At 62.5% G+C, this 56,845-nt stretch carries 52 protein-coding genes (2 of these 52 running past the window's edge); 15 read left to right on the plus strand and 37 right to left on the minus strand.

The genetic code is table 11. The features are described from left to right. The 4 genes from recG to sciP form a co-directional block, all read right to left on the minus strand. Positions 1-104, minus strand: the beginning of a protein-coding gene (recG, locus tag LOM8899_RS07945) for an ATP-dependent DNA helicase RecG (RefSeq protein ID WP_245820485.1). 1,990 nt of this gene lie to the left of the window's left edge; the window shows 104 of its 2,094 coding nt (coding positions 1-104); it begins with the start codon at positions 102-104; its stop codon lies off the left edge, out of view. Beyond that, positions 104-2,227 carry an NAD-dependent DNA ligase LigA gene (ligA, locus tag LOM8899_RS07950; RefSeq protein ID WP_093991867.1) on the minus strand — a complete coding sequence of 708 codons (2,124 nt, stop codon included), beginning with the start codon at positions 2,225-2,227 and terminating at the stop codon, positions 104-106. Before ligA ends, recG begins: the two co-directional genes overlap by 1 nt. A 245-nt stretch (positions 2,228-2,472) precedes the next feature. Next, positions 2,473-3,189: a response regulator transcription factor CtrA gene (gene ctrA, locus LOM8899_RS07955; protein ID WP_093991673.1), complete on the minus strand. Its 717-nt coding sequence runs from the start codon at positions 3,187-3,189 to the stop codon at positions 2,473-2,475. A gap of 87 nt (positions 3,190-3,276) precedes the next feature. Next, a complete protein-coding gene (sciP, locus tag LOM8899_RS07960; protein WP_093991674.1) occupies positions 3,277-3,555 on the minus strand; it encodes a CtrA inhibitor SciP in 279 nt (92 codons plus the stop codon). A 168-nt stretch (positions 3,556-3,723) separates the two neighbouring features. On the opposite strand from sciP, the gene mnmA reads away from it, so the two are divergent. Next, positions 3,724-4,863, plus strand: a complete 1,140-nt coding sequence (gene mnmA, locus LOM8899_RS07965) for a tRNA 2-thiouridine(34) synthase MnmA (protein WP_093991675.1) — start codon at positions 3,724-3,726, stop codon at positions 4,861-4,863. A 23-nt stretch (positions 4,864-4,886) separates the two neighbouring features. Here mnmA and lpxB read toward each other — a convergent pair whose 3' ends face one another. The 13 genes from lpxB to pyrH all read right to left on the minus strand — a co-directional run bounded on the left by lpxB (position 4,887) and on the right by pyrH (position 17,836). Then, positions 4,887-6,035, minus strand: coding sequence for a lipid-A-disaccharide synthase (gene lpxB / locus LOM8899_RS07970; RefSeq protein ID WP_093991676.1), 1,149 nt, complete (start codon positions 6,033-6,035; stop codon positions 4,887-4,889). Beyond that, the gene (locus LOM8899_RS07975; protein ID WP_093991677.1) at positions 6,032-6,946 is read right to left on the minus strand and encodes an LpxI family protein; all 915 of its coding nucleotides are present in this window, start codon (positions 6,944-6,946) and stop codon (positions 6,032-6,034) included. Before LOM8899_RS07975 ends, lpxB begins: the two co-directional genes overlap by 4 nt. Then, positions 6,943-7,725 carry an acyl-ACP--UDP-N-acetylglucosamine O-acyltransferase gene (gene lpxA, locus LOM8899_RS07980; protein WP_093991678.1) on the minus strand — a complete coding sequence of 261 codons (783 nt, stop codon included), beginning with the start codon at positions 7,723-7,725 and terminating at the stop codon, positions 6,943-6,945. Before lpxA ends, LOM8899_RS07975 begins: the two co-directional genes overlap by 4 nt. Before the next feature lie 2 nt (positions 7,726-7,727). Next, positions 7,728-8,195 carry a 3-hydroxyacyl-ACP dehydratase FabZ gene (gene fabZ / locus LOM8899_RS07985; protein WP_093991679.1) on the minus strand — a complete coding sequence of 156 codons (468 nt, stop codon included), beginning with the start codon at positions 8,193-8,195 and terminating at the stop codon, positions 7,728-7,730. Positions 8,196-8,270: 75 nt separating this feature from the next. Continuing rightward, complete coding sequence (locus tag LOM8899_RS07990) at positions 8,271-8,888, minus strand: OmpH/Skp family outer membrane protein (protein WP_093991680.1); 618 nt, start codon at positions 8,886-8,888, stop codon at positions 8,271-8,273. Continuing rightward, entirely contained in the window at positions 8,888-11,224 is a 2,337-nt protein-coding gene (gene bamA, locus LOM8899_RS07995) for an outer membrane protein assembly factor BamA (RefSeq protein WP_093991681.1), read from the minus strand. The genes LOM8899_RS07990 and bamA overlap by 1 nt, the downstream gene beginning before the upstream one ends. Positions 11,225-11,559: 335 nt before the next feature. After that, entirely contained in the window at positions 11,560-12,891 is a 1,332-nt protein-coding gene (rseP, locus tag LOM8899_RS08000; protein ID WP_093991682.1) for an RIP metalloprotease RseP, read from the minus strand. A gap of 5 nt (positions 12,892-12,896) precedes the next feature. After that, positions 12,897-14,066, minus strand: a complete 1,170-nt coding sequence (dxr, locus tag LOM8899_RS08005) for a 1-deoxy-D-xylulose-5-phosphate reductoisomerase (RefSeq protein WP_093991683.1) — start codon at positions 14,064-14,066, stop codon at positions 12,897-12,899. Next, complete coding sequence (locus LOM8899_RS08010) at positions 14,063-14,884, minus strand: phosphatidate cytidylyltransferase (RefSeq protein ID WP_281253208.1); 822 nt, start codon at positions 14,882-14,884, stop codon at positions 14,063-14,065. Before LOM8899_RS08010 ends, dxr begins: the two co-directional genes overlap by 4 nt. A 4-nt stretch (positions 14,885-14,888) precedes the next feature. Next, positions 14,889-15,620: a polyprenyl diphosphate synthase gene (gene uppS / locus LOM8899_RS08015; RefSeq protein ID WP_093991685.1), complete on the minus strand. Its 732-nt coding sequence runs from the start codon at positions 15,618-15,620 to the stop codon at positions 14,889-14,891. Between the two features lie 31 nt (positions 15,621-15,651). Then, positions 15,652-16,218 carry a ribosome recycling factor gene (frr, locus tag LOM8899_RS08020; RefSeq protein ID WP_093991686.1) on the minus strand — a complete coding sequence of 189 codons (567 nt, stop codon included), beginning with the start codon at positions 16,216-16,218 and terminating at the stop codon, positions 15,652-15,654. 139 nt (positions 16,219-16,357) lie between these two features. Further along, entirely contained in the window at positions 16,358-16,975 is a 618-nt protein-coding gene (locus LOM8899_RS08025; RefSeq protein WP_093991687.1) for an MOSC domain-containing protein, read from the minus strand. 135 nt (positions 16,976-17,110) lie between these two features. After that, on the minus strand, positions 17,111-17,836 hold the full coding sequence (gene pyrH, locus LOM8899_RS08030; RefSeq protein ID WP_093991868.1) for a UMP kinase: 726 nt from the start codon (positions 17,834-17,836) through the stop codon (positions 17,111-17,113). A 114-nt stretch (positions 17,837-17,950) separates the two neighbouring features. On the opposite strand from pyrH, the gene miaA reads away from it, so the two are divergent. The 6 genes from miaA to LOM8899_RS08060 all read left to right on the plus strand — a co-directional run bounded on the left by miaA (position 17,951) and on the right by LOM8899_RS08060 (position 26,499). Beyond that, entirely contained in the window at positions 17,951-18,820 is an 870-nt protein-coding gene (gene miaA, locus LOM8899_RS08035; RefSeq protein WP_093991688.1) for a tRNA (adenosine(37)-N6)-dimethylallyltransferase MiaA, read from the plus strand. A gap of 132 nt (positions 18,821-18,952) precedes the next feature. Next, entirely contained in the window at positions 18,953-19,780 is an 828-nt protein-coding gene (locus tag LOM8899_RS08040) for a helix-turn-helix domain-containing protein (protein WP_093991689.1), read from the plus strand. Positions 19,781-20,031: 251 nt separating this feature from the next. After that, positions 20,032-21,684, plus strand: coding sequence for an ABC transporter substrate-binding protein (locus tag LOM8899_RS08045; RefSeq protein WP_093991690.1), 1,653 nt, complete (start codon positions 20,032-20,034; stop codon positions 21,682-21,684). 137 nt (positions 21,685-21,821) lie between these two features. Further along, positions 21,822-22,868, plus strand: a complete 1,047-nt coding sequence (locus LOM8899_RS08050) for an ABC transporter permease (RefSeq protein ID WP_093991691.1) — start codon at positions 21,822-21,824, stop codon at positions 22,866-22,868. Between the two features lie 12 nt (positions 22,869-22,880). After that, complete coding sequence (locus LOM8899_RS08055) at positions 22,881-24,335, plus strand: ABC transporter permease (protein WP_093991692.1); 1,455 nt, start codon at positions 22,881-22,883, stop codon at positions 24,333-24,335. Between the two features lie 76 nt (positions 24,336-24,411). Continuing rightward, on the plus strand, positions 24,412-26,499 hold the full coding sequence (locus tag LOM8899_RS08060; protein WP_093991693.1) for a dipeptide ABC transporter ATP-binding protein: 2,088 nt from the start codon (positions 24,412-24,414) through the stop codon (positions 26,497-26,499). 85 nt (positions 26,500-26,584) lie between these two features. On the opposite strand, the gene LOM8899_RS08065 is transcribed toward LOM8899_RS08060, so the two are convergent. Continuing rightward, complete coding sequence (locus LOM8899_RS08065; protein ID WP_093991694.1) at positions 26,585-27,175, minus strand: lytic transglycosylase domain-containing protein; 591 nt, start codon at positions 27,173-27,175, stop codon at positions 26,585-26,587. Between the two features lie 188 nt (positions 27,176-27,363). On the opposite strand from LOM8899_RS08065, the gene ssb reads away from it, so the two are divergent. Then, positions 27,364-27,879, plus strand: a complete 516-nt coding sequence (ssb, locus tag LOM8899_RS08070) for a single-stranded DNA-binding protein (RefSeq protein ID WP_093991695.1) — start codon at positions 27,364-27,366, stop codon at positions 27,877-27,879. 93 nt (positions 27,880-27,972) lie between these two features. On the opposite strand, the gene aroB is transcribed toward ssb, so the two are convergent. Both aroB and LOM8899_RS08080 read right to left on the minus strand, forming a co-directional pair. Then, positions 27,973-29,103: a 3-dehydroquinate synthase gene (gene aroB / locus LOM8899_RS08075; RefSeq protein WP_093991696.1), complete on the minus strand. Its 1,131-nt coding sequence runs from the start codon at positions 29,101-29,103 to the stop codon at positions 27,973-27,975. Further along, positions 29,100-29,684 (minus strand): shikimate kinase, encoded by a 585-nt coding sequence (locus LOM8899_RS08080; RefSeq protein ID WP_093991869.1) that lies wholly within the window; start codon positions 29,682-29,684, stop codon positions 29,100-29,102. Before LOM8899_RS08080 ends, aroB begins: the two co-directional genes overlap by 4 nt. 161 nt (positions 29,685-29,845) lie before the next feature. On the opposite strand from LOM8899_RS08080, the gene LOM8899_RS23375 reads away from it, so the two are divergent. The 4 genes from LOM8899_RS23375 to LOM8899_RS08100 all read left to right on the plus strand — a co-directional run bounded on the left by LOM8899_RS23375 (position 29,846) and on the right by LOM8899_RS08100 (position 33,858). Beyond that, the gene (locus LOM8899_RS23375) at positions 29,846-29,998 is read left to right on the plus strand and encodes a hypothetical protein (protein ID WP_093991697.1); all 153 of its coding nucleotides are present in this window, start codon (positions 29,846-29,848) and stop codon (positions 29,996-29,998) included. Next, entirely contained in the window at positions 29,998-31,548 is a 1,551-nt protein-coding gene (locus tag LOM8899_RS08090) for a hypothetical protein (RefSeq protein ID WP_093991698.1), read from the plus strand. Before LOM8899_RS23375 ends, LOM8899_RS08090 begins: the two co-directional genes overlap by 1 nt. Further along, positions 31,545-32,492 carry a site-specific tyrosine recombinase XerD gene (locus tag LOM8899_RS08095; protein WP_245820475.1) on the plus strand — a complete coding sequence of 316 codons (948 nt, stop codon included), beginning with the start codon at positions 31,545-31,547 and terminating at the stop codon, positions 32,490-32,492. The genes LOM8899_RS08090 and LOM8899_RS08095 overlap by 4 nt, the downstream gene beginning before the upstream one ends. A 61-nt stretch (positions 32,493-32,553) precedes the next feature. Further along, complete coding sequence (locus LOM8899_RS08100; RefSeq protein WP_093991699.1) at positions 32,554-33,858, plus strand: HlyC/CorC family transporter; 1,305 nt, start codon at positions 32,554-32,556, stop codon at positions 33,856-33,858. A gap of 219 nt (positions 33,859-34,077) precedes the next feature. On the opposite strand, the gene LOM8899_RS08105 is transcribed toward LOM8899_RS08100, so the two are convergent. Then, a complete protein-coding gene (locus tag LOM8899_RS08105) occupies positions 34,078-35,625 on the minus strand; it encodes a helicase HerA-like domain-containing protein (protein ID WP_093991700.1) in 1,548 nt (515 codons plus the stop codon). A gap of 453 nt (positions 35,626-36,078) precedes the next feature. On the opposite strand from LOM8899_RS08105, the gene LOM8899_RS08110 reads away from it, so the two are divergent. Beyond that, complete coding sequence (locus LOM8899_RS08110) at positions 36,079-36,693, plus strand: invasion associated locus B family protein (protein WP_093991701.1); 615 nt, start codon at positions 36,079-36,081, stop codon at positions 36,691-36,693. Between the two features lie 132 nt (positions 36,694-36,825). On the opposite strand, the gene LOM8899_RS08115 is transcribed toward LOM8899_RS08110, so the two are convergent. The 4 genes from LOM8899_RS08115 to LOM8899_RS08130 are packed head-to-tail and all read right to left on the minus strand — an operon-like array spanning position 36,826 to position 41,094. Next, positions 36,826-38,058 carry a beta-ketoacyl-[acyl-carrier-protein] synthase family protein gene (locus LOM8899_RS08115; protein ID WP_093991702.1) on the minus strand — a complete coding sequence of 411 codons (1,233 nt, stop codon included), beginning with the start codon at positions 38,056-38,058 and terminating at the stop codon, positions 36,826-36,828. Beyond that, positions 38,055-38,312, minus strand: coding sequence for an acyl carrier protein (locus tag LOM8899_RS08120; RefSeq protein WP_093991703.1), 258 nt, complete (start codon positions 38,310-38,312; stop codon positions 38,055-38,057). The genes LOM8899_RS08115 and LOM8899_RS08120 overlap by 4 nt, the downstream gene beginning before the upstream one ends. 43 nt (positions 38,313-38,355) lie before the next feature. Next, the gene (locus tag LOM8899_RS08125; protein ID WP_093991871.1) at positions 38,356-39,453 is read right to left on the minus strand and encodes a UDP-3-O-(3-hydroxymyristoyl)glucosamine N-acyltransferase; all 1,098 of its coding nucleotides are present in this window, start codon (positions 39,451-39,453) and stop codon (positions 38,356-38,358) included. A gap of 30 nt (positions 39,454-39,483) precedes the next feature. Next, on the minus strand, positions 39,484-41,094 hold the full coding sequence (locus LOM8899_RS08130) for a L,D-transpeptidase family protein (protein ID WP_093991704.1): 1,611 nt from the start codon (positions 41,092-41,094) through the stop codon (positions 39,484-39,486). Positions 41,095-41,439: 345 nt separating this feature from the next. Between LOM8899_RS08130 and mepK the strand changes: the two genes are divergently transcribed. Beyond that, complete coding sequence (gene mepK / locus LOM8899_RS08135; protein ID WP_093991872.1) at positions 41,440-42,009, plus strand: peptidoglycan L,D-endopeptidase MepK; 570 nt, start codon at positions 41,440-41,442, stop codon at positions 42,007-42,009. A gap of 107 nt (positions 42,010-42,116) precedes the next feature. On the opposite strand, the gene LOM8899_RS08140 is transcribed toward mepK, so the two are convergent. The 5 genes from LOM8899_RS08140 to LOM8899_RS08160 form a co-directional block, all read right to left on the minus strand. Next, positions 42,117-44,555 (minus strand): GcvT family protein, encoded by a 2,439-nt coding sequence (locus LOM8899_RS08140; RefSeq protein ID WP_093991705.1) that lies wholly within the window; start codon positions 44,553-44,555, stop codon positions 42,117-42,119. After that, a complete protein-coding gene (locus LOM8899_RS08145) occupies positions 44,555-45,436 on the minus strand; it encodes a phosphotransferase (RefSeq protein ID WP_093991706.1) in 882 nt (293 codons plus the stop codon). The genes LOM8899_RS08140 and LOM8899_RS08145 overlap by 1 nt, the downstream gene beginning before the upstream one ends. Further along, entirely contained in the window at positions 45,433-47,466 is a 2,034-nt protein-coding gene (locus LOM8899_RS08150; RefSeq protein ID WP_093991707.1) for an ABC transporter permease, read from the minus strand. Before LOM8899_RS08150 ends, LOM8899_RS08145 begins: the two co-directional genes overlap by 4 nt. Beyond that, positions 47,463-48,533 carry a quaternary amine ABC transporter ATP-binding protein gene (locus LOM8899_RS08155; RefSeq protein WP_093991708.1) on the minus strand — a complete coding sequence of 357 codons (1,071 nt, stop codon included), beginning with the start codon at positions 48,531-48,533 and terminating at the stop codon, positions 47,463-47,465. The genes LOM8899_RS08150 and LOM8899_RS08155 overlap by 4 nt, the downstream gene beginning before the upstream one ends. Before the next feature lie 99 nt (positions 48,534-48,632). Further along, positions 48,633-49,571 carry an ABC transporter substrate-binding protein gene (locus LOM8899_RS08160; protein WP_093991709.1) on the minus strand — a complete coding sequence of 313 codons (939 nt, stop codon included), beginning with the start codon at positions 49,569-49,571 and terminating at the stop codon, positions 48,633-48,635. Between the two features lie 171 nt (positions 49,572-49,742). On the opposite strand from LOM8899_RS08160, the gene LOM8899_RS08165 reads away from it, so the two are divergent. Beyond that, on the plus strand, positions 49,743-50,513 hold the full coding sequence (locus tag LOM8899_RS08165; protein WP_093991710.1) for a DeoR/GlpR family DNA-binding transcription regulator: 771 nt from the start codon (positions 49,743-49,745) through the stop codon (positions 50,511-50,513). A 55-nt stretch (positions 50,514-50,568) separates the two neighbouring features. Here the strand turns inward: LOM8899_RS08165 and LOM8899_RS08170 are convergent, their stop codons facing one another. From LOM8899_RS08170 to LOM8899_RS08200, 7 genes are all read right to left on the minus strand, one after another. Further along, on the minus strand, positions 50,569-51,072 hold the full coding sequence (locus tag LOM8899_RS08170; RefSeq protein ID WP_093991711.1) for a hypothetical protein: 504 nt from the start codon (positions 51,070-51,072) through the stop codon (positions 50,569-50,571). Between the two features lie 110 nt (positions 51,073-51,182). Further along, positions 51,183-52,109, minus strand: a complete 927-nt coding sequence (locus LOM8899_RS08175; RefSeq protein ID WP_093991712.1) for a choline/ethanolamine kinase family protein — start codon at positions 52,107-52,109, stop codon at positions 51,183-51,185. Between the two features lie 12 nt (positions 52,110-52,121). After that, on the minus strand, positions 52,122-53,522 hold the full coding sequence (locus LOM8899_RS08180) for a TRAP transporter large permease (protein WP_093991713.1): 1,401 nt from the start codon (positions 53,520-53,522) through the stop codon (positions 52,122-52,124). 8 nt (positions 53,523-53,530) lie between these two features. Further along, the gene (locus tag LOM8899_RS08185) at positions 53,531-54,163 is read right to left on the minus strand and encodes a TRAP transporter small permease subunit (RefSeq protein WP_093991714.1); all 633 of its coding nucleotides are present in this window, start codon (positions 54,161-54,163) and stop codon (positions 53,531-53,533) included. Positions 54,164-54,220: 57 nt separating this feature from the next. Then, entirely contained in the window at positions 54,221-55,234 is a 1,014-nt protein-coding gene (dctP, locus tag LOM8899_RS08190) for a TRAP transporter substrate-binding protein DctP (RefSeq protein ID WP_093991715.1), read from the minus strand. Between the two features lie 112 nt (positions 55,235-55,346). After that, positions 55,347-56,198: an N-carbamoylputrescine amidase gene (gene aguB, locus LOM8899_RS08195; RefSeq protein WP_093991716.1), complete on the minus strand. Its 852-nt coding sequence runs from the start codon at positions 56,196-56,198 to the stop codon at positions 55,347-55,349. After that, positions 56,199-56,845 carry the 3' portion of a carbon-nitrogen hydrolase family protein gene (locus LOM8899_RS08200; protein WP_093991717.1) on the minus strand. It continues 121 nt past the right edge of the window, so the window shows 647 of its 768 coding nt (coding positions 122-768); its start codon lies off the right edge, out of view — the gene reads right to left on this strand; it ends in the stop codon at positions 56,199-56,201.

Here is a 56,845-nt window from a genome sequence, read left to right on the forward strand (position 1 = left end):
ATCCCGGCGGAGACAAGAATTGCCTCTGTCTTCGGACCAATGCCATCGAGTGTGGACAAACCGCCGAAGAGCGGCCAGAGCAGTTCTGGGCGGCCGCCGGACACTAGGTCGCACCGATGAGGGTCAGCCACCCGGCTTCGTCGATAACCTCTACGCCCAATTCGGCCGCCTTTTTCGCTTTGGAACCGGCGCCGGGGCCCGCCACGAGCAGATCGGTCTTGGCACTCACCGACCCCGCAACCTTTGCGCCCAAGGCTTCCGCACGGGCCTTCGCCTCGGCCCGGCTCATCTGCTCCAGCGTTCCCGTAAACACGAGCGTCTTGCCCGCGATGGGACTATCGCCCAGATCCGGACGCTCCATCGGCACGACATCCAGTTCCGCGATCAATCGATCAATCGACGCTCGCTCGGCCGGGTTCTGAAACGCCGAGATGAGAGAGGTCGCCATTACCGCCCCGATTCCATCCACGTCCAGAAGATCGGTCCAAACCGGCCCCTCTCCAATCTCTGCTGCCGTCATCGCGGCCGCGAGGTCCTCCCATCGATGGAAGTGGGCGGCCACTAGGCCAGCTGCGGCCTCTCCCACATGGCGGATGCCCAAAGAAAAGAGAACACGCTGAAACGGTATTCTTCGCTTGTCCTCAATCGATTGAAAGAGGTTCTTCACGCTCGTCTTGCCAAACCCTTCGCGGTTCTCAAGCTTTGACACATTTGACGCATCCCGTTTGGCCAACGTGAAAATGTCCGCGGGTTCGCGCACCGGCAGCTGATCGTCCGCATAGAACATTTCGATCTGTTTCGCGCCGAGGCCGTCGATATCAAATGCAGAACGACCGACGAAATGCTTGAGCTTTTCGATGGCCTGCGCGGGGCAGATCAATCCGCCCGTGCACCGCCGGACCGCATCGCCGGGCTCCCGGATCGCGGGTGAGCCGCATTCCGGGCAGATATCCGGAAAGACATATGGTTCGGAATCGGTCGAGCGTTTGGACAGGTCGACATCGGCAATCTTGGGTATGACGTCGCCTGCGCGGTAGACCTGAACCCAGTCCCCCTCCCGGATATCCCGGCCCTCGCGTATCTCGTTACCCTTGGAATCCCGACCGGCGATGTAGTCCTCGTTGTGCAATGTTGCATTTGATACGACGACGCCGCCGACCGTCACCGGAGCGAGGCGTGCGACCGGTGACAAGGCCCCGGTCCGACCGACCTGTAGTTCGATACGTTCGAGCCGCGTCCAAGCGAGTTTGGCGGAGAATTTATGTGCGATTGCCCAACGCGGCGTGGTGGAGCGAAACCCAAGTCGGGCCTGCAGGCCGAGGTCATCGACTTTGTAGACGACACCATCGATGTCATACGGCAATTCCGCGCGAAGCGTCTCTATTTCGGCGTGGGCCTGCATCAACGCCTCGGGCCCGTCGCAGACCTTGGTCAACGGATTCGTCTGAAATCCCAGTGACTGCAATCTGTCGATGGCAGCGGACTGCGTTTCAGCCAAGGGTTCGGTGATCTCGCCCCAGGCATAGGCGAAAAACCTGAGTGGCCGCGACTCTGTGACCGATGCATCGAGCTGCCGCAGAGAACCCGCGGCCGCGTTGCGCGGATTGGCGAAAGCCTTGCCGCCCGATGCCTCTTGCCGCTGGTTCAATGCCGCAAAATCCGAATGGCTCATATAGACTTCACCACGCACCTCGAGGACCTCGGGAGCGCCTTCCAGTCGTTCCGGAATGTCGTCGATCGTCAGCGCGTTGGCGGTGACGTTTTCGCCGGTCTCCCCATCGCCGCGGGTGGCGGCCTGAACCAACCGCCCGTTTTCATACCGCAATGACAACGAGAGCCCATCGATCTTGGGCTCGGCGGTGTATCTCAGCGCGACGTCGTCGGGGAGCGAAAGGAACCGTCGGATGCGGGTGTCGAACTCCGTGACATCCTCCTCGTCAAAGGCATTAGAGAGGCTCAACATCCTTACTTGATGCCGGACTTTTCCAAAGGCTTCAGATGGAGCGGAACCGATTTGATCGGACGGACTATCTTTGCGACGAAGATCGGGGAAGCGCGCTTCGACGGCCGAGTTGTAGCGCTTAAGGAGATCGTAGTCGGCATCAGTGATGATCGGATCATCAGCCGTATGATAGGCCCTGTTCGCATCCGCCAAGAGCCCGGCCAAATCCCGCAACGCACTCTCCGCTTCCGATGCAGAGAGTTCGTCGACCGGCTTGGACGTCACCGATTCTATCTTGCTTTGGCTCAATCCCGTCGCTCCACCAACTGACAGGGCCCAGCTTGCCCCTCACTCGGTTCTAGGAGGCCCTAGGGGACTCGTCTAGTGGAGTGGCCGCAAAACCCTTCCAGAAGACATTCCGCAATCAAACGAAGCAAGAGTTCGCCTTGGCGAATTATGGGCGGAACACGGAGGACATCCCTTGAAAAGACTGACCGTGAGTGGTGTCCAAGGAAAGTGTCCAGTGCGCATCAAGCGCCGATCGCAAGCCGCTCCTCATCGTCGGACTCACGTTCACCTTCTCGCAACACATAGCCGCGTCCCCACACGGTTTCGATGTAATTCTCGCCCCCGGTGGCCTGACTCAACTTCTTGCGCAACTTGCAAATGAAAACGTCGATGATCTTGAGTTCGGGTTCGTCCATCCCGCCATACAGGTGGTTGAGGAACATCTCCTTGGTCAGGGTCGTGCCCTTACGAAGGCTCAGCAATTCGAGCATTTGATATTCCTTGCCCGTCAGATGCACGGGGCTGCCGCCGACTTCGACGGTCTTGGCGTCGAGGTTCACCGAAATCCTGCCAGTGCGGATGATCGACTGAGCATGACCCTTCGATCGACGAATGATCGCGTGGATCCGCGCCACCAGTTCTTCGCGGTGAAATGGCTTCGTCAGGTAGTCGTCGGCGCCGAAACCAAATCCCTTGATCTTGCTCTCGGTGCCGTCTTCCCCCGAAAGAATGAGGATCGGCGTATCAATCCGGGCAAGGCGCAACTGGCGCAGCACGTCATGACCGTTCATATCCGGCAGGTACAGGTCCAGAAGGATGAGGTCATAGTCATATAACTTTGCGAGATCGATCCCCTCCTCGCCCATATTGGTCGCATAGACGTTGAGGTTCGCGTGCGTCAGCATCATTTCGATGCTCCTCGACGTCGTGGGATCGTCTTCTACCAGCAAAATCCGCATTCCAAGTCTCCGATTCAATTCCCTAAACATGTTGTGACTCGGAATGGTTAACCATCCAATAACAGGACCGACGATAGTGCACACCACCTAGGGTTGTCTATACCTTTGCAGGGCGGTGGCGCGCAGAGCGGCCTCTCCGTGTGTCTCGACAGCGGAACGCCAGGCGTCGAACTCGTCTTCGGACAGTCCATAGGTTGCAAGAGCAGCGTCACGTGAAATGAGACCGGCGCTTACTGCGCGGACCACTGCCGCCTTGCGTGATGCCACCCAGCGTGTCGTATCCGGCGCCGGCAGATCGGCGCGCGTCATGATCGTTCCATCGGATAGTGTGACAGACCTCGGCCCGTCAATCTTGCGTAAATACATGTCTCACCCCTCGTGATATAGTGCAGGGTCATATGTGACTTTGGGGAATTAAGGACCGGTGAAACCGGGGGTTGAGAGTGCAGTGCATTTGCCTATATTCCATAGGAATTGGCGGCCTTCAGACACAGCTTCGCCACAGTTTCGAACCATTGCCCAATCGGATAGATCATGCCCCTCGACCCTGCGCTCAATTCGCTCGGCCTGCCCAAGCCGCCTTCGGAAACCCGGGTTGTCGTGGCCATGTCCGGTGGCGTCGACAGCTCCGTCGTCGCCGCGCAATTGGCCGAAGAAGGTTATGACGTCGTCGGCGTCACACTTCAATTGTATGATCACGGTGCCGCTCTGGCCAAGAAAGGCGCGTGTTGCGCCGGGCGAGATATCCACGATGCACGGCGTGTGGCCGAAACCATGGGTTTCCCACATTACGTCCTCGATTATGAAAACACCTTTCGCGAGGCGGTGATCGACGAATTCGCCGACAGTTATCTGGCCGGTGCAACGCCTGTTCCCTGCATCCGTTGCAACGAAAGGGTCAAATTCAAGGACCTGCTCAACACCGCGCGGGATCTGGATGCCGATTGCATGGCGACGGGGCACTACATCCAGCGCAAGATGGGCGACCTCGGAGCAGAACTCCACCAGGCCGCAGATGCCGCTCGGGACCAGTCCTATTTTCTGTTCTCTACGACCAAGGAGCAGCTGGACTATCTGCGCTTCCCCCTTGGGCACCTCCATTCAAAGGCCGAGACGCGCGCACTGGCGCAGCGTTACGGTTTGTCCGTCGCGGACAAGCCGGATAGCCAAGACATCTGCTTTGTCCCCAACGGCAACTATGCTGCCGTGATCGAAAAGCTGCGCCCCGGTGCGGCCGAACCGGGCGAGATCGTCGATCCGAACGGGCATGTCTTGGGCGTGCACAAGGGTGTAATCCACTACACGATCGGACAACGACGCGGGCTTGGGATCGGCGGTTTGGCCGATCCGTTGTATGTCGTGAAACTCGACGTCGACAAACGTCAGGTCGTGGTCGGCCCCAAGGAAATGCTGGCGACGCGTCGTGTTCCGTTGCGCGAAGTCAACTGGCTGGGAGACGATGGGCTGACGGACATGGCCGAGCGCGAGATCGCGGTAAAGGTTCGGTCGACGCGACCGCCTATTCCGGCCATCCTCAGACCGATCTCGCAGACCGAGGCCGAGGTGGAACTCATGGTCGCCGAAGAAGGCGTGTCACCCGGTCAAGCCTGCGTATTCTACGCACCCGACGATAGTCGCGTTCTGGGCGGCGGCTGGATCTGGCGGGGCCGCTAGGAGCCTTCGCCCGAACAGCAGTCTCAGCCCAACCGGTCGAGGATCGCTTTTGCCGCGCGAAGTCCGGGGCGTTCCTGACCTTTGCCGAGACGTTCCATCGTGACGCGCATGGCCGCTTCCTGACGTCCCGGCGCATCCAACACCGACTTCAGACCTTCCGCGATCAGATCGGGCTGACAGTTCTTACCGATGAATTCGGGCACGGTGCGGGTCTCGCTGACAAGATTGACCAGCGTAACGGTGTCGATCTTGAGCATTCGGCTGATGATCTGGCGGCTGATCCAGTTCATGTCATACGCAATCAACATTGGGGTCTGAGCAGCAGCAAGCTCAAGGGAGACAGTGCCAGATGCGGCCAGTGCCACGTCAGCCGCGGCAAATGCAGACCGCTTCGCGGCTCTTGTGGGCCCATCATTTGCGGGGGCCAACAGGATCGGATCGCCGGGCCAGTCAGCGGTCAATGCTTCGACCATCTCAGCGACGGGGGCCGCCGCCGGCAAGACGATCCGCGCACCGGGGCGTTCCCCCAAGAGCAACGACAGCGCCTTGCCAAAGACGGGCGCCAGCCGGGACACCTCACCCCGTCGCGATCCCGGAAGGGCAAGGATCAGCGGCGCATCTCCGATATCGTGCGCTTTGCGAAATGCCGCCGCGTCTTCGGGGCTGGCAACGGGTTCGGCCACCACGGGATGACCGACAAAGTCGCACTCCATGCCGGCTGCCTCCATCAGGGGCGGCTCGAAGGGAAGAAGTGCCAGCACATGATCAATGACCTTTGCCATCTTGGCTGCCCTGCCGGAGCGCCAAGCCCATACAGATGGGGCGACATAGTGCACTGTGCGCATGGGCCGAGCCGCCTTGACGAGTTTTGCCACACGAAGGCAGAAATCCGGGCTGTCGATGGTCAGCAACACGTCGGCATCCCAACTCAGGGCGGCGTCGGCACATTCAGCGATCCGACGCTTCAGTTTGGTGTATTTGGGGAGAACTTCGGCAAGCCCCATGACGCTCAGCTCGGTCATGTCAAACCGACTGTCCAGCCCCTGGGCCTGCATCAATGGTCCGCCTACACCGTCGAATTGCACATCCGGCTGCAATTCACGAAGCCCGGCCATGACCGCGCCGCCCAAGGCATCGCCCGACGGCTCTCCTGCGATCACAAAGACCTTCATGCCGCACCACCGTGAGGGCGTATCCAGAGGAATTTTCCGGCTTGGTCGAGGGTTGCGACAACGGTGTCCTGGTCCAGAACCATCACCGCACCAGCCTCGATGACGATACCGTCCAGCCCGACCTCGCAGATGCGTCTGGCTGTATCCGGCCCGATGACAGGCAGATCCGCGCGCCGATCCTGATCGGGCTTCGGTGCCTTGAACAGGATTGCGCCCGAACCGGGCGCCGCTTGCTTGGAGTTGGACAGCCAATCCGCCGCGCCGCCAATGATATCGGACGCCGAACTCATCATCCAAGAAAGCGGATCGGTTGCCAAAGGGTCCGCCGTGGTAGCGAGCGTGTCGAGCATGGCGTCGGTCCCGGCCTGATCTTCCTTGGCCAGAACCCTGCCAGCGCCGACAATACAGGCCTGCCCCTGATCAGCCTTTCCCATCTGCGCGATCACATCTTCCGCAACCGCAGCGTCTTGAACATGGCCGGCTTCCGGCTTGCAGAGCGTCGGGATGCCCGCCCGGGCGAGGAGTTCCGGTGCGATCCCATGTGCCGAGACGACCTCGATTCCCCGATCCTCGAAGACGCCGATCATTGCCCGAAGTGCGCCGTCATCACCTTTGCCCAAAGCGTCCATCAGGATCGGCACGAGTGGGCGAGTTGCATCGTCGATGAGGGCAGGATCGATGACAGGGCGTCGTATCGCCCCCGCCATGCATATTCGGGTCACGCCCATGTCCTTCAAGGTCTGGAGCAACGATCCAAGGGTCTCCAGCCGGAAACCAATCGTCGGGACGCCATCCGGAACCTCGGGGACAAAGCCGTGCAAGGCACATACCACCGGAGTGTCGCCTCGCGCACGCAGACGCGCGATCAATACGGCAGGCAATGCCCCCGTCCCTGCAATCAGGGCGATCATCTTGGGGTCAGGAACTGGCGATGTGTCGCCCCTGTGACAAATGCGATCAGTTCATCCACATAGGGGCTGGCATCGGCATCCAACGCCCTCGCCCGTTCCACGAAAGTGCCCTCTCCAGACTTGAGCGTCTGGAATGCCGCCCGAAGCGCGTCGATGTCCGCGCGAGGCACGCCACGGCGCTTCAAACCGACAAGGTTGAGCCCCTCCAACTCGCCGCGCGCACCTTGGACGAGGCCGTGCGGGATAACGTCGTGCGTAACCATGGTGAGCGCGCCGATGATGGCGCCACGGCCAATCCGGACAAACTGATGCACACCGCACAAGCCTCCGACGATCACATCGTCTTCGAGGATGCAATGCCCGGCAATCGCCACCGAATTGACCACGATGACCCGGTCACCGATCTGCGCATCATGGGCGATGTGACAGCCGGCCATGAATAGGCCGTCGTCACCGATACGGGTTTCCCCTCCGCCATGATCCGTTCCGAGATGGATTGTGACATGCTCGCGGATCCGATTTCGGGCGCCAATGCGAAGGCGGCTCTTTTCGCCCGCAAACTTCAGATCCTGCGGGACTTCACCGACGACCGCAAATTGGTAGATGGTCGTCCCCTCGCCAATATGGGTGTCGCCGGCGATCACCACGTGCGATTTGAGCGTGACGTCAGCTGCCAGGACCACCTCGGCACCGATGTGACAAAACGGCCCGATGCTGCAACCGGGGCCAATGCTGGCGCCCGGCTCAATGATCGCACTCGGGTGAATAGCGGCTTCCATGGTCAGCCTTTGAGATCCATCATCGCCGTAAATTCAACCTCGGACGCCATCTCGCCTTCGACGGTCGCGACGCCACGGAAACGCCAGACCTTGCCGCCGGGCTTGCCACGCAGCGTGGTCACTTCCATCCGGAGTTGATCGCCGGGAACGACCTTGCGGCGGAACTTGCAGCCGTCGATCGCCATGAAATAGATCAGAAGGTTTCCATCTGTCAGACCAAGGGACGTTCCAACCATCACCGCAGCGGTCTGCGCCATTGCCTCGACGATCGTGACGCCAGGCATGATGGGGTTCCCGGGGAAATGCCCCTGAAAATGAGGCTCATTCATCGTGACGTTCTTCAGGCCCACGGCCGAAGTGGTGCCCTCGATGTCGATCACCCGGTCGACGAGCAGAAACGGATATCTATGAGGCAGGATCGCTTGGATCAGTTGGATATCCGCTTGGGTCGGTGGCGCAGTGTCAGACATGATTTTTTCCTTGGAGCAACCGTTGAGAATGAGTAGCAACTCGTCCCGGCCGGGGCAAGCGCGGCTGCATGACGGTCAGGGGTTTGGCGCCGGGGTGTTGAGCTCGACGGGGACATCGGTCTCGGGCACCGTCGCATCCAAGCCCGTCCCGTCCCCAAGCGCCGCATCAATCGCCGCGACCGCCTCGTCGGTCACGTCGACGATCCCGACGCTCAGAAAGACCGTTCGGCGATCGAGAATGACGACAGCTCCGCTATCGACCATCAACTGTCCTAGGACCGGGGTGGCCGCGGCCAGAAAGGCTTCTCGGCCCTGTGCCAACGCCTGCTGCAAACCAGCCTCCTTGGCATCCTGCTCCTGACGAATCCTCTGCACGCGCGTGTCGAACGCGTCGGCGGCTTGGCGAAATGTGGCAACGTCCATGGTCGGGCGGCGCGCGGTCAGACTGTCCACTTCTTCTTGAAGGGTCGTTTCAATCACGCGGTTCTCGGCGGCCAGCGCCTCGGTCGCCGCCCCCAATTCGGCCAGAACACGTGCGCCGAAGAGCGTTTCCCCGAATAGACGGTCGGCATCAATGGTCAGAACCGGGCTCCGGATCTGGCCCTGGGCCGTCGATGGCTGCTGAGCCGCGGTGACACTCGCGATGCTCAGAGCCAGCCCGACAAGCCCGCCTCTGATCGCATGGGCCCACATCAGAACTGGGTCGATACCGTCAGGTCAAAGCCTTTGGTATTGTCGAATTCCTCGGCCAACAAAGGCTCGGTGAAATTGAACCGCAAAGGACCAAGCGGCGTATCCCAGAAGATCGACACACCGGCCACGGCGCGCGGGGTGAACTCGTTGTAGAGGACGTCCGATTCACTCAATGACCGGAAATCGCCGACATCCCAAAGCGAGCCCACGTCGACGAAGGCACCGCCAGTGATACCATATTCCTCGGGCAGCCCGATCGGGAACTCGGCTTCAAACCGGGCCACGGCAAACGCGTTGCCGCCCAATGCGTCATCGGTATCCGCGTCGCGAGGACCAATCCCGCCGGGCTCGAACCCGCGCATCACGCGGCTGCCCATGAAAAAGCGGTCCGTCACGCGGCTGGCCCCTTCCTGATAGGCCAGGTATCCGCCCTCAAGCGTCGCACGCAGCGTGATTTCCTCGCGGAAGACACGGGTCTCCGCCGAAGCGAGCGCGGTCGTCTTGATGAAGTCGCTGTCGCCAAATCCGAACTCCTGACCAAAACGCAAGAGCACGCCGGCGGATGGGTTCAAGCCTGTGCGGCGGGTGTCGAAGCTGTAGGAATACCCAAGGGAATTGGTCAGGACACCGCCTTCATCAGCCTCGTCAAAGATCAACAAGCTGGCGCGATCGGACGGCGGATCGGTCCGCTCTCCGGAAACATCAGTCAGATCGGTGAATTCCAGACCGTAGAACAAGCTCAAACGCCCGTTCTCGCTAACCGGAAAGCTGAAAGACGGGCTGAAACGAAACGTCTCCGTGTCGTAAAGTGCGTTTTCATTGTCCGTCGTGCGATAATCGAGGGAAAAGCCGCCGCCGAGATCACGGCCCAGAAACTGCGGCTCATAGAAATCGAACGAAATCACCCGGTTGTTCTCACCGGTCGACAGATCGAAATTAAGTCTCTGACCGCGGCCGAGGAAATTCCGTTCGGAATATCCGGCCACAAGAGCAAAGCCGTTGTCGGACGAGTAGTTGCCGCCGAAAGACAGCGAACCCGTCGGGGCTTCAGTGACGTTCACGTCCACGACCACCTGATCCGGCGACGAGCCGGGACGCGCCTGAACATCGGCCGTCGCAAAGTACGACAGCGCCCGAATGCGTTCCGCGCTCTCACGGATTGCGCGCGGGTTGAACGGATCGCCTTCGACAATATCAAACTGGTTCCGCACGACACGGTCGAGTGTCGTGTTGTTACCTTCGATGTCGATCCGCTCCACAAAGATGCGGTCGCCACGGACAAGCACGAAATCGACGTCCAGCGTCAGATCCCGATCGTTCCGCGTGATCCTCGGCTCGACGGTCAGGAAATTGATGCCCTGACGCAGTGCCAGACGCTCGATCCGCGCGATATCACGATCGATCAGTTCGGGTGAGTAGATCACGCCCGGCCGAAGACGAACGATGTTCTGGAATGCCGCCGCATCCGCTTCGGGCATCTCGGAGCTCACCGACACGTTGGCAAACCGGAATTGCTGGCCCTCCTGAACATTGAACGTGATCAGGTAGGCATCGCGCTGGCGTGTAAGCGCAACGTCGACGTTCTGGACCACGAAATCCGGGTAGCCGCGCGAGTTGTAGAAATCGGTCAGAACCTGGCGGTCGAATGCGATCCGGTCGGCCACGAAAGTGTCGCGCCCAATCAGCACCCTGAGCAGGCCGGCCTGTTTCGTCTCGAGGACGCCGCGGAGTCGAGTTTCCCCAAACGACCTGTTGCCGACAAAGCTGATACGCTCGATTTCGGTCAAACCACCTTCATTGACCTCGAACACCAGATCGACGCGATTGTCGGAACGACGAATGATGGATGGGGTGACGACCGCGTTGATGCGGCCCTCATTGACATAGGCTTCCACAATGGCCGAAACGTCCGCCTCGGCAACCGATGGGCTATAGACGCGCCGCTCGCGCGACCGCACAAGCGCGGCCAGTTCGGCGTCGCTCAGGCGATTGTTGCCTTCGAAATTGATCCGGTTGATCGTCGGAAACTCGACGACGTTGATGATCAGCGTGCTGCCCTGCGGGATGAGATCGACCGTTTCGAACAGGCCCGACGCACGAAGCGCCTGCGCCGCGTCGTTCAATGCACCACCACTCAATGCCTGCCCCGGCGTGACGCCGGATCGGCTGATGATGGTTGCGGTCTCGATACGCTGGTTGCCACTAACCTGAATGTTGGTGAACCGGAACTGCTGAGCCTCAGCGACACCGGATATAGTGCTGAAAACCACAGCAACCACGAAAAGGCGCAACCCGCGCGACGCCAGCGCAAAGGCGCCATTGAGTATTCGCATCATCAAATTCCGCCCAAAGCAGTCCCGTTATTCCTGCCATTTGAGTAGCCGGATTGGCACGGCTTGTCAAAACGAAGAAGGCGCGCCGAACGGCACGCCTTTGGGTCGGGATATCGTCGGCGGGTTCGTGCCTAGAGGCTACCTACCCATGCGCCCGCGCCAAGAGCCAAAAGGATGGTCAGCAAATAGAGAACTCGATCCCAGTTGAGATCAACAAGGACGCTCAGACCCCGGTTCCGTTTCATGATCGCTTCCATAGGGATTCCCCTCAGATATTCTTTTGGTGGACCCATGAATACAGGAGGAATGTGGCGCAATCGTGGCGTGTTTAAGTCCCGCTACGGGCAGAGAAACAGGTCGTTGGCGATGGCAAAGAGCATCAGCGTCCCGATGATCGCAAGGCCAAATGCCATCAAAACACGAAGCGCCCCATCGCTGGGTTTGCGCCCGGTGATGCCTTCGTAGGCGTGAAAGACCAGGTGGCCGCCATCGAGGATCGGCACCGGAAACAGATTGAGCAATCCGACGGCTGTGGACAGAACCGCGACAAACCACAAAAAGCTCGTCCCGCCTTGGCTGGCCATGGCCCCGCTTGCCTGCGCGATGCCGACCGGGCCGGACAGGTTGCACGACGAAATTGCGCCGGTGATCATGTGCCACAAGCCCGACATCGACGACACCATGATCGACCAGACCTGCCCGGCGGCAAGCTGCACCGCCGTCAAAAAGCCCGGCGTTTCCGTTTCCATGCTGAAATACAGACCGCCCGAAAGGCCGATCAGCCAACGGGTTTCAAAACCGCCCCCCTCGGTCGGCAGGTCCATCCGGCGCGGCGTTACCACGAATTCCAGCGTCTGACCTTCGCGATAGACGTCCAGAACCAGTGGCCGCCCCTCAGAGGCCGTTACAGCATCGACCAGCTGGCCGAACGCGAAGATCGGTTCACCATCAATCGCGGTCACGACATCTCCGACGCGCAAATCGACGTCATAGGCGGCCGAGTTGGGATTGAGCCCCGACGCCACCGGCGGATAGGGCCAACTTCCAGTCACGTCTTGTTCGGTGCCATCGCGGCGCAGCGTGTAGGTCACGGTCTCGGCCACGGGAATCTGTGACAGGGCGGTCATCAGGTCCTCGACGGTTTCAGCCGGAATGCCATTCACGCCGAGGATCTCGTCACCGGGCAGAAGGCCCGCATCGACGCCGTCCGGCAAGGCGATGACGGACTCGACCCGGACAGGATCCGCAGCTTGCCCCTGCCCCATGATGACAGCGCCAAAAATGATGATACTCAGGATGAAATTGAATACCGGCCCGGCAGCGACCGTCGACGCTCTGGCCCACAAAGGGGCCCCGAGCATCGTCCGACGTTTGTCGGCCTCGGTGATTTCAACTGCACCGACCGAGGCGGCATTGGCATCGCCGAGGAACTTGACATAGCCCCCGAACGGCAATGCCGCGAATTGCCAGACGGTGCCATGCTTGTCCTTGCGCGAAAACAGGACCGGGCCAAAACCCAGCGAGAACACTTCAGCATGGATGCCGGACAAACGTCCGACGATGTAGTGACCGTATTCGTGCACCGCCACGATGATCGATAGCGCCACAACGAAAGCAGCCAAAGTAAATGCGACGCTGCCGAACTGGGGCAAAATCTGTGCAAAATCCACGTGGTCTATCTCATCCCTGCGATTATCTCGGTCCCGCGGATACGGGCGAGCTGGTCTGTCTCCAAGACTGTATCTAGTGTCAGCGTGGCATTTTGCAGCCCGTCACCTGACGACATTTTGTCCATCACCCGTTCCACGACGGTGGCCATCTGCATAAAGCCGATCTCGCCCGCGATGAAACCGTCCAACGCACGCTCCTTTGCCGCGTTGAAAACCGCGCCCATCAGGCCACGCTCTTCCATCGTGCGACGGGCAAGCGCGAGGGCCGGATAGCGATCAGGATCGGGCGGACGAAAGGTCATCGACGCGATGCGGGACAGATCCAGCCGCTCGACCGGCAACTTGGTCCGCTCCGGCCAATGCAGGGCATACCCGATGGCATGGCGCATGTCCGGCGGACCGATATGCGCCATCAGGGCACCATCCGCAAATCCTACCATTGCGTGGATCAGGCTTTCGGGATGGATTATGGTCTCGATCTTGTCGGGGCTGACGTCAAAAAACTCTCGGGTTTCAATCAGTTCGAGCGCCTTGTTGAACATCGAGGCGCTGTCGATGGTGATGCGCTGCCCCATGTCCCAATTCGGGTGGCTGGAGGCCTGAGCAAGCGTCGCCTCCGCCAGCTTCTCAATCGGCCAATCCCGAAACGCCCCGCCGCTCGCAGTGACGATCACCCGTTCGACGTCAGCGATATTCTCACCGACAAGAGCTTGAAATATCCCGGAATGTTCGCTGTCGACAGGCAAAAGCGTGCAGCCACTTTTGCGGCAATGCTCCATCAGGATTGGCCCTGCGGTGACGAGCGATTCCTTGTTGGCGAGCGCCAAGGTGGTGCCTTGCGCAATCGCGGCCCAGCCAGGAGCGAGCCCTGCAGCTCCGACGATCGCGGACATGATCAGGTCCGCCGGGCGTTCGGCAGCCTCCACGATCGCTCGCGCTCCACAAGCCGCCGCAATCCCCGTGCCGGACAGAGCCTCTTTGAGTGTCTCGTATTGAGCGGCATCCTCGATGACGGCCACTTCGGCGCGCAGATTGATTGCGTCTTGCGCCAATCGGTCCACGTTGCGGCCGCCTGTTAGTGCTACCACCTGCCAGTCTTGCGGGGCGCGTGAAATCAGATCGATGGTGTTTTGTCCGATCGACCCGGTCGCACCCAAGACGCTGATGCGCCTCAAAACGCCACTCCGGGCACGTCCAGAACCAGAGCCGTGAACAGCATGAATATCGACGCTCCAAGCAGCGCGTCAAAGCGGTCGAACAGACCGCCGTGGCCGGGGATCAGCGTGGAACTGTCCTTGACCTTCATCCGACGTTTCAATGCGCTCTCGGCGATGTCGCCCATCTGGCTGGCAAAACTCAGCGCCATCGAAATGACGACGATGCTCGGGCCGGCATTCGTAAAGGTCATGAACCCCAAGCCCACAAGCCCGGCACCGACCCAGCCGGCAGTCGTCCCGCTCCACGTCTTCTTGGGGCTGATCTTGGGCCAAAACTTCGGCCCGCCAAAAGTGCGGCCGGCAAAATAGCCGAAAATATCGGTCACGATCACCACCAGCACCAGCCACAACAGCCACGTGAATCCGTAGTCGGAGCGAAACATCACGAGGCCCCAGCCCGCGATCTGAATGCCCAGTGCAAAGCCGAAAAACGTCAATCGCTCATGCTTCAGCGCGGCGGCACCTATCGCCGGCACGATAAAGAACATCGCCAGAAACAGGCCTCCCTCGGTGGTGAACTGCCCCGACAGGACACTGGCAACCATGGCCGCCATCAGCATCCCGGGGGTCGGCGCGTCGGGGCGGATCATCATCCACAACTCCCAGACCATCACCGCGGTCACGAAGACCGCCAGCATCTGGAACCAGACGCCGCCCAGTATGATCCCGAAGACGCCGACAGCCGCCATCGCCGCGCCGGATGCGACACGGACCCACAGATCGCCCCACTGACCGGGATCAGGGGGAACAGGTGTCGGGTAAGGGCCTTCGGTCACCGTGTCAGACCTTCACCGCCCCAAAGCGGCGATCGCGGGCGCAGAAGCTTTTCACGACGTCGGCGAAAATGTCCTTGGTGAAGTCCGGCCAGAGGGTTTCCACGAACTCGTACTCGGAATACGCCGTCTGCCAGAGCAGGAAATTCGAGACACGGGCCTCGCCGCTCGTCCGGATCACCAGATCCGGGTCGGGGAGCACGTGCGTGTCGAGGAATCCCGCCAGCGTCTCCGCATCCACGTCGTTGTGGGTCAGGCGGCCACATTCGATCTCGTAGGCCAACCGTTTGGCGGCACGGGTCAGCTCGTCCCGGCCGCCATAGTTCAGGGCGACCGTCAGATGACACTTGTCGTTGTGGCTGGTCATCAGCTCCAACTCGTCCATCAAGGTCACGAGCTTTTCGTCCAGGCGCACCCGGTCTCCGATGAACCGGACGCGCACGCCGGCTTCCAGCAGAGCCTTTGCCTCGCGGGTGATATAGCGGCGGAACAGCTTCATCAGTCCCGCCACCTCAGTCTGGGTGCGTTTCCAATTCTCGGTCGAGAAGGCAAATATGGTGAGGTATTTCACACCGAGATCGGGACAGGCTTCGACGACCTCGCGCACTCGGCGAGCGCCGGCATGATGCCCGAACAGACGCGGTCTGCCACGTTCCTGCGCCCAACGTCCGTTGCCATCCATGATGATGGCCACATGTTCGGGGCCGGTGGCACCCTCTTGTATCAAATCTCGGGCCATGGCGGCTCCTACTCAGTATTACAGTCGCCTGTCAGACTTGCATAATCTCGGCTTGCTTGGTCTCCAAGAGGTCATCGACTGCCTTGATGAATCGGTCGGTCAATTCCTGAACTTCGGATTCCCAGAATTTCTGGTCGTCTTCGCTCAGGCTGCTGTCGGCTTTCGCCTTCTTGATCTTGTCCATTCCGTCCCGGCGCAAGTTGCGTACGCTGACCCGGGCGCTCTCCGCGTAGGAGCCGGCGACCTTGGTCAACTCGCGACGACGCTCTTCGTTCAATTCAGGGATCGGCAGCATGATAATGGTGCCATTGAGTTGCGGGTTGATGCCCAAGCCGCTCTCGCGGATGGCCTTTTCGACCTTGTTGACAAGGCCCTTGTCCCAGACGTTGATCGTGACCATGCGAGGCTCGGGCACGTTGATCGTGCCGACCTGATTGATCGGGGTCGGGCTGCCATAGGCATCCACCATGATCGGCTCCAACATGGAGCCGGAGGCGCGGCCGGTGCGCAAGGATGCGAATTCGGTCCGCAACGCGGAGATGGCACCTTCCATACGGCGGGTCAGGTCGTCGGTATCAAGTTCAAATTCGTCTGACATGGTCTGCTCTAGGCCCGTTGTTCAAGAGTTTTGCTGCTTCTACGTCAATCTGCGTCACTTGTATAGTTTCACTGCGGCAGGCGTTGCAGCAGAATTCGTGCAGATCCCGATGAATCGCGCAGCGACTTGCCGACGCCACTTAGTGCGGAAGGCGCTCTAGCTCCGCCCGGGCCTTATGATGAAGCGGTGTGGCCAACAAACGGCTGATTTGTGACGGTTTGCGGTCTTTGCCCGGCAACAGATCCGTCACCGGACACCGTGGGTCGGCCAGGGGCGACCAGACGATCCCGTCGCCGGCACTCAACGGACCGTATTGAAGCACGCGCGCATAGTAGCCACAGCGCTCGGCCGCGAAAAACTGCTTGGCAAATTCCGGATCACCCATCACTTCGGCCAAGGTCACGCATGGAATGCGCGGCGAAGTCACTTCCAGCTCAACACCCGCGATATTCAAACGGTCTCCGAGACCGATTTGCGAGGTCGGCAGCCCTCTGACCGTGAGGTTTTCTCCGAACGCACCGGCGCCCAAGACGCGATCGATACGCGCGGCCCACCACTCTATGTCCGCCTGATCAAACAGATAAACCGCCTGATCGAAGCCGCCGTGATTCTTGGTGTCGATGATCGAATCGCCTGCAAGGCCGAGCTGGCCGACTTCGACGGGCCCCTCGAACGGCGACTTAAAATGCCCGGTCTGCCCGGACTTCGCGGAGATCGCAGAGGGTTGCCCGATATTGACGCTCAGAACTTCAGGCATTCAGTTCTCGATGCGGCCCTACGACAGGCGACGGTAATCACCGCTTTGCCAAAAGACAGTGGAGCCCATGACGGTCTCGCACGGACGGAGTTGCCAAGCGGGCATCAACGGTCGTGAGGCTTTCGGCACCAGCCCTCAATCATGGACCTTGGTATAAGTGCCTTCGCCGGCCAGAATGCCCTTGAACCCGCCCGGCTCATCGAGGCTGAACACGATGATCGGCAGGTGGTTGTCGCGTGCAAGCGCAATGGCGCTCGCGTCCATCACGCCCAGATGTTGCTGCAACACTTCGTCATAGCTCACGTTCTCGTAACGCTTCGCATCGGCGTGCTTCTTGGGGTCCTTGTCGTAGACGCCGTCAACCTTGGTGCCCTTGAAGATCGCCTCGCAGGACATCTCGTTGGCACGCAGGGTCGCTGCCGTATCGGTGGTGAAATAGGGGTTGCCGGTGCCGGCGGCAAAGATGCAGACGCGCTTCTTTTCCAGATGGCGCACGGCACGGCGGCGGATATAGGGCTCGCAGACCTGATCCATCGGGATGGCGCTGATGACGCGGGTGTGGATGCCCTGCCCTTCGAGCGCCGATTGCATGGCCAGCGCGTTCATTACAGTGGCGAGCATGCCCATATAATCTGCCGTAGTCCGCTCCATCCCCTGAGCCGAGCCTTGCAGGCCACGGAAGATATTGCCGCCGCCGATCACCATGCAAATCTCGACGCCCATGTCATGGACCGATTTGACCTCGCGGGCGATCCGCTCGACGGTCGGAGGATGCAGCCCGAACTGAGTCTCGCCCATCAGCGCCTCGCCGGATATCTTGAGCATGACACGCCGGTAGGTTGCGGTTTCTGACGCAGTCATGAGATCATCCTTCTGGCAATTGGAGAGGCAGCTTTCGCCGAGCGGCAAAATGTCGGAAAAGCCGTTGAGTTTCAATGGTGGCTTATGGGGAATTTTGGCGCGGATGAAAGAGCAATGACGATCAAGGCGCTGATTGCCGGGATTCCGGCGGATCGTCCGGTGCTGATTGCCGGCCCCACGGCATCCGGGAAATCGGCGTTGGCGATGGAGATCGCAGAGGCGCAGGGAGGCATCATCCTGAATGCCGACGCGCTGCAGGTCTTTGATGGATGGCGCATATTAACGGCCCGGCCCAGCGACGAGGATCAGCGACGCTGCGCACATGCGCTTTATGGGCACGTCCCGTTCGACGCCGACTATTCGGTCGGCCACTGGCTGAGGAACGTCCAACCGTATCTGCTTGGGGCCAGACCGATCATCGTCGGCGGAACCGGTCTCTATCTGAGTGCGCTGACCCAAGGTTTGGCCGAAATCCCGGCAACGCCCGATCATATCCGGTCCGAGGCAGACGCGCTGCCGCTCGACGCCCTGCGGGACGGGCTTGATGCGGCGACGGCATCCCGGATCGATCTGGCGAACCGGGCGCGGGTGCAACGGGCTTGGGAAGTCCGGGCAAACACCGGGCGCGGCCTCGCGGACTGGCAGGCCGAGACACCTGCCCCGCTCTTGCCGCTGAGCGAGGCGACGGCTCTAGTGGTGGATGCACCGCCGGAATGGCTGACGCCGCGGATCGAGCGTCGGTTCGACATGATGCTCGATCAGGGCGCGGTAGAGGAAGCCCGCGCGATGGAGCCTCGCTGGGATCCCGCATACCTGTCCTCCAAGGCGATCGGTGCGGCGGAGTTGATCGACTATGTCAGGGGTGCCTGCACTCTGGACGACGCCCGCCAGGCGGCCATTGTCGGCACGCGGCAATATGCCAAGCGGCAGCGCACGTGGTTCAGAAAGCGGATGCGGGATTGGACGGCCGTCTCCCTCGCCTAGGGCGACGGCACGAAGAGTTGTCCACAGATCCGTCCACAACTTATTCCGGGTCTGGACGAGAAGTTCGTTGCTTGGTTGCCGATCTGGGGCAACACTAGCACTAATCGAACATACCCAAGCCGGTAAAACACCATGAACGATCCGCTCAAGAACCGACTGGCCCTCAATCCCATCGGGTTTTCGTCCAATGCCGGGCGTTGGCGAACCGAAGCGATGCGCAGCCACAGCTCGCCACGGCTGATCTTCTTCTACAAAGGTCAGGGCCGGATGACCGTCGCTGGCCTGACGGCCGGCTACGGGCCGAACAACCTGATCTTCATACCGGCGCATGTCATGTATGGGTTCGATGCCGGACCAACGGTGTTTGGGCAAATCCTGTCGATCCCGAGTGCGATGGCGTCCGAATGGCCCGACGAGCATACGCATCTGCGGCTTCGCGAGGTGCATGCACAGAAAGAGATCGCCCTGCACTTCGACAACCTCGAACGAGAGCTCGGTTCGGACAGGACAGGACACAGTCGTGCGGCGCATTACTACCTCGGGATCCTGTCGGTGTTCTTCCAGAGACAGCTCGAACTGCGGCCCGCCGAGATGATTGACGTAAGGTCAGACAGCTCCGCCGCCCGCCTCGTCGCCGCCTATACGGATCTGGTGGAACGAGACTATGCCAGCGGTCAGGGCGTGGCTGAATATGCGCGCAGTCTCGGTGTGACGCCGACGCACCTGACAAGGTGCTGCAACCAGACCTGCGGCCGGTCCGCCTTGGCGATCCTCAACGACCGGATACTCTATGAGGCAAGGCTCTTGCTGCGCGAAACCAAGCAACCGATCAAGGATATCTCGGCGCAGCTCGGGTTCACGTCGGCGGCCTATTTCAGCCGCAGTTTCCAAGCGCACACCGGCAAGACGCCGTCGTCGTTCCGCAAGACCGGCCAGGGGCAAACCTTCCTGTCCCACTGACGTTTGGGCGGACCGTGGATGCAAATTCACAGGTTTGTTAGAGACCGTTTGTCGCATAAAGACAATTTGGAGGTCGCTTTCCGACCTCAAACTGGTAGAACCGAACATTGACCGGGGCACGAGAAACGTGCCGAATGTCGTTGAACGAGCGCTGTGTATCGGGACCATGAAACCGGCGGGCCTTAATCGGCCGCCGCGCCAAGGTGGACAAGCGCTTGATCGCACACGGTTTGTGTTACAGGGAGAAAATAATGACACAACACTTTCGCAACGCTGAAAAGGTACATCCTGCAGCGACGCTCTACGCAACAGAAGAAAAGGCGGGCAAGCTAGACCGCCGCGAATTCCTGACCCGTGCGACTGCACTGGGTGTCACGGCGCCGGCGGCATATGGCCTGCTCGGCCTTTCATCGCCAGCCAAGGCTGAGGCGCACGCAACTTCCGGCGGCACGCTGCGGATGCAGATGGAAACCAAGGCGCTCAAGGATCCGCGTCTGTTCGATTGGTCCGAGATGGGCAACTTTGCCCGCGGTTGGCTGGAATACCTCGTGGAATACAACGGCGACGGCAGCCTGCGCGGCATGCTTCTGGAAAGCTGGGAAGCCAACGAAGACGCGACCGAGTTCACGCTCAATGTGCGTCCGGGCGTGACCTGGAACAACGGCGATGCCTTTACCGCCGAAGACGTCGCCCGCAACATCACCGGTTGGTGTGACAGTTCGGTCGAAGGCAACTCGATGGCCGCACGGATGTCCTCGCTGATCGACGCCGATACCGGCATGGCACGCGAAGGCGCCATCACGGTCGTCGACGATCTGACGGTAAAGCTCACGCTGAACGCGCCGGACATCACCGTGATCGTCGGCATGGCCGACTATCCGGCCTCGATCGTGCACAGCTCCTATGCCGGTGGCGATCCGTCGGTCAACCCGATCGGAACCGGCCCCTATCTGCCGACGCAGAACGATGTCGGCGTCAAGCAGATCCTCGTCAAGAACACCGACCACACATGGTGGGGCACCGAGGTCTACGGCGGTCCATATCTCGACAGCATCGAGTATATCGACTACGGCACCGATCCCTCGGCATTCCTTGCCGCGGCTGAGTCCGGAGAGATCGACGCGACCTATCAGACCACGGGCGATTTCGTCGACATTTTCGACGCCATCGGCTTCAACAAGACCGAAGCCATCACGTCCGCGACGCTCGCGATCCGGTTCAACCAGCTTCAGGAGCCGTTCGACAACGTCGAGGTGCGCCGCGCCATGCAACTGGCCGTCGACAACTCGGTGATCCTCGAACTGGGCTACAACGGTCTGGGGACCACGGCGGAGAACCACCACGTCTGCCCGATCCACCCCGAGTATGCCGAACTGGCACCGCTCGTCGTAGATCCCGATGGTGCCGCCGCCGCGATCGCCGAAGCCGGCCACGCCGACACCGAATTCGAACTGATTTCGATCGACGACGCCTGGCAGGCAGCGTCCTGCGATGCCGTAGCCGCCCAGATCCGGGATGCCGGCATCAACATCAAGCGGACGGTTCTGCCCGGTTCGACCTTCTGGAACGACTGGACCAAGTACCCGTTCTCGGCCACCGAGTGGAACATGCGGCCGCTGGGCGTGCAGGTGTTGGCGCTCGCCTACAAATCGGGTGTGGCATGGAACGAAACGGCCTTCGCCAACGCCGAATTCGATGCGCTCCTGGCGCGGGCCATGTCCATCGAGAACGCAGAAGCCCGCAGCGAGGTGATGGCGGAGATCGAAACCATCATGCAAAACGAAGGCGTGCTCATCCAGCCCTACTGGCGCTCGCTCTATCGGCATACCGCAGCCGGCGTGATGGGGGCCGACATGCACCCCACCTTCGAGCATCACCACTACAAGTGGTGGATCGAAGCGTAAAAGTCGGAACATACCAACAGCCCCGGCGCAGAACATGCGCCGGGGTTTTCTACAAAAGGCACTGGCAGGTTCCAGATGCCATGACCAAAGGCAGCCCAGCCGGGCCAAGCCCGCGGCAAGACAGGGAATGCGAATAGATGCTCAGGTTTCTGGCCAGCCGGATTCTGACGATGATACTGACGGCACTCTGCCTGACCTTCATCGTCTTCTTTCTCACCAACCTCGGACCCAACCTGGAAAAGGTTGCAAAATCTGAACTTGGTGCCCGGATCACGGATGCCGAAGTGGAAAGCTGGCTGACGCGAAACGGCTACATGCAACCGGTGGTGCTGCGCTACGGCGAATGGCTCGGGGTCGTACCCGGCTTTACCCACGAAGCCGACGATGGCGCCGTCACGGGGCGGTGCATCGACGCCGAGACACCAGCAGAGGTGGCGCCAACGTTCTGCGGCGTGCTGCAAGGCGACTGGGGGTATTCGACGGTGTTCCGCCGCGATGTCTCCGAAATCGTCGCACGAGGTCTTGGCCTGACCGGCAAGCTGATGTTCTGGGTGATGCTGGTGATGGTGCCCGGCGCCCTGTTGATCGGGGTGCTGGCCGGGATGCGCGAAGGATCGCGGACAGACAGAACCCTCTCGACGCTGTCTATCGTGACGACGGCCACACCGGAATATGTCTCCGGCGTCGTGTTCATCACCGTCTTTGCGTCGTCGGCCGTCGGGCTGAAATGGCTCAACGGATCCGCCACATCCGCGATGGACGACATCACCTTCGCCAACTTTACCCTGCCGGTCCTGACGATCGCGCTCTACGGGATGGGCTATATCGCCCGGATGACGCGGGCATCGATGACCGAAGTCATGACGGCGCAATATATCCGAACCGCCCGGCTCAAGGGGGTGTCGTTCCCGAACATCGTCATGAAGCACGCGCTTCGGAATGCGTTGATCGCGCCTTTTACCGTGATCATGCTGCAGTTTCCGTGGCTGCTGAACGGCGTCGTCATCGTCGAGACCCTGTTCAACTACAAGGGCTTTGGCTGGACGTTGGTCGAGGCCGCCGGAAACAACGACATCGAACTGCTCTTGGGCGTGTCCGTCGTCTCGGTGCTCGTCGTGCTCATCACACAGCTGATCTCCGACATCGGCTATGTCTATCTCAACCCGCGCATCCGCATCTCGTAAAGGACCAGATACATGGACCCTCTCAGCTGGACCGGTGCCGCAGGCGCGATCTTGAATCCCCTCCTCGCGGCCACAACCCTGGCCTTCGTCGTCAGCATCGTCTCGATGACGGTTCTGTCCTTTTTCACGCCCGCGCACACGCTGCAATCCAATCCGGATGGCAGTCTCGTGCAGCAGGGCGGCATCTATGGGCTGAGCGAAATCGCCAGCAAGTATACGTTGTTCGCCCTGCTTGCGGTGCTGGTCGCCTATATCGTGGCGGGGGTCGTTATGCCCTATGGCAACGCGGGAATTCTCGGCGCGATCTCAAAGCAATTCACACCTGTGTGGATCGCGCTCGTCATCACCTTTGCTCTGTCGATCACGTTCAAGCGCAGGCTCGGGATCTACGGCAAGCTCTTTGACAACATCGTCGGAATGGTCGGCTTTGGCCTCGTGATGTTCTGGGTCTTCACGGCGGTCTTCGTCGGTGTCTTCGACATGATCGCAACCCATGATCCGCTCAGCCAGCTGTCCGGGCTCAAGAACAAGGTGCCCGGCGTGCCGGTGCCCGGCGCAGAAGACATGGCCCCCGGGTCGCATTATCTGCTGGGCGGCGACAACCTCGCCCGCGACGTATTCAGCCGAATGATCCATGGCTCGTGGATCGTGATCCAGATCGCACCTCTGGCGACGATGTTCGCCTTCATGGTGGGCATCACACTGGGTCTGCCCGCCGGCTACTTTGGCGGCCGGTTCGATACTGCCCTGTCATTTCTGGCCAACCTGATCCTCGCCTTTCCGGTGATCCTGTTGTTCTACCTTCTGGTCACGCCGGAGATGGTCGAAACGGGCATCCCGACCTATATGGCGGCGGTCCTGTTCATCTTCCCGCTGGTGTTCTTCGCGGTGCTGCTGAACTCGCGCTATCACACGCAACCGTCAATTCGGACGCCGCTGCTCGTCGTGGTGCTCGGCGCTGTCGGCTGGATCTACCTGTCGTTGATCAGCCAGCCGGGGACCGTGTTCAACTTCATGCCCGGTGCGCTCGACCTGTTCGACATCCCCGGCGGTATCCTCGTTGTGTTCGTCTCGGTGGTCTTCGTGAACTCGCCCACGATCTACCGGATCGTCCGGGGTCTCGCGATGGACATCAAGACCCGTGACTACGTGGCGGCAGCACAGACCCGTGGCGAAGGCTCGTGGTATATCATGCTGTGGGAAATCCTCCCCAACGCCCGTGGCCCGCTGATCGTCGATTTCTGCCTGCGGATCGGCTATGCGACGATCTTGCTCGGGACGCTCGGCTTCTTCGGCCTCGGCCTGCCGCCGGAAAGCCCGGACTGGGGCTCGACCATCAACGCCGGTCGCGGCCTCTTGTCGATCTATCCGCACCCTGCCCTCGTGCCAGCCATCGCGCTGTTGTCGATGGTGCTGGGCCTCAACCTTCTGGCCGACGGCCTGCGCGAAGAGAGCCTGAAAGACTGATGGCCGACACCTCCGCGATACCGACGCCATACCGACGCTTTATCCAAAGCGATTTCCGACCGAAAAGGACCACAGGATGACAGACGCGCCCGCCTATGACGGACCCATCCTCGAGATCGACCTGCTGTCGATTTCCTTCTTCACCCGCCTGCGGGAAATCCCCGCCGTGATGGATTTCTCCGCCAAGGTCATGCCTGGCGAAGCGCTTGGTCTGGTTGGAGAATCCGGCTGCGGCAAGAGCACCGTCGCCTTGGGCGTGATGCAGGATCTCGGGGTCAACGGACGCATCGTGGGCGGATCGATCAAGTTCAAGGGCCAGAACCTCAACGAAATGACGCCGGAACAGCTTCGCGACATCCGCGGCAGTCAGATTGCGATGATTTATCAAGAGCCCATGGCTTCCTTGAACCCCGCAATGAAGATCGGACGCCAGTTGATGGAAGTGCCGATGATCCATGAGGGCATCAACGAGAAAGAAGCCTACAAACGGGCACTCGAAGTCGTCACCGACGTCAAACTGCCCGATCCCAAGCGCATCTTGAACAGCTTCCCGCACCAGCTTTCCGGGGGTCAACAGCAGCGCATCGTCATCGCTATGGCCTTGATGTCAAAGCCTTCCTTGCTGATCCTGGATGAGCCGACCACCGCTCTCGACGTCACGGTCGAGGCGGCCGTGGTCGAGTTGGTCAAGGACTTGGGCAAGAAATATGGCACTTCGATGCTGTTCATTTCGCACAACCTCGGACTGGTTCTGGAAACCTGCGACCGGATCTGCGTGATGTATTCCGGCGAAGCCGTCGAACGCGGCAGCATCGAAGACGTCTTCGACAAGATGCGGCATCCCTACACTCAGGCGCTTTTCCGGTCGATCCCCCTGCCCGGCGCCGACAAGAACGCCTCGCCGCTCATCGCCATTCCCGGCAACTTCCCGCTGCCCCACGAACGACCGAAGGGGTGTAATTTCGGCCCGCGGTGCGATTATTTCGAGGCCGGACGCTGCGACTCCCAAGATGTCAAAATGGCGCCCATCGACGGCGACGAGCGCCACGAGAGCCGCTGCCTGCGGATCGAGGAAATCAATTGGGGGGCCAAACCCGAGCTGGCCGAAGTCAAGCAGAAGGGTGAGATCGGAGACGTCGTCCTGCGGATGGAGGACCTCAAGAAATACTACGAGGTCAACGCCTCCTCGCTTTTCGGCAGTGGCACCAAGAAGGTCGTCAAGGCCAACGAAACACTCACCTTCGAGGCGCGGGAAAGCGAAACCCTTGCCATCGTGGGCGAATCCGGTTGCGGCAAATCCACCTTCGCCAAGGTGCTGATGGGGCTCGAGACCGCGACCTCCGGTGAAATCCTGCTCGACAATCAGAGCATCGGCAACACGCCCATCGAAAAGCGTGCAACCAAGACGGTGTCCGACATCCAGATGGTGTTTCAGAACCCGTTCGACACGCTCAATCCGTCGATGACCGTTGGCCGTCAGATCATCCGCGCCTTGGAGATCTTCAAGATCGGCAAGAACGAGACCGAGCGCCGTGACAAGATGCTCAACCTGCTCGATCTGGTGAAGCTTCCCCGGGCCTTTGCCGACCGGATGCCGCGCCAGCTGTCAGGTGGTCAGAAACAGCGGGTCGGCATCGCCCGGGCCTTTGCCGGTGGTGCCCGGATCGTTGTCGCCGACGAACCGGTCTCTGCCCTCGACGTTTCGGTTCAGGCGGCGGTCACCGACCTCCTGATGGAAATTCAGCGAGAGGAGAAGACGACCCTCCTCTTCATCAGCCACGATCTTAGCATCGTGCGCTATCTGTCCGACCGCGTCATGGTGATGTATCTCGGGCATGTCGTCGAACTCGGGTCCACCGACCAGGTGTTTTCGCCGCCTTACCATCCCTATACCGAAGCCTTGTTGTCGGCCGTTCCCATCGCCGACACGCGGGTCAAGAAAAAGCACATCGTCCTCGAGGGAGACATACCGTCCGCGATGAATCCGCCGCCAGGCTGCCCGTTCCAAACACGTTGCGGCTGGAAGTCGAAAGTGCCGAATGGGCTATGCGAAAAAGAGGTGCCACCCGTGCGCGTGCTGGACGCAGGTCACCAGATCAAGTGCCACCTGAGCGACGAAGACCTCGCCTCCATGGAGCCTGTCATCCAGATCGCCGCCGAATAGCGCGAGGCTACTGGCATGACTGTAAGGTGCGGGATTTCCCCGCACCTCGCAGTTCTCGATTGATTGTCGGTCCGTCAGACTTGGCTCAGCTGCCCCAGATCACCCGGACGTAGTTCTGAGTTTCGCGGTAGGGCGGAATGCCGCCGTGCTGTTGAACGGCACCCGGCCCGGCGTTGTATGCCGCGAGTGCGAGTCTCCAATCGCCAAACTGGTTGAACTGCTGACGCAAATACCGCGCGCCGCCGTCCAGGTTCTGAGAGGGTTCGCGTGGATTGACCCCCAAAAGGGCCGCCGTGCCCGGCATCAACTGCGCCAGTCCCAATGCGCCCTTGTGCGACACGGCGTTGGCATTCCAACCACTTTCCTGCTGAATCAGGCGCAGAAAGAGGTCCTCGGGCACACCATGGCGCCTCGCCGCATCTCGGGCCATGTTCAGGTAGGGACCGTTATACCGCCCGGTAAAGGCAGGAGAATTGGTTGCCAAAGCGGCCGGAACTTCGGCCCGCGGCGGCTGCAACCTGACGGAATCGCTGTATTGCTGCGAAGCGCGACCATCCAGAACGGAAAGCTGTGATTGAAATAGGGCGCTGCGCGACATCGTGGAGACTGTATCCGCTTGCGCCATGCCCGCAAAACCGACAGCCGTGGCGATCGCCAAGCCCAGAATTTTGTGCATCTTCCGTCCCCAGACCCTTATTCTTCCCGGCATTTCTAAGGTATTTTCCTCGGGAATTCCATAGTTAGTTGCCCGGACAACGTGGCGCAGGCAGACGACCGCTGAACCAAATTCGCCTTCCAATTCTCGGGACGGGATGGTGTAACGGTGCAAACGAAAATGCGCGTAGAATCGAACAGGGGGCGCTAATGGCCGGATCCGTAAACAAAGTGATCATAGTGGGTAATCTGGGGCGCGACCCGGAAGTGCGCACCTTTCAGAATGGCGGCAAGGTCTGCAACCTGCGCATCGCCACTTCCGAGACATGGCGCGACAAGGCGACGGGTGAACGGCGCGAGCGCACTGAATGGCATTCGGTCGCGATCTTTTCCGAACCACTTGCGAAGATTGCCGAGCAATACCTGCGCAAAGGCTCCAAGGTCTACATCGAGGGACAGTTGGAAACCCGGAAATGGCAGGACCAGTCCGGTCAGGACAGGTATTCCACCGAGGTCGTCCTGCGTCCCTATCGCGGCGAACTGACCTTGCTGGATGGCCGCGACGGCGGCGGGTCTGGCGGCGGCGGTGGCGGCGGTGGTCGTGACAGCTACGGCTCGGATCCGTCCGGCGGTGGATACGGCGGCGGCTATGACAGCGGGCCGACGCAGGGCGGCGGCGGCTCCGGCGGTGGTCGCAGTGATCTGGACGATGAAATCCCGTTCTGAGGGCGCGTCCAGTCAACCGAAATGGCATTTGGCCCGTACAATCGATTGTGCGGGCCTTTCCATTTGGGCTGAAACTGGAAATCGCGGCGGCAGCTAGACCCGGCGCAATCCGTCGCGCAACACCCCGAGCACCGCATCGCGCGGCACATCCGACGTGACGAACGCTTCGCCGATTCCCCGCGCGAGGATGAAGTTCAGAGTGCCGGCGACGACCTTCTTGTCCTGCCCCATCAGAGCCAGGAGCGCCTGGGCATCCGGCAGCTCGCCATCGATATCGGTGAGATCGGTCTTCATCCCCATCTGTTTCAGATGCGCCCGAACCCGACTGGGAACTTCCTGCGAACACAGGCCCATCCGCGCTGACAGTTCAAAAGCCAGAGCGCAGCCGACGGAGACGCCCTCACCATGCAGGAGCCGTGCCCCATCGTATCCGGTCGCAGCCTCCAGCGCGTGACAGAATGTATGGCCCAAATTCAGGAGTGCTCGGTCGCCCTGCTCGGTCTCGTCACGCATCACGATCTCGGCCTTCATCTCGCAAGACCGACGGACGGCGCGGGTCAGGGCATCCGTGTCGCCATTGGCCAGGTCCTGCCCCGCGGTCTCGAGCCACTCGAAGAACGCCGCGTCGCCCAGAAGGCCGTATTTGACGACCTCTCCATAGCCGGCAAGCAGATCGCGTCTTGGCATGGTCGCCAATAGGCCGATGTCCGCAAGTACGAGTGACGGCTGGTGAAAGGCACCGACGAGGTTCTTGCCATGCGAAGTGTTGATACCGGTCTTGCCGCCGACGGAGCTATCGACCTGCGCCAGCAGCGACGTCGGAATCTGAATAAAGCGGACCCCACGGCGCAGGATCGCGGCGGCAAAGCCGACCAGATCCCCGATGACGCCACCGCCAAATGCGATGACGATATCGTTCCGCTCGACCTTTTCCGTCAGGAGCCACTCCACGACCCGGCCCAGATCGGTCCAGTTCTTGGTGGCCTCTCCCGGGGTCAGGATCAGAGTTTCGCTGTCGATACCGCCATTCCCGAGCGCCTGGGTCAACCTGTCCAGATGCAGCCCGGCCACGGTGCTTTCGGTCACGATCGCAACCCGTTTGCGCCGCAACAGTGGAGCGATATGTTTATCGGCTTCGGACAGGAGCCCATTGCCAATCAGAATGTCATACTCGCGACCGGGCAGATCGACGCGCACGCTTTCCAGCGAATTGGGTTGGGTCATTGCACAGTCTCCAGAATGTCGGGTCGGCCCAGAAGCGCCGCGATGACGCGGTCGGTCGTTTGATCGATGGAATATCCGGGAAGGGTTTTGACGCTGAGATCGGCCAAGCGGTAGACAGGTACCCGGTCGTCGTAGATTCGCGCCAGAGTGCCTCGCGGATCCGGCCCGCGCAGCAACGGGCGGGTGTCCTTGTGGCGCACGCGATCCCACAGCACGTTCAGGTCGGCATCGAGCCAGACAGCTACCCCTTGCGAAGAAATCGCCTTTCGGTTCCGCTCGGACATGAACGCGCCTCCGCCAGTCGACAGAACAACAGGCGTGCCCCGCAACAGCCGCGAAATCACCTCCGCTTCGCGGTCACGGAAAAACGGCTCGCCGTCGCGTTCAAAGATCTCTGCGATGGTGGCGTTCGCGGCGGTTTCGATCTCGGCGTCTGAATCCAGAAATTGCACGTCCAGTCGTTGGGCAAGCGCCCGGCCGATGGCGCTCTTGCCGGATCCCATCATGCCGACCAGAGCCACGGTGCGATGCAATACATAGCTTTGTGGTTGCGCGATCGAGTGCCCCGTCTTTCCGGCCATGCCCGCATTTCCCCCAATCGCCATTCTCTCACCCTTTTCTGCCAAAAAATTCAGAAACTGAATGGCGTGATCTTGTCTGCAAGACCGTCTATAGTGATCTTCAAGATGCGGCAACAAGGCCGCAACGCCAAAATGGCGACAGGCAAAATGGAATGAGGCATATGTGGCGGCTGATCAAAATCCTATTGATATTGCTCGTATTGGCGGGGCTGGCGTTGATTGCCTACGCCTATGTCGGCCCGATCATCTTTCCGGCTGATTTCGCAGCGCCCTCGCAGCAGATCACTGCGCCCGTGACGCTGGAGGTCGATTGATGCGGCATGGCTGCGCTTTGGTCTTGGCCTGCATGTCTCTGGCACCGCTGTCGGCCCATGCGCAGGAGGCGGCCCCGCTCTCTGCGATCGACTGGCTGTCGCGCAGCGTAGAGAGCCCACCGGCCTCGGCCTCGGCGCCGGCCCCCCAGAGCGAAGCCCCCGTGGCCAACAGCGCATCGACGCCCGAGGTCACCGTCACGTCGCTGGACCGCGAGTCGCTGGATTCGGTCGGATTGTTGCCGCCAGAGACGACCGGCTTGCCATCCGGTCTCTGGGCGACGAGTTCCGCCGCGACACTGACCGATCTGATCCGGGCCGAGCGGGTGGAAGCCCTGCCCGCGGTCCGCGATCTGCTGGTGACGCTATTGATCGCTGAAGCGGATGCTCCGGCGGGCACCGGCGCGGATGGCGACTTCCTGCTTGCCCGCGTCGACAAACTGCTCGATCTGGGGGCGCTCGAACCGGCAAGGGCCATGCTCGAAAAGGCCGGCGTCGATCAAAGCGAGATTTACCGCCGCTGGTTCGACGTATCGCTGCTGACCAGCACCGAGGACACTGCGTGCGAGGAACTGCGCAATCGCCCGGCCTTGGCGCCGACCTATCCGGCTCGCATCTTTTGCATGGCGCGTAATGGCAATTGGAACGGCGCGGCGCTAACTCTCAACACGTCGCGGGCACTCGGGGATGTCAGCGAGGAGGACGACGCCTTGCTGTCGCGCTTTCTGGATCCGGCTATTGCCGACGGCGCAGAGCCATTGCCGGCGCCCTCACGCCTGAGCCCGCTCGTCTTTCTGATCCGCGACGCGATCGGAGAGCCGCTTCCCACCGGGAACCTGCCCTTGGCGTTCGCCCATGCCGACTTGCGAGACACCGTGGCCTGGCGCAATCAGCTTGAGGCCGCCGAACGTCTAGCCCGGAATGGCGCCATCAGCGAAGAAGTGCTGCTGGCCGTCTACAAGATGCGGACACCTGCTGCCTCTGGCGGGGTCTGGGACCGAGCCGAAGCCATCCAGCGTTTTGATCTGGTGATCAACGCCCGTGATCCCAGCGCCGTTGCCGCAGCCTTGCCCAGAGCATGGGAGGCGATGAAGGCCGTGCGCACCGAAGTCGCCTTTGCGCGGCTCTATGCGGATGCACTGGCCGCGCTGCCTCTTACCGGCGAATCTCGAGATCTTGCCATACACATCGGCCTGTTGGGACAGGATTATGAGGCCGTCGCGCAAGACTGGGCACCCGAAACAGCCAGAGACCGGCTCTTGCAAGCCGTCGCGAAAGGGTCGGTCTTTGGCCTGCCGATCCCCAGCGAGCAGGATGAAATCGCCGTTTTCGACGCATTCGCCGAGGCTCCCGTTCCCGAGGTCTTGGCCGCCCACATTGCCGAAGGGCGACTGGGTGAAGCCTTGCTGCGCACGATCTCGGCCTTCAGCCAAGGCATTGCGGGCGACCAGCGCGCCATGACCGATGGCCTGGCCGCACTCCGTTCCGTGGGGCTCGAAGACACCGCCCGCCGGATTGCACTGCAATATCTGATCCTGGACAGGCCATCATGACCGTCGCGGCTGATCGACCGATGTCGCATTGGATCTCGGCGTTCCTCGAGGCGCAGGCGGCAGAGCTTGATGCGGCCACGAACACGCAACTGGCCTATGCCCGCGATCTCGACGATTTCTCGGGCTGGCTGGCGACCCGCAAGCAAACCTTTGCGACCGTGGCCCAAGCCGATGTCGAGAGCTATCTCATCCATTGCGAGGCGCAGGGCCTCGCCAAATCGACCCGTGCAAGGCGGCTGTCGGCAATCCGTCAGGTGTTTCGTTTCGCTTTCGAGGAAGGCTGGCGCGACGACAATCCCGCCATCCAGATCAAGGGGCCGGGCAAGGACCGGGCACTGCCCAAAACCTTGGACGTGTCCGAGGTCGAAGCCTTAATCGCGGCCGCCCGCAAGCCCGGCCGGGATCAATTGCGCAATACCTGTCTGATGGAGCTGCTCTACGCCACCGGGATGCGCGTGACCGAGCTCGTAAGCCTGCCGGTGTCGGCCGCACGGGGCGACCCGAAGATGCTGTTGGTCAAGGGCAAGGGCGGCAAGGAACGCATGGTGCCGTTATCCCCCCCTGCCCGGGACGCAATCGCCGCTTGGCTGGTTGCCCGCGATACGGCAGAGGCCGCGGCGCGTCGGGCGGGCAAGCCCGCGTCGAAGTTCCTGTTTCCGTCGCGCGGCAAAGACGGCCATCTGACGCGGCACCGCTTCTTTGGCCTGATCAAGGAATTCGCCGTCAGCGCCGGGGTCTCCCCCTCCAAGGTCACGCCTCACACGTTGCGGCATGCCTTCGCCACGCATCTTCTGGCCAATGGGGCAGATCTGCGGGCGATCCAGACGATGCTCGGCCATGCCGATGTGTCGACCACCGAAATCTATACCCACGTGCTGGACGAACGCCTGCGCGAGCTGGTCTTGAGCCATCATCCGCTGGCCCGCGACAGGGACGCGGGCTGAGCCTCTTGAACGGAACGCCGTCCGACCCCATAACCCCCTGAAACACACTTGAAAGAGAGACATGGAAAGCCTGCTTACCGATGCGTCGTTCTGGATCACCGCAGGAGCGATCCTCGTGCTGTTGGTCCTGTCGGCGTTCTTCTCCGGATCTGAGACCGCGCTCACCGCGGCGTCTCGGGGCAAGTTGCGCAGCGCCGCGGACAAGGGCTCGGCCGGAGCGCTGACCGCGCTGTCTGTGACCGAGGACAACGAGCGCCTGATCGGGTCGGTCCTGCTTGGCAACAACGTCGTCAACATCCTGGCCACGTCGCTGGCAACCGCTTTGCTGACAAGGGTTTTCGGTGACAGCGGGGTCGCCTTCGCGACCCTCGTCATGACGCTCCTGGTGTTGATCTTTGCCGAGGTGCTGCCCAAGACCATCGCGATCACCTTCCCCGAAGCGATGGCCGCCCGGGTCGCCCCGGTGATCCGCGTCGTGGTCATCCTGTTCTCGCCGATCGTGGCCGCCGTGCGGGTGCTCGTGCGGGGCGTGTTGCAGATATTTGGGGTCAAGGCCGATCCAGACACCAACATCTTGGCCGTGAGAGAGGAAATCGCGGGGGCCTTGTCGCTTGGCCATTCCGAAGGCGTCGTCGAAAAGGAAGACCGCGACCGCATCCTCGGGGCGCTGGATCTGGCCGAGCGGACGGTGGAGGAGATCATGCTCCACAGGTCGGGGATCGAGACCATCGACGCCAGCCTGCCGGTGACCGAGATCCTGCGCCTGACGCTGGAAAGCGCCCATACCCGCATTCCGCTTTGGCAAGAGGAACCCGAGAACATCGTCGGCATCCTGCACGCCAAGGATCTGCTCCGCGCGATGCAGAAAATGTTGAGGGATGACGGGCGGATAGACCCCAAAGAGCTGGCCGAGTTCGACATCATGACGGTGGCGATGAAGCCCTATTTCATCCCCGAATACACGACGCTGGACGACCAGATGCGCCAGTTTCTCAAGCGGCACACGCATTTCGCGCTTGTGGTGGATGAATACGGCGCGTTGCAGGGGCTGATCACGCTGGAAGACATCCTCGAAGAGATCGTCGGCGAGATCTCGGACGAGTTCGACAACAAGGACGACGTCACCGTCGAAAAGACGGCTGACGGCGCCTATGTCGTTGATGGCGCTATGACAATTCGCGATCTCAACCGCGCCAACGATTGGCAATTGCCCGACGAAGAGGCCAATACGATCGCCGGTCTGGTGATCCACGAGGCGCAGATGATCCCGGTCAAGGGACAGGTGTTCAGTTTCCACGGATTCCGGTTCGAGGTGCTCGAAAAGGCCGAGAACAGGATCGCGACGCTCAAGGTTCGGCCGCTCTAGTCGATCTTTCGAATCAATAGGTTAATCGCCTGAAATCGGCCGCGGTACGGCGTCGGTATCACGTCGGTATCCGAACGGTGTCGTTTTCGGTATGGGCACCGTTAATGCACCGTCGGCACTCAGGGTCAGAGCTTCACGAAATCCTGCCGCACCGCCCGGCGGTGCGGTCGGGATGACGGGAAACTTAACGCGCCGTCCGCAAGACGCGACTTCGCCCGCCTACCGTCCCTTGAACAGCCCGCCCAGAATGCCGCGCACGATGCGACGGCCGGTGGTGCCTTTCAGCTCCTTGATCACCACGCCGGTGATCGCCTCGCCAAAGCTCTCGGACGACGACTTGCGCCCGCGCGAGGTCGAACGTGGCTGGCTGACCCGTCCGCCGCTATAGCGCCGCGCGGCCTTGAATTCGCGCTCGGCTTCCTCCTCGGCCTCTTCGCGGGCTTCGGCGGCCTCGGCCTCCTTGGCGGCGGCGTCGGCGCGCTGGGCGAGGATCTCTGCGGCGGAGTTCCGGTCGAGCCGTGTGTCGTATTTGCCCGCCATCGGTGAGGCCGCCATGATCGCCGCCCGCGCGGCGCTGTCGAGCGGGCCGAGTTGCGAGGACGGGGGCCGGATCAGCGTCCGCTCCACGATGCCGGGGATGCCCTTGCGGTCGAGCAGCGAGGTCACCGCCTCGCCGGTGCCGACGTCGCGGATCGCGTCGGCGGTGTCAAAGCGCGGGTTGTCGCGATAGGTCTGGGCGGCTTGGTCGAGTTGCTTGCGGTCCTTGGCGGTGAAGGCCCGAAGCGCGTGCTGCACCCGGTTGCCGAGCTGGCCAAGCACGGAGTCGGGCACGTCGCCGGGATTTTGCGTGACAAAGAACACGCCGACGCCCTTGGAGCGGATCAGACGCGCCACCTGTTCGACCTTGTCGACCAGTACCTTGGGCGCGTCGTCGAACAAGAGATGCGCTTCGTCGAAGAAGAACACCAGCTTGGGTTTGTCGGGGTTTCCGACCTCGGGCAGTTCTTCGAACAGCTCAGACAGCAGCCAGAGCAGGAACGTCGCATAGAGCCGCGGCGAGGACATCAGCTTGTCGGCGGCGAGGATGTTGATCCGCCCCTGCCCGTTCGCGTCGCAGGTCATCATGTCGGCCAGCTCAAGCGCCGGTTCGCCAAAGAGCGCCGCACCGCCCTGGTTTTCCAGCACCAGCAATTGCCGCTGGATCGCCCCCACGGAGGACGCGCTGACATTGCCGTAGCGCAGCGACAGATCCTTGGCGTTCTGCCCGCACCAGAGCAGCAGCGCCTGCAGGTCTTCGAGATCGAGGAGCGGCAGACCGTCTTCGTCGGCCACCCGGAAGGCCACGTTGAGCACGCCTTCCTGCACTTCGGTCAGGTCCATCAGCCGCGACAGGAGCAGCGGCCCCATCTCGGCCACGGTGGCACGCACCGGGTGCCCCTGTTCGCCAAAGAGATCCCAGAAGGTGACCGGAAAGGCGCTGTAGTGCAGATCGAGCCCGATGGTCTCGGCCCGGCTGGTGAAGGCGTCATGCAGTTTGAAATCCGCACGGCCAGAGGCGGCGAGCCCCGACAGATCGCCCTTGACGTCCGACAGGAACACCGGCACGCCCGCCGCCGACAGCCCTTCGGCCAGAATTTGCAGCGTCACGGTCTTGCCCGTGCCGGTGGCCCCCGCGATCAGCCCGTGCCGGTTGGTGTGGCTGAGCAGAAGGTTTTGAGGGTCCGCGTAGCCTTCGCCGCCGCCACCGATGAAAATGTGATCGCTCATGTCTGCTCTTGTCCTCGATGGGGCCGCTGGCGCGGGTGTTGCATGGCCAGTGTATCGACCGTTCGCAGGCCAAAATACAATGTTAACCATTTTATGCCAGTATCGCTGTATCAGCCCAGTCACGGTCTTGGTCGGGCTGATGAGACTTCCTCCCTGTCAGACTTGCCGCGCCTTCGGGCGCGGTTTTTTTATCTCTCGAATTGGACGAAAAGTGACCGGAATTGCTGTTGACGGCTTGCGCGACATTGCGTAGCGTTCGCGCAATAAGTCGGCAAAGTCCGGCAGGGAGACGTTGAAAAAGGGGCCCCACCACTGGGCTCCTTTTTCTTTTTCACCATTGGCAGAGGGGTTTGCGCGGAACGTCGCGGGTCCGCCTTGCCGCCGCCATTCCCCGCTGACAGCGGCAGTCTCCCATGCTAGAGAGCCGAGGACACAGACATCAGGATGACATCTATGCTCAGATTGACGACCGTTCTTGCCGCTGCGTTTCTGGCAAGCCTGACAACACAGACATTGGCACAGGACGCCGAGGCTCCGGCCGAGCCCGCGACCGAAGAGGCCGCCCCCGCCGATACCCAATTCGACCTCGGCGATCCTGTCGAGGAGGTCACCCAGCCGGGTCAGCCCTATATCCGCGACACGTTCGGCGACTGGGCGCTTCGCTGCCTGCTCGATCCCGAAGGCCCCGATCCGTGCCAGATGTATCAACTGCTTCTCAATGAGGATCAGACCCCCGTGGCCGAAATCAGCATCGTGCCGCTCGCCCCCGGTGGCGACGCCCTCGCCGGGGTCATCGTGGTGGTGCCGTTGGAGACCCAGCTGACCCAACAGCTGACCCTGTCGATCGATGGCGGGCAGGCCCGTCGTTATCCCTATGATTTCTGCAACACCGCCGGATGCATCGCCCGTTTTGGCCTGTCGCCCGAACAGGTCGCGCAGTTCAAGCGCGGCGCTCAGGGCACGCTGACCATCGTGCCCGCCGCCGCCCCGGACCAGCGCATCAATCTGCGCATGTCCCTGACCGGCTTTACCGCCGGGTTCGATGCGACCCAGACTCCGCCGGAGTGATCCGACCGTTGATCGTGAGAAACAGGGCGTTGGCTGCGGCTGACGCCCTTTTCTTTTGCGGAGCGCACCTGTCGCCGTCGCGGCCGCCTCCGGCGGGGATATTTGGGACCCAAAGAAGGGGCGTGTCGTGCCCTAGACTGACCTGAGCGCAAGCACCGCGTTCAGCCCACCGAAGGCGAAGGCGTTGGACAGCACGGCGCCGACCTTGGCGTGCCGCGCCTCGTTCGGGACCACGTCGAGCGCGCATTCGGGGTCGGGTTCTTCGTAGCCGATGGTGGGCGCGATGATCCCGTCCCGCAGGGCCATGATGCAGGCCAGCAGTTCCACCGCGCCGGTGCCGCCGATCAGGTGGCCGTGCATGGATTTCGTGGACGACATCATCAGCCTGTCCGCGTGTGGCCCGAAGGCGTGGGCGACGGCGCTGCATTCGGTCTTGTCGTTGGCAGCCGTGCCGGTGCCGTGGGCGTTGATGTAGCCCACGTCTTCGGGATCGAGCCCGGCATCGGCCATCGCGCCGGTGATCGCCCGTTCCGCTCCTTGCGCCGAGGGCATGACGATATCCGCCGCATCCGAGGTCATTGCGAAGCCCACGACTTCGGCGAGGATGTCGGCGCCGCGCGCCCGCGCCATGTCGTAGTCCTCGAAGACGAAGACCGCCGCCCCCTCGCCCTGCACCATGCCGTTGCGGTTGGCCGAGAACGGCCGGCAGGCGTCGCGCGACATGACCCGCAGCCCTTCCCATGCCTTGATCCCGCCAAAACAGAGCATCGCCTCGGAGCCGCCTGTGAGCATCACGTCGGCCATCCCTGTCCGGATCATCTGAAACGCCTGGCCCATGGCGTGATTGGACGAGGCGCAGGCGGTTGCCACCGTGAACGACGGCCCCTTGAGATTGTATTCGATGCTGAGATGCGAGGTGGCCGCGTTGTTCATCAGCTTTGGCACGATGAACGGATGCACCCGGTTCTTGCCGTCTTCATAGACCGCCCGGTAGTTCTCGTCCTGCGTGTTCAGCCCGCCCCCGGAGGTGCCGAGCACCACGCCCGACCGCGCCGCCAGTTCGCCGGTGAAGCTGAGCCCGGCCCCGGCCATCGCCTCCTTGGCGGCGATGAGGGTGAATTGGGTGAACCGGTCGTAGAGCGCGATCTGCTGACGGTTGAAGTGCTTTTGTTCGTCGTAACCGGTGACCTGACCACCGATCTGGATGGCCAACCTGTCCACATCGCGAATGTCGAGCGGGCCGATGCCGCAGCGCCCCTCGGCCATCGCCGCCAAGGTGCTGGGCACATCCCCGCCGAGCGCATTGATCGTGCCCGCCCCGGTGATCACCACCCGGCGGCCATTGCTCTTGCGCCGGGCGCTCATTTCTGATCCTTCACCAGCGTTTCGACGGCCGTGATCATCGTCACCACCGAGGAGATGTCGAAATCGCTCTTTTCCGGCTCGTTGGCGTTGAACGGCACGGTGATGTCGAAGGCCTCTTCGATGGCGAAGATGCTTTCCACCAGCCCGAGGCTGTCCAGCCCGAGATCCGCGAGCGTATGTGTCAGTTGCACATCGCCCGGTTCCAGCATGGCTTGCTCTGCGATGATCTCGATGACGCGTGTCTTGATGTCCATCTGCTCACCCTTGTGCGGCCCGACCGTTGGGCTCGGCGCTGATTTAGTCGCTCCGGGGGGGCTTGGAAACAGGTTTTTGCCCTTTGGCCAGATCGCGCAGGATCCGTGGGAGGCGGCGGAGCGCCTTGTAGCTCTCTATATGCGTCTCCATCCGCACCGCCGGATAGCCCATCATCACCCGCCCGGCAGGTACGTTTGACAGGGCGATCGTTCCGCCAGAGAGCACCACGTCGTCGCCGACGGTGATGTTGTCGGCCACCCCGGCCTTGCCGCCGATCACCACCCGGTCACCGACCCGCGCCGATCCGGCCACCCCGGCCTGCGCGCAGAGCAGGCAATGCTCGCCGACGATGACGTTGTGACCGACCTGCACGAGATTGTCGATCTTGGTCCCGGAGCCGATCCGCGTTGCCCGGATGGTGCCGGCGTCGACCGTGCTCCCCGCGCCGATCTCGACATCGTCGCCGATCTCGACGCCGCCAAGCGAGTGGATCCGGTGCCACGTCGGGTCTTGCCCCGTCGGCACCTCGCCCGCGCCGAGCGTGCTGCGCGCCACTTCGACATGGCTCGCGGTTTCGGTGACAAAGGAGAACCCGTCGCCGCCGAGAACCACGTTGGGCTGCAGGATGACGTTGGAGCCGATCCGGACGTTGCGGGCAATGCGCACCCCGTCGAGGATCATCGCCATGTCGCCGATAGTCGAGCCCGCGCCGATGCTGACGTGGCTGCCGATCCATGCGGCGTCCCCGAGCACGGCCCCGGCGCCGATGACGCAGAACGGCCCGATCCGGGGGTTCTTGCCGATCGTCGCTGTCGGGTCGATCTGGGCGGTCGGGTGGATGCCCTCGCTCATCGTCGGGCCGGGATCGAGCATCTGCGTCAGCCGCGCCATCGCAAGCCGGCCCCGCGGCGCGAAGATCGCGGCGCTGAGCCCAAGCCCTTGCCAATCCGCGCCGGGCCAGAGCAGAGCGGCCTTTGCCGCCCCCTGCCCGATCTGGTCGGCATAGGCGGGCGACAGGGCGATGGCGAGGTCCGTGCCCCTGGCCGATTGAGGCTCGGCCGCACCGGTGACGCTCAGCGAGGTGTCGCCCGCGGCCTCGGCCCCGAGGCTGGCTGCAATGTCACTGATCCGGAAGCCCATCGTCATCCCCGCGCTGCTGTGCGCTGAGGATTATCCCCGAACCGCCTCGATCACCAGCCCCTCGCGGGCCAGGGCCTGCCATATCCGGGCGTCACGTCCGTAGATGTCGTTACGGAACTGCAGCTCGCCCGTCACCGAGGTGAAGGCGGTCCGGTAGACCAGATGCACCGGGATCGGCGTTTCGAGATTGACCCGCCGCTCCGCCCCGGTCCGCAGGATCCCTTCGAAATAGCCGACCGGGTCGCTCTCTTGCGCGGCCAGAAGGTGGTAGGCGAAGTCCTTTGGATCGTCGAGCCGGATGCAGCCGTGGCTGAAGGCCCGCACTTCGCGGGTGAACAGGTTCTGCGACGGGGTGTCGTGCAGATAGATGTTGTACTGATTCGGGAACATGAACTTCACCTGCCCCAAGGCGTTGCGCGGCCCCGGAGGCTGGCGCATCGAATAGGGGAAGGACGAGGCCGAGAACCGGCTGAAGTTGGTGTTTCGGCTGACCACCCGGCCCCGGCTGTCGATCACCTGAAGGTGCGACACGGCACCGGAATTGGCCCGCAGCGACGGCAGGTATTCGTTCACGATGATCGAGCGCGGCACGTACCAGCTCGGGTTGATGACCATATGCGTCATCTCGTCTGAGAACTCCGGGGTTTCCCGGTCCGATCCGAGCGCCCCGATGACCGAGCGGGTCTGGAATGTCACCCGATCGAAATCGACGATATTGGCGTGAAAGTCGGTGAGGTTGACCCAGACGTGCCGATCGCCCCGTTCGATGTTCATCCAGCGCTCGCGCTCCATCGCGACGAGGACGGATTGCAACCGGGTCTCGACAGGCTCGTTGATCGCGGTGAGCGTGGCCGCCCCGGCGACCCCGTCGACCGTCATCCCATGTGCGGCCTGAAACCGTTCGACCGCGGCGGTGATCGCCTCATCATAGCTTTGCGTGACGCTCCGCCCCATGTAGCCCATCGCCACCAGCCGGTTGCGCAGGGCCACGACGCGGTCGCCGCTATCGCCGGGGCCGAGCGCCCCGCCGGGCACGGTCGGCCCCCACCCGCCGGTGGCCAGCAAGGCCCGAAGCTCGAGCTGGCGCCGCATCAGCCGGGTGTATTCGGGCGCTTGCGGTGCAAGCCCGCGCAAATAGCCGGAGGGCGATGGTGCGGCCATGAAATCCGCGAGGATCTGGGCGGAATCGAGCACCGGCACTTCGCGCTTGATCGCCGAGACGACCTGACGCGGATTGAGGATGCCGGTGTTCACGTCATGGGCGTAACGCAGCAGGATGCGGCTGAGTTCGACATCCATCCGGCCCTGTTCGGCGGCGTTGTCGGCGGCCCGCAGATCCGCGATCAGCCCGTCGACGTCGTAGCGCGAGGCGGGAATGCCATGCGCCTCGACCTCGGTCAGAGCCGAAATCAGCGCGTTTCGCCGATTTTGCGCCTCGGGCGTCGAGCCGGTCCAGACCCCTTCAAAGCCGCGCTCGCGGTAGAACGCCGCCAATCCGTCGTCCCGTGCCGCCGATTCGGCGACCGATTGATGGAATCCGGTAATACTGAACTGGGACTGGGCCAACGGCGCCGTGGCCGAAAACGTAAGAGCGAGGGCGAGACACAAGCCGAGAGGCCGGCCAGAAACGGCAATTTTCACAATAAAATCCTGATCAAAGTGGCAGACTTTGGCTAACGCTCAGTTTTTCCAAAAGATCCTCTGAATCCAATAACATTTGCGTTTTTTCCGCCCAATGCCGTGAATTGTGGCGCACAAGCCGATGTATTTGCGCAACAAGCCGCGACACTTTGGCAACAAACGGCGATCTGCACGGCATTTGCGCAAATTGTCGCCGATTTCCCCTTTCTTCACCCCCTCTTGCTACGACTCGGGTTGGTCGCGGATTCGAGCTGTGCCATAACGATGAGGCATCTGGGGATGAGATGGCAAAACGTCCGCGAAAACGTGGGCAGACAGAAAAGCGACGGGACAGGCGCTCTAAACATGACTAATTCCAGCTCTTCGAGCATTTCTCGGCGTGGCCTTCTGGGTGCCTTTGCGGCAACAGCGGTCATGGCGGCTCCGACTTACAGCAATGCGGCAGGCTTCCTGCGCGGCGGTGGCGATATTCGCCGCATCCGCATGTATTCCGGCCGGACAGGCGAACGCCTCGACACGATCTACTGGATCGAAGGCGAATACATCGGCGAGGCGATCCGCGAGATCAACTTGTTCATGCGCGACTGGCGCAACAACAAGGCCGTCGAGATGGACACCCGCACCATCGACATCATGACCGCGGCGCATAACCTGATGGAAACCAGCCAGCCCTACATGCTGCTGTCGGGATACCGCTCGCCAGAGACCAACGCGATGCTCCGCGCCCAATCGTCCGGCGTCGCCCGCAATTCGCTGCACATGCGCGGCCAAGCCGCCGACCTGCGCGTCGACGGCCGCTCTGTGAGCCAGGTGGCACGCGCCGCCGCGGCCTGCCGCGCCGGTGGTGTCGGCCGGTACTCCGGCTCCAACTTCGTGCATATGGATTGCGGCGCCGTCCGCACCTGGGGCTCCTGATCGCGTCACTGTCCGACGCATGAAGCAAACGATACGGGCGCCCAAAGTGGCGCCCTTTTTCGTTTCCGGTCAATGACCTGCCGGGCGATACCGCCCCGGCACGGCCATCAGCATTTGACCCGCTCCATCTTGGGATCGTAGAGCGGCGAGAGCGTGGCCTCGCAGGGCACGCGCACGGTGGCGACTTCGAGTTCATAGCGCCCGGAGAGCACGAAATCCCGCGTCACCCCATCCGTGTGCCGCACATAGCCCATGCCGATGGATTTGCCCAAGCTGTGCCCGAACCCCGCCGATGACAGGTAGCCGACCCGCACACCGTCGCGGTAGATCGTCTCCCGCCCTGACAGGATCACATCCGGCGCGGCGGTGAAGGTGGTCATCATCCGGTTGACCCCTTTGGCGCGCTGTTGTTCGACTGCGGCACGGCCCTTGAAGTCGATGTTCTTCTTGAGTTTCACGGCAAAGCCCAGCCCCGCCTCGATCGGCGTATAGTCCGGTCCGATGTCGGACCCCCAGGCCCGGTAGCCCTTTTCCAGCCGCAGCGTTTCGATCGCCCGGTAGCCCGCATTGCGCAGACCGTGCTCGGCCCCGGCCTTGTGCAGCGCCGCATAGACCGTCGCCGCGTATTCGACCGGCAGGTGCAATTCCCAGCCCAATTCGCCGACATAGGTGATCCTGAGCGCCATCACCGGGCAGCCTGCGATCCCGATGGTCTTTGCGGTGCCGAAGGGGAATCCCTCATGGCTGACGTCGTCGCGCGTCACCGCGCCGAGGATCGCCCGCGCTTTCGGCCCGAAGAGCGACAGCACCGCATTCCCGGAGGTGACGTCGACGAGTTGCGCGTTCATCCCCTCGGGGATGGTTTTGGCAATATGATCAAAGTCATGCGTGGCAAAGCCGGTGCCGGTGACGATGTAGAATTCGTCCTCCTTGACCCGTACGGCCGTCAGATCGCATTCGATGCCGCCGTGGTCGTTGAGCATCTGGGTGTAGGTCAGGGACCCCACCGGGCCGCTCACGTCATTGGCGGCGATCCAGCTCAGCGCGGCTTCGGCGTCTGGCCCTTTGAGCGTGAACTTGGCAAAGGAGGTCTGGTCAAACAGCACGGCGGCCTCGCGGGCGGCCTTGTGTTCGCGCGCCACGGCGCTGTGCCAGTTGGGCCGCTCGAAGGTGTAGATGTCCTTCGCCACCTCGCCCGGTTCGGCGAACCAGTTGGGCCGCTCCCAGCCCAGCTTTTCCCCAAAGACCGCGCCGCCTTTCAGCAGCGTGTCATAGAGCGGCGAGCGGCGGCAGGGCCGGCCGCTGTCGTGCTCTTCGGAGGGCCATGCCATGGTGTAGTGCTTGCCGTAGGCCTCGTAGGTCCGCGCCCGCACCCAATCGGTGTCGAAATGCGGGCGGCCAAAGCGCCGGATGTCGACGGACCAGAGATCATAGGGCGGCTCGCCCTTGGCGACCCATTCGGCTAGCGCCATACCCGCGCCACCGCCTGCCGCGATCCCGTAGGCGTTGAACCCCGCGCCGACGTAGAAATTGCGCAGTTCGGGCGCTTCGCCGAGGATGAAGTTGCCGTCGGGGGTAAAGCTCTCCGGCCCGTTGACCAGTTCCTTGACCCCGGCGGTCTCCAGCGCCGGAACCCGCCCGAGCGCCAGTTCCATCATCGGCTCGAAATGTTCGTAGTCGCTGTCGAGCAGGCTGTAGTGGAACCCCTTGGGGATGCCGTTTTCGGCCCACATGATCGGGTTGGGCTCGTAGCCTCCCATGACAAGCCCGCCGACGTCCTCCTTGTAGTAGGTCAGCCGGTCGGGGTCGCGCAGGGTCGGCAGATCGGGGGTCACGCCGTCGATCTTTTCGGTGATCATGTATTGGTGCTGCACAGAGACGAGCGGCACGTTCACGCCGACGGTCTTGGCAAACGCCCGTGTCCATTGCCCGCAGCAGGCGATGACGACCGAACAGTCGATACGTCCCTTTTCGGTCTCGATCCCCTTGATGACGCCCTTGTCGACGTCGACGGAGAGCACCTTCGTGTCCTCGAAGATCTGCGCCCCGGCCATCCGCGCCCCTTTGGCGAGAGCTTGGGTAATGTCGGAGGGGTTGGCTTGTCCGTCAGTGGGCAGGAAAGCCGCACCGACCACGTCATCGACCTGCATCAGCGGCCAGAGGTCTTGGGCCTCTTTGGGCGTAAGCAGTTGCATGTCGAGCCCGAAGGAATGGGCGGTTGTGGCCTGCCGCTTCACCTCGGTCCAGCGTTCGGCGTTGCAGGCCAGCCGCAGGCCGCCGTTCATCTTCCATCCCGTCCCGAGGCCGGTTTCTTCCTCGAGCTTGTCATAGAGGCTGACCGAATAGCCCAGAAGTTGGGTGATATTGGCGCTCGAACGTAGCTGCCCGACGAGGCCAGCGGCGTGGAAGGTGGTGCCGGAGGTGAGCTTTTTACGCTCCAGCAGGACCACGTCCCAACCGAGCTTGGCCAGATGATAGGCGGTGGAGCAGCCGACGATGCCGCCGCCGACGATCACCGCTTTGGCGGTTGTTGGGAAATCTGCCATCAGGGGCGCTCCTTGGTCTTGAATTGGGCATAGGCGCGGGCATAGCGCTCTAGGTTCTTGGCCGTGTAGTCGGCGTAGTCGAAGTCGAGCGCGGAGGTCCGTTCGGACACCATGCTCCACATGGTTTCACGCAACAGCGAGGCGCATTTCATCGCGCTGTAGCTGTGCCAGAGAGCGGCGCTGGGCCGGGTGCCGAAATAGCGTGTGAGCATTGCGGCTTCCGCCTCTTGCCCCAGATCGGCGTTGGTGGCCAAACCGCCAAGGTCGAAGAGCGGCGAATTGAACCCGGCGTATTCCCAATCGATCAGCCAGAGCCTGTCCGGCCCGCGCAGGATATTGGCGGGCAGCAGGTCGTTGTGGCCGAGCACGAGGTCGACCGGACCGACCGCGCGTTCCAGATCTCGGGCCTGATCCAGCAACTCGTCGAGCTTGGGCACGTGATCGGAGGCAAGGCTGCGCAGGGTGCCGGCATAGTCCCGCAGGATGTGAAACACCCAGAAGGTCAAGACCGGTCCGCGCAGGTGCAGCGGCCCCTCGCCGTGAAGCCGTCGGACCAGATCGACGGTTTGCAGCAGCATCGCCTCGTCGTGCAGATCGGTCTCGCTGAGTGCTGTGGCCTCGACGAAGTCGAGCACCAGAACCCCGGCCTCATGGTGATGCACCCCCGGCGCGATCCCGGCGGCATGGGCGGCCCGGCTGACCGACAGTTCGTTCCAGCGCATCACCATGTGTTCGGGGATGTCTCCGCCGAGCCGGACGACATAGTCGCGACCCTGATCGCTGATCCGGATATTCTCGTTGGTGATGCCACCGTCGAGCGGGGTCGCATCGTGCGGTGCCACCCAACAAGACAGCCCCATGGCCTTTTCGATACCGGTCATGCCCCTGCCCTCAGTCTGGCTTCGGACCGTTTGGCCAGCGCCGAGACGATCCTGTCTGCGATGATCGCGATGAAGGCCACCGAGAGGCCCGCCACGATGCCTTGCCCCGTATTCGCTGCCGTCAGGGCGATATAGACCTCCTGCCCCAGATCGCGGGTGCCGACGAGGGCCGTAATCACCAGCATCGACAGCGCCAGCATGATCGTCTGGTTGAGGCCGAGGAGCATTTCGGGGGCGGCCAGCGGCAGCTTGATCCGCCAGAGCAATTGCCGCCGGGTGCATCCCGAGACCAGCCCTGCCTCGATCATCTGCGGATCAATCGAGCGGATGCCATGCGCGGCGTAGCGCACTGCAGGCGCCAAGGCATAGAGCACCACGGCGATCATGGCGCTGAAATCCCCGACCCGGAACAGCATCACCACGGGGATCAGGTAGACAAAGCTGGGAAGCGTTTGCAGCGTGTCCACGATGGTGCCGAGCACGGCATTGGCCCTGTCGTTTGTGCCCGCCCAGATCCCAAGCGGCACGCCGATGACATAGGCGATCAGCACTGAGGCCCCGCAGAGATAGACCGTGGTCATCGCCTTGTCCCACAGGCCGGAGAACGCGATGAAACCGCTCATCAGCACCGCCATGAGGCCAAGCCGCCAGCCGCCGATCTTCCACGCGGCCAGCCCGATGGCGATGATCCCCCATGCCCACGGAATGCCGGTGAAGAATTTCTTGATCGGCAGCAGAAGGTAGGTGAGCACGGTCGTCTTGATCGCCTCGAACGTGTCGAAGTAGTTGACGTTGACGTATTCCATCGCCCGCTCCCAGAAGGCGCTGGTGGTCAAGGTGGCGCTTTCGGGGTAGTCGCGCAGCCCCGGCATCACTAATCCGGCCAGATAGGTGGCGACGACGACGGCCAGCACGGTGATCAGCCAGGGGTGCCGTTTGACGTAGCTTTGACCGGGGTCTGCTAGCACGGTGGGAGCCCGCCGCGCAAAGGCCTGGCTGAGACGGTCGAGTGCGACGGCCATGACGACGATCGCCAGCCCCGCCTCGATCCCGCCGCCGATATCGAGCCGCCGCAGGGCGCTGAGCACGTCGAACCCAAGCCCGCCGGCCCCGATCATCGAGGCGATGATCACCATGTTCAGCGTGAGCATGATGACCTGATTGACGCCAACCATCAGCGTGGGTGTGGCCGATGGCACGAGCACCTTCCACATGAGCTGCCGCCGCGTGCAGCCGACCATCCGCCCGGCTTCGACGATCTCTTCGGGCACGCCGCGCAGGGCGAGGATCGTCACCCGCACCATCGGCGGCATGGCGTAGATGATCGTGGCGACGAGTGCGGCCACCGGCCCAAAGCCGAACAGGAACAGGATCGGCACGAGGTAGGCAAAGACCGGAACCGTTTGCATCAGGTCAAGGAGCGGCCGCAGCGCCCGGTCGACCACCGGCACCCGGAAGGCGAGGATGCCGAGCGCCAGCCCGCCGACCGCCCCGAGCGGGACAGCGATCAGCACCGAGGCCAGCGTGATCATCGCGCTGTCCCACTGTCCAAAGACCGCGAGGTAGACGAAGCAGGCCCCGACCAACAGCGCCAGCCCACAATCCTTGGCATAGCGCCCGAGGGCTACCATGACGACCGTCACCGCGATCCACGACAGCTCTGGCGCGATCTGGTTCGCCGCCGAGCCCTGCCCGTCCATGAACCCTGTGGCCAGCGCCGAACGCACGACCGTGTAGGGCGCCTCGATCGCCGCCGAGATCGCGCGGGTCAGGTCTCGCACCGTGAACAGCCCGAAGCTGGCGTCCTCGACCAGCCAGCGCAGTGCTTCGCTGACCCAGCTTTCGGTGGGTAGTTGCAGCGCCGCCGGAAACCGCACGATCCAGCGTGCATCGAACGCCTTGTAGAGCGCGAAAGAGTAGGTCGAGAACGCCCATGTCGCCACAAACAGCGCGAGCCAGAACAGCCACGGTTTGCGCCACCACGCGTTGACCGGAGCGAGCCGCAGGGGGGTGTCCGAGGTCAGGCTCATGGTGCCGCCTCGGAGAGCGCACGCAGCACGAGATGCGCGTCGATTTGCCCGATGATCTGGCCGGTCGCATCGGTGACGGCAAAGGGCGCATCGGCCGCCGCGACGCGCTGGGCCGCCTCGTTGAGCGTGAGCGTCGCCGCGAGGGAGCCGTGGTGCGCCGCCGTGGCATCGTGGGGCGCCATGATCGAGCGGACCCGCAGCACCTTGCCGCGGGGGATGTGCTTGGTAAATTCGGCGACGTAATCGGTTGCAGGGTTGAGGATCAGCTCTTCGGGGGTCGCTGTCTGGACGATCTGCCCATCCTTCATCACCGCGATCCGGTCGGCCAGCCGGATGGCCTCTTCGAAATCGTGGGTGATAAAGACGATGGTCTTGTGCAGCAGGTTTTGCAGGCGCAGGAATTCGTCCTGCATCTCGCGCCGGATCAGGGGATCGAGGGCGGAGAACGGCTCGTCGAGGAACCACAGTTCCGGCTCGCCCACGAGGCTGCGCGCGATGCCGACCCGCTGCTGCTGGCCGCCGGACAGCTGGCGGGGATAATATTGCTCGCGCCCCTCAAGCCCGACGGTGCGGATCATCTCCATCGCGCGGGCTTCGCGGGTGGCCCGGTTGAGCCCCTGAACATCCAGCGGGAAGGCCACGTTTTGCAACACCGTCAGGTGCGGCAACAGGGCGAAGTTCTGAAACACCATGCCGACCTTGGTGCGGCGCAGCGCGATCAGGTCCTTTTCGGACATGGACAGAAGGTCGGTGCCGTCGAATTCGATCGCCCCCGCCGAGGGTTCGATCAGCCGCGAGAGGCAGCGCACGAGCGTGCTCTTGCCCGAACCGGAGAGCCCCATGATCACGAAGATCTCGCCCTGACGGATCTGCACGTCTGCGTCGCGCACCGCCCCCACGACGCCAGCGGCCTGAAGATCCTCGAAACTGGGCCGGTTCGACGGATCGGCCAGCAGCCTGTCGATATGCGGGCCATAGAGTTTCCACACGCCACGGCAATCCAGTTTGACGGGCCGCTCGGCGGCGGAACCGGACGCGGGCTGGCCCGAATTGGCGGGGCTGTTCATCGGCACCTCTGGGGTTGGTCTTTTTATTGAAACGCGGCAACCCGCCGGGCGGACAGAGGCTTACCCCCTGCCCGCCCGGCCATTCCGCGCCTTTGCGGACTAGTTGATCCAGGCTTGCCAGGTCGCCTCGTTGGCCGACATCCAACCGGCAGCGGCGTCTTCGACACTGACCCCGTCGAGATCGATGGAGGAAACGAGCGCCCCCATTTCGTCGTTGGTCAGGGTGTATTCGCGGATGATCTCGGCGGCACCGGGCCATTTCTCGTCGATACCTGCCCAAGCGACCTTCCAGATCGGGCCGGTCGGCTTGCCGCAGTCATAGGCGGCGTTGGGGTTTATCCCCACCGAGGGGTCGTTGTAGCACTCTGCGGAATAGGGCGGAAACTCGACGAAGCTGCCCTCATACTTGGCCGGAGCCCAATGCGGCGAATAGAGCCAGAGCACGATAGGTGCCTGCCGCTGATAGGCCGATTCAAGCTCGGCAAAGAGTGCTGCGTCGGTGCCTGCGTGGACCACTTCGAAATCCATGCCGAGGGCCTCGACACGCTCGTCATCGAAGCCTCCCCATGTCACCGGGCCGCCCAGATAGCGCCCGAACGGCGCGGTTTCCGGCGTGGAAAACTCGGAAGCGCAGGCGTTCAGAGCCTCCCAATCCGGCAGGCCGGGGCAGCGCTCTTCCATATAGGCGGGATACCACCATTCCTCGACGGCGGTCATACCGCCCTCGCCCATGTTGATCACGTCGCCGCTGGCGACCGCCTCGTCCATCGCCTCGCGGCCCGTGGTTTCCCAGATCTCGACGCCGACGGTCAGATCGCCGGTCTTGAGCCCGGCGAATTGGGCGATGTAGTCGGCCTGCACCAGTTCGGTGTTGTAGCCGGCCTCCTTGAGCACCTCGGCGAGGATCGTGGCGTTGACGATCTGGCCGGTCCAGTCGTGGGTGGTGATCCGGATCGGATCGGTGCTGTCCTGCGCCGTCGCGGGCGCCGCGATTGCAAGGCTCAGTGCTGTGGCCACAAGGGCCGTGGTGTTACGCATTTATCATTCCCCCAGGTTGGTTTGATGCCCTCGCCATGCTGGAAGGCTTGCCCTCAGCGTCACCAAATTCGGGCATTTTGCAACCATTTTTGTGAGTAATTGTTGTTTTACCCCCCAAGTTCGGACATGTTGACCTCATATTGACCAGTGGACACGTCACAGCCGCCCGAAATGGAAACGCAGAAAAACCATACCCAGCAGGCGATCCTGCAAGCGCTGCGCAAGGCGGGCGGATCGCTGAGGATCTCGGCGCTGGCCGACACGTTGGACGTGTCCGAGGAAACCATCCGCCGCAATGTGAAACGGTTGGAGCGCACCGGCACCGTGGAAAAGCTGCACGGCGGCGCCCGCTTGCGCGAGTTGGAGGACGAGGGCGATTTCCGCGACCGGTTGCAACGCAACCCCGACGCCAAACAGCGCATCGCCCGCGCGGTCGCGGCGCTGCTGCCGGACGATTGCTCGATCTTTCTCGATATCGGCTCCACCACCGCCTTTATCGCCGACGCCCTGCGTGACCATCAGAATCTGGTGGTTGTGACCAATTCGATCTCGGTGGCCTACAAGCTGGCCACCCGCAACGGCAACCGGGTCTTCATGGCCGGCGGCGAGCTGCGCGCCCATGATGGCGGGGCCTTCGGGTCCGAGGCGATGGCGTTCGCCAACAACTTCAAGACCGACTACGCGATCCTGTCCGCCGCTGCGCTGAATGCGATCGACGGGCTGATGCTGTTCGATCTGGAAGAGGCGCTGTTTTCCCGCGCGATCCTGACCAATGCCGGCCGCCGGATCGTGGCCGCCGACAGCAGCAAGTTCAACCGCCGCGCCCCGATCACCGTCTGCGCCCCGCAGATGATCGACTTGATCGTCACCGATGCCCTGCCCCCGACAGAGGTGCGCATGGCCGCGGAGGTCTGGGGCACCGAGATCAAGATCGCGACGTGATCGGCCGCGCGCCGCCAGTCAGCCGCCCAGCTTCAGCATCCACGAAAATGTCGGCTCAGCGTGCGGCTTGCCGCTTGCTCTGTTGGGTCGGGAATCCCCGAAAATCGCCCTCGGGCGCCATCGCTGCGCCTTTGGGGCTGTCGAGATAGCCCAGCCGCCGCAGCTTTTCGCGGTAGCTCGGCTTGGCCATCCGGGCGTTCGACCTGGATGTGAGCCGCTGAAACTGAAGAATGCGGTAGCCGCCGCAAATCAGCAGCGCCAGCGCCCCGAGCGGCACGAGTTGCCAAGTCTCGCGGATATAGTCCATCAATGGAAGGAACATCACGAAGGTCAACGCCGCCGAAAGCATCACGGCGTTGAGCGACATGTGCAGGACGAAGAAGGTCTTGCGCACCCCCGACATCAGCTCCCATTCGGTGCAGGCGTCGGAGTGATCGTTGTAGCTCTGGCACTTGCGACATTGGATATAGGGCTCGCCGATGGCGTTGTAGCTTTGGGTATAGCCGCCGGTCAGGCTGGTCCCGCAATTGCCGCACTTTCTATTGACATAGGTGACCATCGAAATCCCTCGAACTCAATCCGTCTTGTTGGCCTCGGTATCCCGCAGCAATGTGGCATTTTTTGGGAAGCCGTTAGAACCATTCAGTTTTTCGGGGGTCTCGGGTCGCGTTATCGCCGCAGGGCCTGCAGGTGCGCATCCCATTCGGGGCTGTTCATCAGGGCTTTGCACCGATCGAACCGGCCGGTGGCATAGGCCCAGAAATCCTCGGCCGTGTTCCCATCTGCGTGCTGGATCAGCCCCCAGAGCGTCCAGAGCAGATCGCACATCGCCTTGTAGATGACCATGCGCCCGGTTTCGGCCTCGGTCGGTGCGCGCCCGAAATAGGCCCGCATCAATTCGGCATCCTGGGCGGCGTCCATCCCGGCCTCGACCGAGAGATCGCCGACGTCCCAAAGCGGGTCGTTCATGCCGGAATATTCCCAGTCGACGATCCACATCGTGTCTCCGTCGTCGAGGAAGTTTTCGCACAAGGGATCGCAATGGCAGGGCGCCAGAGGCACTTCGGTCTCGGCGAGGAGCGTCTTGACCGGCTGCGCCGCGGCGACGATGTCGTGGTAACCTTCGGGCAGCGTGACGTCCTTGGTCGACAGCACCTTGAGGTAGTCGTCGATCATCGCGAACAGCTCGAACCGGAACTGGAACGTCTCACCGGAGCCGTGCAGTTTCGCCAGCGCAGCACCCGCCCGCGCGGCGGAGCCCTTGCGGCTGCCGAACCCCTCGGGCGTCATGGTGGTGATGCCTTCGATGGCGCGGGTGATCATCACGCCGCTGCCCGCATCGGCCCAGAGCACCTCGGGGGCCACACCGGCCGCATGGGCGGCGCGGGCGTTGTGCACCTCGACGGCGCGGTCGATATAGGCCTCTGTCCCGGCGCCGGGGATACGCACGATCACCCGCTGATCCCGACCCTCGACGAGGTAGACGAGGTTGGTCAGGCCGCCCTGCCGGGTCAGCGTGACCTCGGATGCGGTGACCCCCTCGAAACCGGGGGCGTTTTGCAGCGCGTCGATGACGGGGGTTGGGTCGTCGGTCATTGAGGTCTCCGGTCAGGCGAGGCTCGGTAGCCACAGGACAATGCTGGGAAAGGCCACCAGCAATGCGATGGTGATCCCGTCCGCGATGAAGAACGGCGTCACGCCGCGAAACACGTCCTGCACCGTCAGATCGTCGCGCACGCCGGCCACCACAAAGCAGTTGAGCCCGATGGGCGGGGTGATCAGGCAGAACTCGGCCATCTTCACGACCAGAATGCCGAACCAGATCGCGCACATCGGCCCCGACATCCCGAAGGCACTGTCGGCGGCGGCGACGTCGACCCCGCCGTTCAGCGCCATCACCGCCGGGTAGACGACAGGCAGCGTCAGCAGCAGCATCCCGATGGCGTCCATGAACATCCCCAGCACCGCATAGGCCAGCAGGATGCAGACCAGCGTCAGCATCGGAGATTGCTCCAGCCCGCTGATCCAATCGGCAAAGGCATGAGGCAGATCGGCGAACCCGAGGAACCGCACATAGATCAGCACCCCCCAGATGATCGTGAAGATCATCACACTGAGCTTGGCCGTCTCAAGCAGGGCCGATTTCAGCTCGCCCCAGCGCATGCCTCGATAGAGCGCCATGAGGAACACCACGAAGGCTCCGAGTGCGCCGCCTTCGGTGGGCGTGCCCCATGCGTCGCCGCCGAAGGGGTTGTAGACGAAGAAGATGATGATCACGACGACGAAGACGATCGGCAAGGCGGGCGGCAGCGAGGCGAACCGCTCACGCCAGGTGAACCCGCCGACGGGCGGCCCGAAATTGGGCAACGCCAGCGCCATGCCGATGATCAGCGAGGCATAGACGAAGGCCGAGAACACCCCCGGCACGAAGCCTGCCAGCAGCAGTTTGCCCACGTCCTGCTCGACGATGATCGCGTAGATCACGAGGATCGCGGAGGGCGGGATCAGCGAGGCCAGCGTTCCTGCCGCCGCGACGACACCCGCGGCGAAGCGTTTGTCATAGCCGATGGCGAGCATCTCGGGAATCGCGATCCGTGCAAAGACCGCCGCCGTGGCCACCGAGGCCCCGGACACCGCCGCAAAGCCTGCCGTGGCAAAGACGGTCGACACCGCCAAGCCCCCCGGCACCCACGCGATCCAGCGTTTTGCCGCCTCGAACAGCGCCTTGGTAAGCCCCGCGTAATAGGCCAGATAGCCGATCAGGATGAAGGTGGGGATCAGGCTGAGTGCTTGGCTCGACACCTTGGAATGCGGCACCTGCCCCGCGGTTTTCACCGCCACGGTCAGCGCCCAGACGAATTCGTCGGAGGCGTAGTCCTTCTTGTCCCAGAAGATCCAGATCAGCCCGACAAGCCCCGCCAGCGCGGCGGCAAAGGCCACCCGCATCCCGAGCACGACAAAGACCAAGAGCCCTCCGGTGACCCAGAGTCCGATTTCGATGCTATCCATATCGGCCCCTAATCATCCCGTCCGGAGAGTTGTTCGGCCTCGAGCCGGGCCTGCGTGGCCACGTCGATCACCAGCGGCACCGCGACGGGCGCGTCCGTGCCGGTGCGAAACGCCCGCCCATAGCCCACCAGCTGCAACACCAGTCGCACGCAGAGCACCGCAAAGGCCACCGGCGCCAGCAGCTTGGCCGGCCAGATCGGCAGGGCGATGTCCATCGAACTGTCGCGGCTCCAGAGCGGCGAGCCGAAATCGAAGCTGCGCTGGAAATGCGCCCATGTGCCCCAGACCAGCAGCACCATCAGCACTAGCACCGCGAAGGTGGTGAGGAATTCGGCGGCATAGAGCACCCTGCCCTTGAGCGCGCCGACCACCATGTCCATCCGGATATGCCCGCCGTCGCGCTGGGTATAAGAGACCCCCATGAAGGCGATCAGCGGCATCGCCTGTTCGATCCAGTCGACATAGCCGGGCAGCGGCGCGTTCATCACGTTCCGCCCGCCCACGGACACCACCGCCAGTATCATCAGCCCAAAGACCGCAAGCCCGCTGAGCAGCGCCAGCACCCGTTCGAGTTTGTAGAACGACCGGTCCAAGCGGCTGAGCGTGGAGTCGTCTTGTAATACCTGTGCGCCGCCCGCCATGGTTCGCCCCCGTTAATGTGCGCCCCCGGACCCGCCGGGTCCGGGGGCCGCGTGGTCTTACATGCCGGTTTCGGCGATCTGGTCCGTCACGAAATCGAGGATCTCTTGCGCGGGCAGACCCTTGGCGGCGTTGTCTTCGACCCATGCTGCGGCAGCAGGCCCGGCCACGGCATCGCGGAAGGCGGTCAGTTCCGATTCCGGATAGGAGATCTGTTCGATCCCCCGCTCTTCCAGCGCCGGCCCCCAAGCGGCCATCGTCTCGCCGTTGTAAAACTCGATGTAGTAGTCGAGCGCCTCATCGACCGAGGAGAGCAACGCCTCCCGCTCGCTATCGCTCAGATCGGCCAGGGCGTCGGAGTTGACCACCACCGGGCAATTCACGGTGCCGGGGTTGAGGTTCGTCGTCCACCAGGAGGCGCTTTCGATGGTGCCGAAGGACATGTGCGCGTGCGGTGCAAAGGACACTGCCTTGACGACGCCGCTGTCCATCGCCTGTCGCACTTCGCTGGCGGTCATCGAGGTCGGCACGGCGCCGACGGCGGCCATCGCGGCCCCGATCCCGCCGACCGCGCGGACGGACATGCCTTCGTAATCGGCCAGCGTCATCGGCGCGTCACCCGACCCCACGATGTTATACTGAGGCAGCGGCGAGGGCATCAGAAGCGTCGCGTTCCAGCGCGCCAGATCGGCCACAACGGCCGGGTGCTGATAGAGCGCCATGCTGACGGCGGCCTCTTGCTCGAGGCTTTCGATCCCGAGGAACGGCAGTTCCAGCACGGTGATCGAGGGGTTCTTGTCGGCGTGATAGCCGGCACAGAACTGCGCCATTTCGAATGCCCCGATGGAGATCCCGTCGAGGTTCTCACGGTTGTTCGACAGGCCGCCGTAGCTGATGTTGAGCGTGAACTCGCCGCCGGTCTTTTCGCTAACCAGCTCGGCCAGTTTCTCCACATGTTCGGTAAAGGCCCGCCGGGTGCCCCAGAGCGAGACATTCCATTCGGTGGCCATGGCTTCTGTGGCGAAGCCAAGGATGAGCGCCGAGGCGGCAACGCGCCCGAGATATTTGTTCATTTGGTATCCTCCCTAGGATTTTTCTTATGCCGGGAGGATAGGCGACTGAAACCAAATGCCAACCCGGAATGTCACCGAAGCCGCCCGCAGCCACGCGGCGCGCCAAATCCCGTCAGACAGTGCTGATCGCGCCGTAGGTTTCGGGCCGCCGGTCCCGGAACAACCCCCAAGCCTCCCGGTTGCGTGCGATGGCGCCCAAGTCCACGGTGGCGACGGCAATGCCCGGTTCGGCGTCCATGTCGGCGAGGAGCCCGCCGGTCTCGTCGGTGATGAAGCTGCCGCCGTAGAAGTCCATCTTGGGTCCGACCGCTTCGGTGCCGATCCGGTTGCTGGCCGCAACCACGCACATGTTGGCCGCGGCGTGCCCCTGCATCACCCGTCGCCAATGCGCCAGCGAGTGCACGTCCGGGTCGTTCGGCTCTGACCCGATGGCCGTCGGATAGAGCAGCACGTCCGCCCCCATCAGCGCCATCGACCGCGCCGCTTCGGGGAACCATTGGTCCCAGCAGATGCCCACACCGATGCGCCCCGCGGCGGTGTCCCAGACCTTGAAGCCGGTGTTGCCGGGGGTGAAGTAGAACTTCTCCAGATAGCCGGCGCCGTCGGGGATATGGGTCTTGCGGTAGACGCCCAGCACCTCGCCCGTGGCGTCGATCATCGCCATGGAGTTGAAGAACTGCCGCTCTGTCCGCTCGAAGAAGCTGACCGGGATCACCACGCCCAACTCTGCCGCGAGAGCCGCGAAATGTGCGATCAGCGGGTTGCCCTCGACCGGCTTGGCCAAGGCGAGGTGATCGGGATCGATCTCGCTGCAGAAATACGGCGTCTCGAACAGCTCTTGCAGCAAGACCAGTTGCGCACCCTGCCCGGCAGCCTCGCGCACCAGCCTCGTGGCTGTGTCGATATTGGCCGCACTGTCCCATGTGCAGGCCAATTGCGTGACGGCAAGGGTGAGCGTGCTCATCTAGGGCTCCTTTGCGGGGCGGTAGTCGGACAGTTGCGTCGAGAACGGAATACCGTTTTCAAGCAGATCGGTAGGCTGTTCGGCCACAACGAGCCCTTCGCCCTTGCCCTTGCTGCCAAGGGGATAGCCATCGGGGCCGGCAATGACGCTGTAGCCCACATAGGTCAGATCGCCCTCTGTCCCTGTGTAATTCGCATAGACGATGGTGATGCCGTTTTCGAGCGCGCGGCCCGGCACCTGGATCAGGTTGACGTTGACATAGGGCATCATGTTGGCGGTCGGGCAGAGAATGACCTGAGCGCCCGCCCGCGCCAAAGCCCGGCCGTGTTCGGGGAATTCCACGTCGTAGCAGATCAGCAGCCCGAACCGATGCTCCAGATAGTCAAAGGTGACATGCTGTTCGCCTGGCGTGAACAGCCGCTTTTCGCGCGGACCGAAGAGCTGCACCTTGCGGTAGCGGGCCAGCTCCTTGCCCGTGGCGTCAAAGGCAAAGGCGCTGTTGTAGACGCGCGGGCCGTCGTATTCCGGCAGTCCGATCGTCAGCCCGACGCCGTGGGTCCGGCAGAGGCCGGCCACGGTCTCGTTCACCACACCCCAGCCCTCGGGCGGGGTTTCGGTGACGGCGTTGTAGCCGGGCAGGAACAGCT

It is taken from the genome of Flavimaricola marinus (genome assembly GCF_900184895.1).
In the GTDB taxonomy this organism is placed as follows: Bacteria; Pseudomonadota; Alphaproteobacteria; order Rhodobacterales; family Rhodobacteraceae; genus Flavimaricola; species Flavimaricola marinus.

Excerpts from the sequence above, each read along its gene's own strand:
- LOM8899_RS08050 (WP_093991691.1), top strand. The coding sequence starts at position 21,822 with ATGCTCAGGTTTCTGGCCAGCCGGATTCTGACGATGATACTGACGGCA.
- pyrH (WP_093991868.1), bottom strand. The coding sequence starts at position 17,836 with ATGACTGCGTCAGAAACCGCAACCTACCGGCGTGTCATGCTCAAGATA.
- LOM8899_RS08160 (WP_093991709.1), bottom strand. The coding sequence starts at position 49,571 with ATGCGTAACACCACGGCCCTTGTGGCCACAGCACTGAGCCTTGCAATC.
- LOM8899_RS08180 (WP_093991713.1), bottom strand. The coding sequence starts at position 53,522 with ATGGATAGCATCGAAATCGGACTCTGGGTCACCGGAGGGCTCTTGGTC.
- sciP (WP_093991674.1), bottom strand. The coding sequence starts at position 3,555 with ATGTATTTACGCAAGATTGACGGGCCGAGGTCTGTCACACTATCCGAT.
- LOM8899_RS08055 (WP_093991692.1), top strand. The coding sequence starts at position 22,881 with ATGGACCCTCTCAGCTGGACCGGTGCCGCAGGCGCGATCTTGAATCCC.
- aroB (WP_093991696.1), bottom strand. The coding sequence starts at position 29,103 with ATGACCCAACCCAATTCGCTGGAAAGCGTGCGCGTCGATCTGCCCGGT.
- LOM8899_RS08170 (WP_093991711.1), bottom strand. The coding sequence starts at position 51,072 with ATGGTCACCTATGTCAATAGAAAGTGCGGCAATTGCGGGACCAGCCTG.
- LOM8899_RS08045 (WP_093991690.1), top strand. The coding sequence starts at position 20,032 with ATGACACAACACTTTCGCAACGCTGAAAAGGTACATCCTGCAGCGACG.
- ssb (WP_093991695.1), top strand. The coding sequence starts at position 27,364 with ATGGCCGGATCCGTAAACAAAGTGATCATAGTGGGTAATCTGGGGCGC.
- LOM8899_RS08105 (WP_093991700.1), bottom strand. The coding sequence starts at position 35,625 with ATGAGCGATCACATTTTCATCGGTGGCGGCGGCGAAGGCTACGCGGAC.
- lpxB (WP_093991676.1), bottom strand. The coding sequence starts at position 6,035 with ATGAAGGTCTTTGTGATCGCAGGAGAGCCGTCGGGCGATGCCTTGGGC.
- LOM8899_RS08080 (WP_093991869.1), bottom strand. The coding sequence starts at position 29,684 with ATGGCCGGAAAGACGGGGCACTCGATCGCGCAACCACAAAGCTATGTA.
- LOM8899_RS07975 (WP_093991677.1), bottom strand. The coding sequence starts at position 6,946 with ATGATCGCCCTGATTGCAGGGACGGGGGCATTGCCTGCCGTATTGATC.
- aguB (WP_093991716.1), bottom strand. The coding sequence starts at position 56,198 with ATGAGCACGCTCACCCTTGCCGTCACGCAATTGGCCTGCACATGGGAC.
- LOM8899_RS08100 (WP_093991699.1), top strand. The coding sequence starts at position 32,554 with ATGGAAAGCCTGCTTACCGATGCGTCGTTCTGGATCACCGCAGGAGCG.
- mnmA (WP_093991675.1), top strand. The coding sequence starts at position 3,724 with ATGCCCCTCGACCCTGCGCTCAATTCGCTCGGCCTGCCCAAGCCGCCT.
- LOM8899_RS08165 (WP_093991710.1), top strand. The coding sequence starts at position 49,743 with ATGGAAACGCAGAAAAACCATACCCAGCAGGCGATCCTGCAAGCGCTG.
- frr (WP_093991686.1), bottom strand. The coding sequence starts at position 16,218 with ATGTCAGACGAATTTGAACTTGATACCGACGACCTGACCCGCCGTATG.
- mepK (WP_093991872.1), top strand. The coding sequence starts at position 41,440 with ATGACTAATTCCAGCTCTTCGAGCATTTCTCGGCGTGGCCTTCTGGGT.
- LOM8899_RS08040 (WP_093991689.1), top strand. The coding sequence starts at position 18,953 with ATGAACGATCCGCTCAAGAACCGACTGGCCCTCAATCCCATCGGGTTT.
- LOM8899_RS08185 (WP_093991714.1), bottom strand. The coding sequence starts at position 54,163 with ATGGCGGGCGGCGCACAGGTATTACAAGACGACTCCACGCTCAGCCGC.
- LOM8899_RS08175 (WP_093991712.1), bottom strand. The coding sequence starts at position 52,109 with ATGACCGACGACCCAACCCCCGTCATCGACGCGCTGCAAAACGCCCCC.
- LOM8899_RS08125 (WP_093991871.1), bottom strand. The coding sequence starts at position 39,453 with ATGGGCTTCCGGATCAGTGACATTGCAGCCAGCCTCGGGGCCGAGGCC.
- LOM8899_RS08120 (WP_093991703.1), bottom strand. The coding sequence starts at position 38,312 with ATGGACATCAAGACACGCGTCATCGAGATCATCGCAGAGCAAGCCATG.
- bamA (WP_093991681.1), bottom strand. The coding sequence starts at position 11,224 with ATGATGCGAATACTCAATGGCGCCTTTGCGCTGGCGTCGCGCGGGTTG.
- LOM8899_RS08090 (WP_093991698.1), top strand. The coding sequence starts at position 29,998 with ATGCGGCATGGCTGCGCTTTGGTCTTGGCCTGCATGTCTCTGGCACCG.
- dctP (WP_093991715.1), bottom strand. The coding sequence starts at position 55,234 with ATGAACAAATATCTCGGGCGCGTTGCCGCCTCGGCGCTCATCCTTGGC.
- LOM8899_RS08140 (WP_093991705.1), bottom strand. The coding sequence starts at position 44,555 with ATGGCAGATTTCCCAACAACCGCCAAAGCGGTGATCGTCGGCGGCGGC.
- ctrA (WP_093991673.1), bottom strand. The coding sequence starts at position 3,189 with ATGCGGATTTTGCTGGTAGAAGACGATCCCACGACGTCGAGGAGCATC.
- LOM8899_RS08115 (WP_093991702.1), bottom strand. The coding sequence starts at position 38,058 with ATGAGCGCCCGGCGCAAGAGCAATGGCCGCCGGGTGGTGATCACCGGG.
- LOM8899_RS08155 (WP_093991708.1), bottom strand. The coding sequence starts at position 48,533 with ATGAACAGCCCCGCCAATTCGGGCCAGCCCGCGTCCGGTTCCGCCGCC.
- LOM8899_RS23375 (WP_093991697.1), top strand. The coding sequence starts at position 29,846 with ATGTGGCGGCTGATCAAAATCCTATTGATATTGCTCGTATTGGCGGGG.
- uppS (WP_093991685.1), bottom strand. The coding sequence starts at position 15,620 with ATGGCCCGAGATTTGATACAAGAGGGTGCCACCGGCCCCGAACATGTG.
- lpxA (WP_093991678.1), bottom strand. The coding sequence starts at position 7,725 with ATGGAAGCCGCTATTCACCCGAGTGCGATCATTGAGCCGGGCGCCAGC.
- miaA (WP_093991688.1), top strand. The coding sequence starts at position 17,951 with ATGACGATCAAGGCGCTGATTGCCGGGATTCCGGCGGATCGTCCGGTG.
- LOM8899_RS08025 (WP_093991687.1), bottom strand. The coding sequence starts at position 16,975 with ATGCCTGAAGTTCTGAGCGTCAATATCGGGCAACCCTCTGCGATCTCC.
- LOM8899_RS08150 (WP_093991707.1), bottom strand. The coding sequence starts at position 47,466 with ATGAGCCTGACCTCGGACACCCCCCTGCGGCTCGCTCCGGTCAACGCG.
- fabZ (WP_093991679.1), bottom strand. The coding sequence starts at position 8,195 with ATGTCTGACACTGCGCCACCGACCCAAGCGGATATCCAACTGATCCAA.
- LOM8899_RS08065 (WP_093991694.1), bottom strand. The coding sequence starts at position 27,175 with ATGCACAAAATTCTGGGCTTGGCGATCGCCACGGCTGTCGGTTTTGCG.
- LOM8899_RS07990 (WP_093991680.1), bottom strand. The coding sequence starts at position 8,888 with ATGTGGGCCCATGCGATCAGAGGCGGGCTTGTCGGGCTGGCTCTGAGC.
- LOM8899_RS08060 (WP_093991693.1), top strand. The coding sequence starts at position 24,412 with ATGACAGACGCGCCCGCCTATGACGGACCCATCCTCGAGATCGACCTG.
- LOM8899_RS08095 (WP_245820475.1), top strand. The coding sequence starts at position 31,545 with ATGACCGTCGCGGCTGATCGACCGATGTCGCATTGGATCTCGGCGTTC.
- LOM8899_RS08110 (WP_093991701.1), top strand. The coding sequence starts at position 36,079 with ATGCTCAGATTGACGACCGTTCTTGCCGCTGCGTTTCTGGCAAGCCTG.
- LOM8899_RS08145 (WP_093991706.1), bottom strand. The coding sequence starts at position 45,436 with ATGACCGGTATCGAAAAGGCCATGGGGCTGTCTTGTTGGGTGGCACCG.